The sequence below is a fragment of the Streptomyces sp. NPDC058701 genome (genome assembly GCF_042715295.1).
Lineage (GTDB): Bacteria > Actinomycetota > Actinomycetes > Streptomycetales > Streptomycetaceae > Streptomyces.
This window is the reverse complement of the sequence record NZ_JBHXSY010000012.1, coordinates 1-57671: the sequence shown is the minus strand read 5'-3', so window position 1 is coordinate 57671 and position 57671 is coordinate 1. Positions and strand designations below refer to the sequence as shown.

47 protein-coding genes and 7 pseudogenes (1 of these 54 running past the window's edge) are annotated in these 57671 nt (G+C 68.8%); 38 read left to right on the top strand and 16 right to left on the bottom strand.

Annotated elements, in window-relative coordinates:
* The 4 genes from ACFWW8_RS15585 to ACFWW8_RS15570 all read left to right on the top strand — a co-directional run.
* Positions 1-137, top strand: partial view of a dihydroorotase family protein gene (locus ACFWW8_RS15585; RefSeq protein WP_386528681.1) — the 3' end only. 1309 nt of this gene lie to the left of the window's left edge; 137 of the gene's 1446 nt are visible here — the last part of the coding sequence; its start codon lies beyond the left edge, outside the window; the stop codon is at positions 135-137.
* A gap of 121 nt (positions 138-258) precedes the next feature.
* Entirely contained in the window at positions 259-903 is a 645-nt protein-coding gene (locus ACFWW8_RS15580; protein WP_386528678.1) for a TetR/AcrR family transcriptional regulator, read from the top strand.
* Positions 904-1110: 207 nt separating this feature from the next.
* Positions 1111-2115 carry an alpha/beta hydrolase gene (locus tag ACFWW8_RS15575; protein WP_386528675.1) on the top strand — a complete coding sequence of 335 codons (1005 nt, stop codon included), beginning with the start codon at positions 1111-1113 and terminating at the stop codon, positions 2113-2115.
* Positions 2116-2185: 70 nt separating this feature from the next.
* Entirely contained in the window at positions 2186-2692 is a 507-nt protein-coding gene (locus ACFWW8_RS15570; RefSeq protein ID WP_386528672.1) for a MarR family winged helix-turn-helix transcriptional regulator, read from the top strand.
* Positions 2693-2705: 13 nt separating this feature from the next.
* Here ACFWW8_RS15570 and ACFWW8_RS15565 read toward each other — a convergent pair whose 3' ends face one another.
* Both ACFWW8_RS15565 and ACFWW8_RS15560 read right to left on the bottom strand, forming a co-directional pair.
* The gene (locus tag ACFWW8_RS15565) at positions 2706-4802 is read right to left on the bottom strand and encodes an MMPL family transporter (RefSeq protein ID WP_386528669.1); all 2097 of its coding nucleotides are present in this window, start codon (positions 4800-4802) and stop codon (positions 2706-2708) included.
* Positions 4803-4906: 104 nt separating this feature from the next.
* Entirely contained in the window at positions 4907-5461 is a 555-nt protein-coding gene (locus ACFWW8_RS15560; protein ID WP_386528666.1) for a TetR/AcrR family transcriptional regulator, read from the bottom strand.
* 78 nt (positions 5462-5539) lie between these two features.
* On the opposite strand from ACFWW8_RS15560, the gene ACFWW8_RS15555 reads away from it, so the two are divergent.
* Positions 5540-6433, top strand: coding sequence for a DUF4437 domain-containing protein (locus ACFWW8_RS15555; protein WP_386528664.1), 894 nt, complete (start codon positions 5540-5542; stop codon positions 6431-6433).
* A 216-nt stretch (positions 6434-6649) separates the two neighbouring features.
* Here the strand turns inward: ACFWW8_RS15555 and ACFWW8_RS15550 are convergent, their stop codons facing one another.
* A complete protein-coding gene (locus ACFWW8_RS15550) occupies positions 6650-6829 on the bottom strand; it encodes a hypothetical protein (RefSeq protein ID WP_386528661.1) in 180 nt (59 codons plus the stop codon).
* Between the two features lie 339 nt (positions 6830-7168).
* Here ACFWW8_RS15550 and ACFWW8_RS15545 point away from each other — a divergent pair, with 339 nt between their 5' ends.
* From ACFWW8_RS15545 to ACFWW8_RS15490, 12 genes and pseudogenes are all read left to right on the top strand, one after another.
* Positions 7169-8485, top strand: a complete 1317-nt coding sequence (locus ACFWW8_RS15545; protein ID WP_386528659.1) for an alanine racemase — start codon at positions 7169-7171, stop codon at positions 8483-8485.
* 50 nt (positions 8486-8535) lie between these two features.
* Positions 8536-9516 carry an ornithine cyclodeaminase gene (locus ACFWW8_RS15540; protein ID WP_386528656.1) on the top strand — a complete coding sequence of 327 codons (981 nt, stop codon included), beginning with the start codon at positions 8536-8538 and terminating at the stop codon, positions 9514-9516.
* Complete coding sequence (locus tag ACFWW8_RS15535) at positions 9513-10946, top strand: MATE family efflux transporter (RefSeq protein ID WP_386528653.1); 1434 nt, start codon at positions 9513-9515, stop codon at positions 10944-10946. Before ACFWW8_RS15540 ends, ACFWW8_RS15535 begins: the two co-directional genes overlap by 4 nt.
* Positions 10947-10993: 47 nt before the next feature.
* On the top strand, positions 10994-12085 hold the full coding sequence (gene hisC / locus ACFWW8_RS15530) for a histidinol-phosphate transaminase (protein ID WP_386528650.1): 1092 nt from the start codon (positions 10994-10996) through the stop codon (positions 12083-12085).
* Between the two features lie 11 nt (positions 12086-12096).
* On the top strand, positions 12097-13065 hold the full coding sequence (locus ACFWW8_RS15525) for a PLP-dependent cysteine synthase family protein (protein ID WP_386528998.1): 969 nt from the start codon (positions 12097-12099) through the stop codon (positions 13063-13065).
* 184 nt (positions 13066-13249) lie between these two features.
* The gene (locus tag ACFWW8_RS15520; protein ID WP_386528647.1) at positions 13250-14254 is read left to right on the top strand and encodes an ABC transporter substrate-binding protein; all 1005 of its coding nucleotides are present in this window, start codon (positions 13250-13252) and stop codon (positions 14252-14254) included.
* Positions 14255-14335: 81 nt separating this feature from the next.
* The gene (locus tag ACFWW8_RS15515; RefSeq protein ID WP_386528996.1) at positions 14336-15364 is read left to right on the top strand and encodes a FecCD family ABC transporter permease; all 1029 of its coding nucleotides are present in this window, start codon (positions 14336-14338) and stop codon (positions 15362-15364) included.
* The gene (locus ACFWW8_RS15510; RefSeq protein WP_386528645.1) at positions 15364-16179 is read left to right on the top strand and encodes an ABC transporter ATP-binding protein; all 816 of its coding nucleotides are present in this window, start codon (positions 15364-15366) and stop codon (positions 16177-16179) included. The genes ACFWW8_RS15515 and ACFWW8_RS15510 overlap by 1 nt, the downstream gene beginning before the upstream one ends.
* Positions 16180-16233: 54 nt before the next feature.
* Positions 16234-16755 (top strand): annotated as a pseudogene (locus tag ACFWW8_RS15505) (class I SAM-dependent methyltransferase); the annotation flags it as partial.
* Positions 16727-16855 carry a hypothetical protein gene (locus ACFWW8_RS15500; protein ID WP_386528642.1) on the top strand — a complete coding sequence of 43 codons (129 nt, stop codon included), beginning with the start codon at positions 16727-16729 and terminating at the stop codon, positions 16853-16855. The pseudogene ACFWW8_RS15505 and the gene ACFWW8_RS15500, both read left to right, overlap by 29 nt.
* Positions 16856-16936: 81 nt before the next feature.
* Complete coding sequence (locus tag ACFWW8_RS15495) at positions 16937-17557, top strand: hypothetical protein (protein ID WP_386528994.1); 621 nt, start codon at positions 16937-16939, stop codon at positions 17555-17557.
* The gene (locus ACFWW8_RS15490) at positions 17554-18207 is read left to right on the top strand and encodes a hypothetical protein (RefSeq protein ID WP_386528640.1); all 654 of its coding nucleotides are present in this window, start codon (positions 17554-17556) and stop codon (positions 18205-18207) included. Before ACFWW8_RS15495 ends, ACFWW8_RS15490 begins: the two co-directional genes overlap by 4 nt.
* Positions 18208-18356: 149 nt before the next feature.
* Here ACFWW8_RS15490 and ACFWW8_RS15485 read toward each other — a convergent pair whose 3' ends face one another.
* The gene (locus tag ACFWW8_RS15485; RefSeq protein WP_386528637.1) at positions 18357-18875 is read right to left on the bottom strand and encodes a hypothetical protein; all 519 of its coding nucleotides are present in this window, start codon (positions 18873-18875) and stop codon (positions 18357-18359) included.
* A 274-nt stretch (positions 18876-19149) separates the two neighbouring features.
* Here ACFWW8_RS15485 and ACFWW8_RS15480 point away from each other — a divergent pair, with 274 nt between their 5' ends.
* Both ACFWW8_RS15480 and ACFWW8_RS15475 read left to right on the top strand, forming a co-directional pair.
* A complete protein-coding gene (locus ACFWW8_RS15480) occupies positions 19150-19656 on the top strand; it encodes a GGDEF domain-containing protein (RefSeq protein ID WP_386528991.1) in 507 nt (168 codons plus the stop codon).
* Positions 19653-20030 carry a hypothetical protein gene (locus ACFWW8_RS15475; RefSeq protein WP_386528635.1) on the top strand — a complete coding sequence of 126 codons (378 nt, stop codon included), beginning with the start codon at positions 19653-19655 and terminating at the stop codon, positions 20028-20030. Before ACFWW8_RS15480 ends, ACFWW8_RS15475 begins: the two co-directional genes overlap by 4 nt.
* 91 nt (positions 20031-20121) lie before the next feature.
* Here the strand turns inward: ACFWW8_RS15475 and ACFWW8_RS15470 are convergent, their stop codons facing one another.
* Positions 20122-21288 carry an alanine--tRNA ligase-related protein gene (locus tag ACFWW8_RS15470; RefSeq protein ID WP_386528632.1) on the bottom strand — a complete coding sequence of 389 codons (1167 nt, stop codon included), beginning with the start codon at positions 21286-21288 and terminating at the stop codon, positions 20122-20124.
* A gap of 560 nt (positions 21289-21848) precedes the next feature.
* On the opposite strand from ACFWW8_RS15470, the gene ACFWW8_RS15465 reads away from it, so the two are divergent.
* The 8 genes and pseudogenes from ACFWW8_RS15465 to ACFWW8_RS15430 all read left to right on the top strand — a co-directional run bounded on the left by ACFWW8_RS15465 (position 21849) and on the right by ACFWW8_RS15430 (position 37071).
* Positions 21849-22373 carry a hypothetical protein gene (locus ACFWW8_RS15465; RefSeq protein WP_386528630.1) on the top strand — a complete coding sequence of 175 codons (525 nt, stop codon included), beginning with the start codon at positions 21849-21851 and terminating at the stop codon, positions 22371-22373.
* A 146-nt stretch (positions 22374-22519) separates the two neighbouring features.
* Positions 22520-23368 (top strand): annotated as a pseudogene (locus tag ACFWW8_RS15460) (IS5 family transposase).
* Positions 23365-23766: a hypothetical protein gene (locus ACFWW8_RS15455; protein ID WP_386528628.1), complete on the top strand. Its 402-nt coding sequence runs from the start codon at positions 23365-23367 to the stop codon at positions 23764-23766. The pseudogene ACFWW8_RS15460 and the gene ACFWW8_RS15455 overlap by 4 nt, the downstream one beginning before the upstream one ends.
* Positions 23767-24003: 237 nt before the next feature.
* The gene (locus ACFWW8_RS15450) at positions 24004-24414 is read left to right on the top strand and encodes a DUF4259 domain-containing protein (RefSeq protein ID WP_386528625.1); all 411 of its coding nucleotides are present in this window, start codon (positions 24004-24006) and stop codon (positions 24412-24414) included.
* Positions 24415-24471: 57 nt separating this feature from the next.
* Positions 24472-25038: pseudogene (locus ACFWW8_RS15445) on the top strand (transposase family protein); the annotation flags it as partial.
* Between the two features lie 46 nt (positions 25039-25084).
* Complete coding sequence (locus ACFWW8_RS15440) at positions 25085-25408, top strand: tetratricopeptide repeat protein (RefSeq protein ID WP_386528623.1); 324 nt, start codon at positions 25085-25087, stop codon at positions 25406-25408.
* Positions 25409-26510: 1102 nt separating this feature from the next.
* Complete coding sequence (locus tag ACFWW8_RS15435; protein ID WP_386528621.1) at positions 26511-36548, top strand: LamG-like jellyroll fold domain-containing protein; 10038 nt, start codon at positions 26511-26513, stop codon at positions 36546-36548.
* Positions 36520-37071: a hypothetical protein gene (locus ACFWW8_RS15430; protein ID WP_386528618.1), complete on the top strand. Its 552-nt coding sequence runs from the start codon at positions 36520-36522 to the stop codon at positions 37069-37071. The genes ACFWW8_RS15435 and ACFWW8_RS15430 overlap by 29 nt, the downstream gene beginning before the upstream one ends.
* Positions 37072-38108: 1037 nt before the next feature.
* Here ACFWW8_RS15430 and ACFWW8_RS15425 read toward each other — a convergent pair.
* The gene (locus ACFWW8_RS15425; protein WP_386528616.1) at positions 38109-38375 is read right to left on the bottom strand and encodes a hypothetical protein; all 267 of its coding nucleotides are present in this window, start codon (positions 38373-38375) and stop codon (positions 38109-38111) included.
* Between the two features lie 776 nt (positions 38376-39151).
* Between ACFWW8_RS15425 and ACFWW8_RS15420 the strand changes: the two genes are divergently transcribed.
* On the top strand, positions 39152-39673 hold the full coding sequence (locus tag ACFWW8_RS15420; protein ID WP_386528614.1) for a hypothetical protein: 522 nt from the start codon (positions 39152-39154) through the stop codon (positions 39671-39673).
* A 657-nt stretch (positions 39674-40330) separates the two neighbouring features.
* On the top strand, positions 40331-40546 hold the full coding sequence (locus ACFWW8_RS15415) for a hypothetical protein (RefSeq protein WP_386528611.1): 216 nt from the start codon (positions 40331-40333) through the stop codon (positions 40544-40546).
* On the opposite strand, the gene ACFWW8_RS15410 is transcribed toward ACFWW8_RS15415, so the two are convergent.
* From ACFWW8_RS15410 to ACFWW8_RS15400, 3 genes are all read right to left on the bottom strand, one after another.
* The gene (locus ACFWW8_RS15410; protein WP_386528610.1) at positions 40524-41822 is read right to left on the bottom strand and encodes a tetratricopeptide repeat protein; all 1299 of its coding nucleotides are present in this window, start codon (positions 41820-41822) and stop codon (positions 40524-40526) included. The two genes, ACFWW8_RS15415 and ACFWW8_RS15410, sit on opposite strands and share 23 nt — an antisense overlap.
* 120 nt (positions 41823-41942) lie before the next feature.
* The gene (locus tag ACFWW8_RS15405; RefSeq protein WP_386528607.1) at positions 41943-43547 is read right to left on the bottom strand and encodes an alpha/beta fold hydrolase; all 1605 of its coding nucleotides are present in this window, start codon (positions 43545-43547) and stop codon (positions 41943-41945) included.
* A 12-nt stretch (positions 43548-43559) separates the two neighbouring features.
* Positions 43560-45116 carry an alpha/beta fold hydrolase gene (locus ACFWW8_RS15400; RefSeq protein ID WP_386528604.1) on the bottom strand — a complete coding sequence of 519 codons (1557 nt, stop codon included), beginning with the start codon at positions 45114-45116 and terminating at the stop codon, positions 43560-43562.
* 306 nt (positions 45117-45422) lie between these two features.
* On the opposite strand from ACFWW8_RS15400, the pseudogene ACFWW8_RS15395 reads away from it, so the two are divergent.
* Positions 45423-46124: pseudogene (locus tag ACFWW8_RS15395) on the top strand (PAS domain-containing protein); the annotation flags it as partial.
* A 746-nt stretch (positions 46125-46870) separates the two neighbouring features.
* Here ACFWW8_RS15395 and ACFWW8_RS15390 read toward each other — a convergent pair.
* Positions 46871-47512: pseudogene (locus ACFWW8_RS15390) on the bottom strand (PHP domain-containing protein); the annotation flags it as partial.
* 358 nt (positions 47513-47870) lie between these two features.
* On the bottom strand, positions 47871-48446 hold the full coding sequence (locus tag ACFWW8_RS15385; protein ID WP_386528602.1) for a helix-turn-helix domain-containing protein: 576 nt from the start codon (positions 48444-48446) through the stop codon (positions 47871-47873).
* A gap of 116 nt (positions 48447-48562) precedes the next feature.
* Between ACFWW8_RS15385 and ACFWW8_RS15380 the strand changes: the two genes are divergently transcribed.
* From ACFWW8_RS15380 to ACFWW8_RS15365, 4 genes are all read left to right on the top strand, one after another.
* Complete coding sequence (locus ACFWW8_RS15380; RefSeq protein ID WP_386528600.1) at positions 48563-49399, top strand: EamA family transporter; 837 nt, start codon at positions 48563-48565, stop codon at positions 49397-49399.
* Positions 49400-49427: 28 nt separating this feature from the next.
* Positions 49428-50075, top strand: a complete 648-nt coding sequence (locus tag ACFWW8_RS15375) for an FMN-binding negative transcriptional regulator (RefSeq protein ID WP_386528598.1) — start codon at positions 49428-49430, stop codon at positions 50073-50075.
* Between the two features lie 42 nt (positions 50076-50117).
* The gene (locus ACFWW8_RS15370) at positions 50118-50825 is read left to right on the top strand and encodes a B3/4 domain-containing protein (RefSeq protein ID WP_386528596.1); all 708 of its coding nucleotides are present in this window, start codon (positions 50118-50120) and stop codon (positions 50823-50825) included.
* A 262-nt stretch (positions 50826-51087) separates the two neighbouring features.
* Positions 51088-51873 carry a hypothetical protein gene (locus ACFWW8_RS15365; RefSeq protein ID WP_386528593.1) on the top strand — a complete coding sequence of 262 codons (786 nt, stop codon included), beginning with the start codon at positions 51088-51090 and terminating at the stop codon, positions 51871-51873.
* A 540-nt stretch (positions 51874-52413) separates the two neighbouring features.
* Here the strand turns inward: ACFWW8_RS15365 and ACFWW8_RS15360 are convergent.
* Positions 52414-52641: a hypothetical protein gene (locus ACFWW8_RS15360; RefSeq protein WP_386529019.1), complete on the bottom strand. Its 228-nt coding sequence runs from the start codon at positions 52639-52641 to the stop codon at positions 52414-52416.
* Here ACFWW8_RS15360 and ACFWW8_RS15355 point away from each other — a divergent pair.
* The 3 genes and pseudogenes from ACFWW8_RS15355 to ACFWW8_RS15345 all read left to right on the top strand — a co-directional run.
* Entirely contained in the window at positions 52608-53036 is a 429-nt protein-coding gene (locus ACFWW8_RS15355) for a transposase (RefSeq protein ID WP_386528591.1), read from the top strand. The genes ACFWW8_RS15360 and ACFWW8_RS15355 overlap by 34 nt on opposite strands.
* A 185-nt stretch (positions 53037-53221) precedes the next feature.
* A complete protein-coding gene (locus tag ACFWW8_RS15350) occupies positions 53222-54175 on the top strand; it encodes an immunity 49 family protein (RefSeq protein WP_386528588.1) in 954 nt (317 codons plus the stop codon).
* A 214-nt stretch (positions 54176-54389) separates the two neighbouring features.
* A pseudogene (locus tag ACFWW8_RS15345) lies at positions 54390-54506 on the top strand (IS5/IS1182 family transposase); the annotation flags it as partial.
* 100 nt (positions 54507-54606) lie between these two features.
* On the opposite strand, the pseudogene ACFWW8_RS15340 reads toward ACFWW8_RS15345, so the two are convergent.
* From ACFWW8_RS15340 to ACFWW8_RS15325, 4 genes and pseudogenes are all read right to left on the bottom strand, one after another.
* Positions 54607-54735, bottom strand: a pseudogene (locus tag ACFWW8_RS15340) (transposase family protein); the annotation flags it as partial.
* A gap of 101 nt (positions 54736-54836) precedes the next feature.
* Entirely contained in the window at positions 54837-55124 is a 288-nt protein-coding gene (locus ACFWW8_RS15335; RefSeq protein WP_386528585.1) for a hypothetical protein, read from the bottom strand.
* A 69-nt stretch (positions 55125-55193) separates the two neighbouring features.
* Complete coding sequence (locus tag ACFWW8_RS15330; protein ID WP_386528988.1) at positions 55194-55568, bottom strand: hypothetical protein; 375 nt, start codon at positions 55566-55568, stop codon at positions 55194-55196.
* A gap of 463 nt (positions 55569-56031) precedes the next feature.
* Positions 56032-56616, bottom strand: a complete 585-nt coding sequence (locus tag ACFWW8_RS15325) for a hypothetical protein (protein ID WP_386528583.1) — start codon at positions 56614-56616, stop codon at positions 56032-56034.
* Between the two features lie 284 nt (positions 56617-56900).
* Between ACFWW8_RS15325 and ACFWW8_RS15320 the strand changes: the two genes are divergently transcribed.
* Entirely contained in the window at positions 56901-57617 is a 717-nt protein-coding gene (locus ACFWW8_RS15320; protein ID WP_386528580.1) for a nitrilase-related carbon-nitrogen hydrolase, read from the top strand.
* Positions 57618-57671 lie beyond the last annotated feature (54 nt).

Below are 57671 nucleotides of genomic sequence, written 5' to 3'. Positions count from 1 at the left end.
TGTCCGGCCAGGACCACTGCCCCTTCGAGGGCGAGGAACTGCGCGGCTGGCCTGCCGTCACCGTCGTCGGAGGCCGGATCGCCTACCGCGACGGAGTCGTCACCGGCGAGCCGACGGGCCGCTACCTGGCCCGCTGACCTCCCGGACGGCATCCGCCGCACCACCCGCCGCACCGGCCCGCGCGTTGACAAGCGGCCGGGTACCGCCCGACCATGACCGGGCGGTCACCCGGCCGCCCGGTCGCCGCGGAGAGAGCCGATGCCCACCACCACCTGGACCCACCTCCCGCCCGAGCGGCGCGAGCGGGTCCTGGTCGCCGCGATGGACGAGTTCGGCACCCACGGCTACTCCACCGGCAGCCTCAACGTCATCGCCCGCCGGGCCGATGTCGCCAAGGGCTCCCTCTTCCAGTACTTCTCCGGAAAGCTCGACCTCTTCACCTACGTGGCGGAGCAGACCTCCCTGCGGATCTACGAGGCCATGCGGCCCTGGCTCGACTCCTACGACGGAGCCGAGCCCTTCGAGTCCCATCTGGTCAACGCCATGGACGCCTGGGTGTCCTACTTCGAAACCCATCCGCTGGAACGCGGAGTGACCGCGGCGACCACCATGGAACTCGACCCCGTGGTCCGCCGGGCTGTACTGGAACCCGTCCAGCACCTCTACCTGGCGGGCCTCCGACCGCTGCTCGAACGCGCCGTCACCGCCGGGGACCTGGACGCAGAGGCCGACCTCGACGCGCTCCTCTCCCTGCTGATCCTGCTGCTCCCGCACCTGGCGCTCGCCCCGCTCTTCCCGGCCGTCGCCGGCCCCGTCGCACCCCCCGAGGGTGACCGCGAGGCCCGCCGCACCGCCATCGAGCGCCTGGTGCGCCCTGTCCTCAGCGGCTTCCGCGCCCACTGACCCTCCGTCACCACCGCTGCGCCAGGCCCGGAACGGGCGCGCGAAGAGCGGGCGAACCCACCACGTCACAACGCTTGACGTGGTGTTCCTGCTGGGGCCAAATAAGGGCGTTGGAGAAACAAAGTTCCGCTAATGGAAACAGCCCGGCCTATGCCAGGCCGGTCGCCGACACCGCGGTCTCACGCCGCATCCCCCTCGGGAGCCCCCATGAGCGAGACCTCGCACAGACGTACGTCCCTCCCGCGTCCCCTCGTCGCCGCAGTCCTCTCCGCCGCCGCGATCTTCGCGGCCGCCTCACCCGTCTCCGCCGGGCAGCAGGCACCCGCCGGCGTCACCAAGGTGTCCCACGACACCGACATCCGTTGTGCGTTCCTGATCTACGACAGCCCGGCCGACTGGTACTTCCCCTCCACCACGCCCAAGGGCACCGTCTGGCTCCAGCACGGATTCAGCCGGAACAAGGGCAACTTCGACGACCTGGCCCGCCAGTACGCCTCCGCCGGATTCATCGTCTTCGCGCCCACCCTGCCGTCCGCCGACCTCTTCGGCTGCACCATCTCCAACCTCGGGAACAACACCCCGTACCTGAACAACATCGCCGACCTCTTCGGCAAGGCGTCCGACCCGAACGACAAGTTCGGCCGCAGCTTCTCCGAGGCCGCCCGCAAGGCCGGCCGCCCGGGCCTGCAGCTGCCCGCCAAGTTCGTGTTCTCCGGACACTCCGCCGGCGGCGAGGCCGTCAGCCATGTCGCCAACCGGCTCCGCACCACCTACCCGGCGGCGTTCAACCGCCTCTCGGGGGTGGTGCTCCTCGACCCCGTCAACTCCTTCACCGGGCTCAACATGGCCAACGCCCTCAACGGCCTGAACAACACCACCCTGCCCATCCACGCCATCTCCTCGCCGCCCTACGCCGCCAACGGACAGGCTTCGGGCACCAGGGAACTGACCACCGACGTGAAGCGGGACTTCCTCGGCATCCGGCTCACCACCGGCTCGCACTGCGACGCCGAGGGCGCCAGCACCAACGCCCTGTGCACCGCGATCAACGGTGCGCCGCAGGACGCCAACGTCGCCGTCCTCCAGGAGTTCGCCAAGACCTGGGCCACTGACGCGGTGAACGGCACCGTCACCGCCACGCACCGTCCGGGCGGCAGCCTGTACGAGTCCCTCCGCGGGGCCGGCACCATCCAGACCCTCAGCGGGACCTGACGGCGCCGGCCCGGTGCCCGTCCCCCGGCGCCGACCGGGGGGCGGGCACCGTCCGCGTTAGTCTGTGCAGGTGGAAGCAGCCGACCGGCACGACGAGGGCGCATCCCGCACGGCGCGGCCGGGCCCCGCGGACGCGCGGCTGATGGCCATGGCCCGGCACCTGCGCCGTGTCAACGGTGAGATGAACGCGCTGATCCACCGCTTCGCCGGCGAACACGGCCTGCACGCCACAGACATCCGGGCGCTCGCCGCCATCCTGGACGCGCCGGCCCCCCTGACACCGGGACGGCTCGGCCAGCACCTGGCCCTCACCTCGGGCTCCGTCACCGCCTGCCTGGACCGGCTGGAGAAGGCGGGACACGTACGCCGGGTCCGCGACTCCGCGGACCGGCGCGTCGTCCACCTCCACTACGAACCGACTGCCCGCGCGCTGGCCTCCGAGCACTTCCGGGTGCTGGCCCGGGCCACCCAGCGGGCCCTGGAGCGGGCCGGCGAGGCCGACGCGGCGGCCGCCCTGCGATTCCTGGACCTGCTCGGCGAGGAGTTCACCACCGCCGAGCAGCCCCCGGCAACCTGATCCGACCGGCGGGTCAGGCGTCCGTCTTCGAGGTCCGGCTCAGCCGCCCCGGCCACCACGCCTTGGGCCCGATGTCCATCACCAGCGCAGGCACCAGCAGGGAACGCACCAGCAGCGTGTCCATCAGTACGCCGAAGGCCACGATGAACGCGATCTGCACCAGGAAGGCCAGCGGAATCACCCCGAGCGCGGCGAAGGTGGCCGCCAGGACCACACCCGCCGAAGTGATCACCCCGCCGGTCGCGGTCAGCCCCCGCGTCACCCCTTCCCGGACGCCGTGGCGCAGGGACTCCTCCCGTACCCGCGACATCAGGAAGATGTTGTAGTCGACGCCCAGCGCCACCAGGAACACGAACCCGTACAGCGGGACCGAGGAATCCGTGCCGCTGAACCCGAAGACGTGCCGGAAGACCAGGGCCGAAACACCCAGCGTGGCGAAGAAGTTCAGCGCCACCGTCGCGACCAGCAGCAGCGGCATCACCAGCGAGCGGAGCAGCCCGATCAGGATGAGCAGGATGATGCCCAGCACCACCGGGACGATCAGCGTCCGGTCCCGCTCGGCGGTCCGCTGGGTGTCGTACGCCTGCGCCGTGTAGCCACCCACCAGGGCCTGCGCGTCCGGGACCGCGTGCACCGCGGTGCGCAGCCGGGCCACCGTCTTCTTGGCCTCGGCGGTGTCCGCCGACGCGTCCAGGGTGGCGTCGATCCGTACCCGCCCGTCCGCGACCAGGGGGGTCTCGCCGGGTGCGTTCCTGTCGTTCGCCACCGAGACCGAGGCGACCCCGGGGGTCCGCTCGACGGCTGTCCGGACGGCGTCCAGCCGGTCGGCGTCCGCGATGACCACGGCGGGGTTGCCCGCGCCACCGGGGAAGTGCCGCCCCAGCTCCTGCTGCCCGGTCACCGAGGGCGCCTCGTTCACGAAGATCTCGTCCAACGGCACCCCGCCCGAGTGCAGGGTCGGCGCGAAGGCCGAGCAGGCGACCAGCGCGGCCAGCGACAGGGCCCACACCTTGCGCGGCGCCCGCTCGACGAGCGCGGCCGTCCGCGCCCACACGCCCTTGGAGGCGTCCCGGGTCCGCACCTTGGCCGGCCAGTAGGCCTTCCGCCCCAGCAGGACCAACGCGGCGGGCAGGAAGGTCAGAGCGCTGAACACCGCGCAGACGATGCCGATCGCACCGACCGGGCCCAAGGCCCGGTTGTTGGTCAGATCGCTGAGGAACAGGGCGAGCAGACCCAGCGCCACCGTGCCGGCACTGCCCACGATGGGGCCCGCCGAGCGGCGGAGCGCGGCCCGCATGGCCCGGAACCGGTCACCGCCGTGGGCCTCGTCCGCCTGTTCGAGCTCCTCGCGGAAGCGGGCGGTCAGCAGCAGGGCGTAGTCGGTGGCGGCGCCGATCACCAGGATCGACAGGATCCCCTGGACCTGGCCGTCGACCCGCACCAGGTCGTGGCCGGCCAGCGCGTAGACGACGGCACAGGCCGCACCCAGCGCGAACACGGCACCGAGGATGATCAGCAGCGGCAGCAGCACGCTGCGGTACACGAGCAGCAGGATGATCAGGACGGTGGCGAGCGCCACCCCGAGCAGCAGCCCGTCGATCCCGGCGAACGCCTCGGACAGGTCCGCCTGGGTGGCGGCCGGCCCGGTCACCTGCACCGTGGTGCCGTCGATCGCCGCGGCCGCGTCACGGATCCGGTTGACGGCCTCCGGCAGGGCCTCCTCCAGGTCCGTTCGCAGCGGCACCACCGCCTGCAGGGCCTTGCCGTCCTTCGAGCGCAGTACGGGGGAGGGGGCGCCGGCGGATTCCGGCCGGTCCCGCAACGGGGCGAGCACGGCCGCCGCCCGCTCTTCCTGGGCTGCGGTCGCCGGACCGTCCCCGGTACGGGTCCAGATCACGATCGCGGGCAGGGTCTCCTCCTGGCGGAAGGCGCCCTGCTCCTTGACCACCTTGGTGGATTCGGCGCTCCGCGGCAGGAAGGCCGCCTGGTCGTTCGTGGCGACCTCGCCCAGCTTGCCGGCGTACGGGCCCAGCGTGCCGCCGATTCCGAGCCACGCCACGAGGAGGAGGGCGGGCACGAGCCATCGAGCCAGTCGGGGAGAGGGGGACATGGTGCTCCTGGTACATACCTTGATGGTTGTATATCTTGATGCTGAAGATAGCTGGTGGCGGCCACCCCCTCGGCGGCACCCCCCGGCGACGGCCCCCAAGCTCTCTACCGCAGGCCGTCCAGGATGGTGTCGACTGTCCGGTGGGCGCGCTCGCGGGCCGCGGGCCGGTCCAGCAGCAGGGCGTCGAGCAGGAGCGGCGAGACGATCGCGGAGACGGCGTCTTCCAGCATCGTGTCCGTGAGCCCGGTGCGAGCCAAGGCGGTCCGGAAGGGTGTCATCAGGTCCTCCACGTACTGGCGCCGCAGGTCGGCCAGCGTGGCGTCCCATGCCGCGCCCGCGACGATGGCGTGGAGGAAGCCGTCGACGGGCTTGTCGCGCAGGCGGTCGCACAGCGCGTCCACCTCGGCGTGGAGATCGGGCCCGGCCTCTTCGCCGGGCGAGGTCGGGCGGTGTGGAGCGACCCGGATCAGCGCGGCCAGTACGTCGCGGGGGGTGGGCCAGTGCCGGTAGATGGTCGAGCGCGAGACCCCGGTCGCGGCGTGCAGTCGCTGCGCGGAAAGCGATGCCACGCCCTCGTTGAGCAGGAGCTCCAGGGCGGCGGTCAGGACGACGGCCTCGGTCTCGGAGGAGGGCCCCGCGGGGCGGCCAGGCAGAGTCACCCATTGACGGTACATCTTGTATCGCATTTAGGTTAGCGCTACATTCCGTATCGGAAACCCGATTCGGAGGGAGCCGTCATGCGGCCGCACGTGGAGCTCGTCGACGAGCGTGATCTGATCTGGCACACGGGAGAGTTCGAGCATGCGGCGGGAAGCGCCGAGCAGCGCAACCTCAGCTACGACGAGGAGGACGGCTCCGCGTCGCTGAAGGTCCGTTTCACCACGGACTGGTCGCGGCCCGCCGGCGTGCACCACGCGGACACCGAGTGGTACGTCCTGTCCGGCCAAGTGACCGTCGGGGACAGCGTCCTCGGTCCGGAGGGTTTCTGGGCGGCCCCGGCCGGAGTCCACACCCCGGCTCTCACGGCCACCTCCGGTACGGAGATCCTGCTGTTCCGCGAGCACGGAGGCTGGCACTTCGACCTCGCGGACGCCGACCGGGAGGGCCTGCGCGCCGACCTGAAGCTGGTCGTCCTCCAGACCTCGGAACTGCCCTGGCTCGACGTGCGTGACGGCAGTCCGATGCGCTTCGACCTCGGCGGAACCCCGGTCCCCGGCTTGTACATCAAAATGCTGAGCCGTGACCGCAAGACCGGCTCCTACAGCAGGTTGATCAAGGCCAAGCCCGGCTGGCGCGAGGAGCCGCTCGCGCACCATCCGTGCACGGAGGAGGCGTACTGCCTCGACGGCGCCTTCGACTACAACTACGGCAGGATGTGGCCGGGCACCTACTTCTGGCGGCCGGCCCTCATCCGCCACGGCGACTTCACAGCCGACGCGGAGCAGGGCTGCACCTGGATCGTCCGGTCCGACAGCGATCTCGTGGACTGGTACACCACCGATGCTCGCGTGGTCATGGAGGGTCAGGCCACCAACTGGGGGCCCGGCCACCCGCACAGCGTTGCGCCGCGCTTCGTCGAACCGGTCCGCTCCCGCAGCATCGGCCCGTGGGAGGACCCGTCCTACCAGTGAGCGCCCCTCCTGACGGCGTCGGGCAGGCCGGGCGCGGCGATCGGTGTCCGCCGACTACTTCGTCGCGTGCGGTCGTCCCGCCACGGGAGCCTCTGGTCTTCCTCTTGTACGTGAATCCGTTTCGCACCGGACGGCGGAGGGCTCCGCACAGACTTCCGAGGGGAGTCTCCGGGAAGAGAAGCACGTCATGAACTCCCGCCCCACGGCTCGCAGTCCTCACCCTCGGCGTCGCAGCCGTGGTGAGCGGTCGATCTCCTCGTGGGGCTCCACGTGATGCCGGCCCTCTTCGTGTTCCAGCAGCGGGACAAGACCCGACTCGGCGCTCGTGGCCCTGTCCCTCTTCAGGAACGGGGCGTTCATCGGCGGGCTCGCCGCGCGGCGGGTCTTCGGCCTCATGCTCGGTGTCCTCCGGCTGACCTGGTTCCTGTTCCTGCGGGACGGTCTTGGTGCGAGGCCCAGCAAGTTCGCCCCGGCCGACATCCGCTGCTCGCCCCTCCGGGCCCACGGCGCCTGTGTTGATTCTTACGTCAAAGCTCGCTGGGTCTGGCGATCCAGGCCACTGAAGCATGGACATTTCCTACTTTGCACACCCCGCTGCGCGACACTGCCCTCGGGCCGCTATTGAAAATGAGTGTCATGGTCGTATAGAAGTACGGGGTGCCCATCTCACGACAGTCGCCGGCGCGCCCGATGGCCGGAGTCCGGCCCTTCGCGCTCCCCGCACTCCGACATCCCATGGTCTCCACGCTGCTGGCGGATCACCGTGTCCTGCTGGCCGACCTTCTGGACGGTCTGGGGTCGCCGCTGCATGTCGTGCTGCCCGAGATCTTCGAGGAGAACGTCCGCAGACTCCGCCGGGCGTTCGCCGAGGCGGGAGCAACGGCCGACATCCTGTTTGCCAAAAAGGCGAACAAGGCTGACTGTTATGTCACTTCGGCCGCTGGCCTCGGGGTCGGAGTGGACGTGGCCAGCGCCCCCGAACTGGTCAAGGCCCTGGCCGGCGGCGTCCCCGGTCACCGGATCGGAATATCCGGTCCGGAGAAGGACGACACGCTGCATGCTCTCGCCGTTCAGCACGGCTGCATGATCGCCGTCGACTCGATCAGCGAACTCCGCCGGCTCGCGGCAACCGCACGGCTCGCACGGCGGCAGGCCACCGTGCTGCTGCGGTCACGCACGAGCGGCCAACCGGGAAGCCGCTTCGGGCTGTCCGCCGCCGAGCGTGGGGCCGCTGTCAGTCTGTGCGCGGAACTCACCGCCAGCATCAGCCTCCGGGGATTCTCCTTCCACCTGAACGGCTATTCCGCGGCGGAACGTGCGACGGCGGCCAACGAGATGATCGAGCACTGCCTCGACGCCAGGCGGCGGGGATCGCCCTCCGCGGAACTGGTCGACATCGGCGGCGGGTTGCCGGTTCGCTATGTCGAGCCCCGGCTCTGGGACGAGTTCCTCGAGCAGAACGAACCGTCCCATTACCACGCGGGCAAGGACTTCAAGGACTTCTATCCGTACGGCGGGCAGTACGCGGCCCAGTCGGTGCGCGCGATCATGGCGCACCCGGTCGACGGTGGCGAGAGCCTGTCGGCGAAGGCGGGACGCAACGACATCCGGTTCGTCGTCGAGCCCGGCCGGGCCCTGCTGGACCAGGCCGGATTCACCATGTACCGCGTACAGCAGGTCGACGACCGACGGGACAGCGACGGGTACGCGATCGTCACCGTCGCGGGCAGTAGTTTCAGTCTCTCCGAACAGTGGTTCAACAGTGACTTTCTTCCCGACCCGCTGCTGATGTCCGCCCAGCCCACCGTCGACCAGATGTTCCCCGCCTGCGTCGCAGGCTCGACCTGCCTGGAAAGCGACCTGGTGACCTGGCGGAAGATCGGCTTCCCGCGGCCCGTGCGGCGCGGTGACCACCTGGTCTACCTCAACACCGCCGGCTACCAGATGGACTCCAACGAGTCACCGTTCCATGACGCCGCACTGCCGCTGAAGGCCGTTCTCCGGCTCGGTGACGACGGGGCCCCGCCGCGCTGGCGACTGGACGGAATCTGATGCGACCTCGAACGAATCCCATGCGACCACCGACGAAGGAGAAGCCTCGCATGTCACAGAACCACGTCCCACCCGGGCAGTTGTGCTTGTTGCCGCAGTCCCAGCAAGAAGGACTGGACCTCGACCGTCGACAGGTGATTGCGGTAGTCGAGCAGGCCTACCGCGCGTTGCGCGGCGGCGGCTCGAACAACCCGGTCAAGACGATCATCGCCGACCCCGACCACCGCTCCCTCAGCTATTCGATGGTGGCCAGGGACGCCGGTACCGGCACCGTCTGCTTCAAGGCGGTCTACGAGTTCGACCCCCGCCGCAACCGGGACAGCTACCGGTTCCACTCGTTCGTCTTCCTCGTCGACGACACCACCGGGGCACCCATCGCGCTGATGGACGTGGTGAAGCTCGGACCCTTGCGGTCCTCCGCCACCACGGCGCTGTTCGCACGGGAGGCCTGCCCCGACGCACGAAGCGCCCTGGTCGTCGGCACCGGTGTCCAGGGGCAGGCTGCACTGCCGATGCTGCTCGAGGCCTTGCCGAAGTTGGAGCGGTTGCAGGTGTTCGGCAGCTACCCCGACGGTCTGCGCGCCGTCCAGAACAGCGTTGACGGCCGTGAGGTCGAGATCGTCAAGGATCTCCGGGAGGCCGCCGGTGAGGCGGACATCGTGATCGGCGCCGCCGGCCTGTCCGTCACGCAGGAGGTCCGGCGCGACTGGATGAAGCCGGGCTCGGTCGCGGTACTCCTCGGGTACGGCGTGCACGCCGACGTGTGCCACGGCGCGGACTACCGGATCGCCACCGATACCGCCCAGATGCACGCCACCTGCGACGACCTGCGGGGCGAGGACGGAAGCCCGCCGTCGGTGGACGCCCAACTGCCGGACATCCTGCTCGGCCGTGCACCCGCCCGCCGCCATCCGGACGACGTGGTCTTCGCCTACAACAGCGGTATGGCGGTCACCGACGCCGCGCTGGGCCGGTACGTGGCCGATCTCGCGCTGGCGGGCGGGCGCGGGGAAAAGGTTGGATTCTGGTGAGTACCAAAACGACCGGCACAACCGGCACGACAGAGACCGGCGTCGGCTGGTGGGTCATGAACTCGCGGACGCTGCTCACGCTCGCGTTGCCGTTGATCCTGACCAACTTCGCCTATGTCGCGCTGACCACGGTGGACATCGTGATGCTGGGCAGGCTCGGCGCGGTCGAGATCGCCGCCGCCGGTCTGGCCCTCGCACTGTTCAACCAACTGCGTACCACCGGCACAGGCCTGGTCACCGGAGTCGGCAACCTGGTGGCCGAGGCGCGGGTGCGGGGCGACCGCGAACGCGTCGCCACGCTGCTTTTCGCGGGATTCTTCTGGGCGACCGTGTGCGGTGTGGTGTTCTGCGCGGCCCTGTGGCTCATCGGCCCGCTGCTTGTCCTGCTGGGCCAGGACCCGGCGGTGGTCGACAAGGCCGGCGAGTTCCTGACGGTCCTGGCGCCGGGCATGCTGCCCTGCCTGTGGTTCCAGAACCTGCGGCACGTCACCACCGGGCTCAAGCGACCCGGCCCGCTCCTGGCCATCACGCTGGCCTCGATCGGCGCGACCATCGGCCTGAACTACGTTTTGATCTACGGCAAGTTCGGTCTGCCCGCATTCGGATTCGTCGGCGTCGCGATCGCCACCGTCACGGTGTTCCTGTTGTCCTTCCTGGCGTTCGGCGCGGTGATCCTGCGCGACAGCGTCCTGCGCCCGTACCTCACCTCGCCCGACGCATGGCGCTGGAACGGGGACGCGGTGCGTTCGGTCTGGCGCCTGGGCCTGCCGATATCGGGTACCTACGCCTCGGAGGCCGGGTTCTTCAGTGTGCTCACGCTGGTCATCGGCTCCCTCGGTGTCGACGCCCTGGCCGCGCAGACGGTGCTGAACCAGATCGTCTACATCGTCTTCATGATCTCCGCCGGTCTGTCGCACGCGGCGTCGATACACATCAGCGAGGCCGACGGCGCGGGCGACTACGTGACCGCACGCAGGATGGGGCTCCTCGGCACCGGCTGGGGCGTGATCGCGACGCTGGTGGTCGCCGTCGTGTACCTGGCGATCCCCACCCCGATCGTGTCCTTGTTCATCTCGGCCGAGCACGCCGGCGACTCGGACATCGTCGCCCTGGCCGTGACCGGACTGCTGATCGCCGCCCTCATGCAGGTCTTCGACGCCGTGCAGAACATCGGCAACGGCATCCTGCGCGGCATCGGCGACACCGCCGGGCCGTTCCGGATCTCCCTGGTCGGGTACTGGCTGATCGGGCTGCCCGCGGGCTACCTGCTCGGGGTGAGTGCCCACTGGGGGGTCGAGGGCGTCTGGATCGGCCAGACCATCGGCCTCGCGGCCACCGCCGTCATCCTGCTGGTCGCCTTCCTGCGCCGCGTCGACCGGCTTCACCGAGCGACGTCCAGCGCACCCGTCCCAGAACCGGAGTCGTCATGAACCATGCCCTCGCACGTGCCACTTCGGCCTCCTTGATACGCAGGGAAGTGGCAGGCCTGCCCCTCTACGATCCCGGCGCCGACCCGGACGAGGTGGCCACCCTCAGTGGCTCCCGACGCGTAGTCAAACTCTCCAACAACGAGAGCCCGTTCGGTATCTCGCCGGAGGTCGCCGAAGCCGTGCGCCTGAGCCTGGCCGACGGCGTCTCCCGCTACCCCGACCCCACCGGCAAACGGCTGGCCGAGGCCATCGGGAAGAGCCTGGACGTGCCCGCCGAGCGAGTCGTGCTCGGCAACGGCTCGGAGAACATCCTGGAACTGCTGTGCCAGGCCGTACTCGACCCCGGTGACCTGGTGGTCACCCAGGCGCCGGGGTTCAGCCTGCACGAGATCTTCCCCCGCGTCATGGGTGCCCGGGTCGAAAAGGTCCCGGTCACGACCGACTTCGGGTTCGACGCGGACGCCTGGCGTGAGGCTCTGGCCGCAGGCCCGAAACTCGTCTTTCTCGCCAATCCGTGCAACCCCACCGGCGCGATGCTCAGCGCCGGCCAACTGGAGCACGTCGTGGCCGCAACTCCGAAGTCGGCCCTGCTGGTGCTCGACGAGGCATACGGCGAGTTCGCCCGGCCCAACCCCGAGTACCCCGACGCTCTGGAGGCCCTGCGCGGCCTGGACAGGCCGTGGATCGTGCTGCGCACCTTCTCCAAGGCCTACGGCCTGGCGGGGGTGCGGGTGGGGTACGGCATCGCCTCCGACTCCGTCCTGATCCAGGCACTGGACCGGGTTCGCACTCCGTACAACGTCAATCAGCCGGCCCAGGTCGCGGCCATCGCCGCGCTGGGCGACCGAGCGCACCTGGCGAACGCGGTCCGCCGGACCGCTCTGGAGATCGCCAGGGTCACCGACCGGCTGCGCGGCGCGGGACTGCGCGTGGTCCCGTCCTCGACCAACTTCCTCTTCATCGACACCGGCCGCCGAGCCGACCGGGTCGCCCAGGAGCTGCACCGCGCCGGAATCATCGTCAAGGCGTGGCGCGAGCCGGGATACGAGAACTACATCCGAGCCTCACTGTCGACCCCCGGAGACAACGACGTCTTCGTGCGGTGCCTGACGCAGATCTGCGCGAAGGACAAGCCGTGATCCGAAGCAAGATGTCCGACCTGATAGGGCGAACGCCCCTGCTCAAGCTGCACGCTGGGGAAGGCGGGGCAACCGTCCTGCTCAAGATGGAGCAGTACAACCCCACCGGCACCGCCAAGATCCGGATGGCCAGGAACATGGTGGACGAGGCGGAGGCGGCGGGGCTGCTCACCCCTGGCGGGTGGCTGGTCGAGTCCACCTCCGGCAACACCGGACTCGGCCTGGCCCTCATCGCCGCCGAACGCGGATACAAGTTCACCGCCGTGGTGGACAACCACTCCAGCACGGACAAACTGCGCGGCATGCTCGCCTACGGCGCCGACATACTCAACGTCGCCGGAGACGAGGAGGGCCTCGCCACCGCCGAACGCGACACCGTGGCCGAGCGACTCGCGGCCGATCACGGCGCGTACTGGACCGCGCAACACCGCAATCAGGGGAACCCCAACGGCTATCGGCCGCTCGCCCGCGAACTGCACGACGACCTGGGCGACGACATCCACTACCTGTACGGGGCCGTCGGCACCGGTGGTTCGCTCTGCGGAACCGGCCGAGTCCTGCGCGAACGCATCCCGGACCTGAAGATCATCGGCGTCGAGCCGGTGGGATCCGTCGTCTTCGGCGGCAAGGGCGCGCCCTATCACCAGTCCGGCACCGGCACGCCCGAAGGCTCGGAGATCGGCGGCGTCGTCGACTACGAACTGATCGACAAGGGGGTCAAGGCCAGTGACTCGGAGGCTTTCGAGACCTGCCGCTACCTGGCCAGGAACTTCGGCATCCTGATCGGCGGTTCGGCGGGCGGCGTGGTCTACAAGGCCCTGGAGCAGGCGCAGAGCGCGGGGCCTGAGACCACCATCGTCGTCCTGGTCTGCGACGGCGGCGACAAGTACCTGGACACCGTGTTCAACGACGACTGGATGGCGGCCAACGACGTGTTCGACGCTCATGTCGTCCACCGGCTCGCCGCGATGCTGCGGTAACGCCCGACCCGACCGAACGGCCAGAACGCCTGGCGCATCCGGTCAATCCCACCGAAGCGCCGTCCCTCCCTGACGTGTCCTTCGACAGGCTCCGCCAGGCGGTCCGCCTGAGCTGCCAGAACCCTTCTTCCCTCGCCTACGAACTGGTACCTTCCTGCTAATGAAAACGAAAACGATAACCATAATGGTGACGGCCCTGGCGGTGCTCGCAGCCGCGGGGTGCACGTCCGACGCCGCTACCGATGCCGGCGAGCGGGCAACGACGACGGGGACGGGCGCGACGACGGCCTACCCGTTCACCCTCAGGAACTGCGGCACCGAGGTGACGTACAAAGCCGCGCCGAAGAAGGTCGTCACCCTGAACCAGACCGCCGCCGAGATCCTCATCCACCTGGGCGTGGGTGACCGGATCGTCGGGTCGGGCTACGAGATCGAGAAGACGCCGGACGCGATCGCCGAGCAGTACAAGAAGATTCCGCTCCTGTCCGCGCCCGGGCAGGAGATCAAGCACGAGAAGCTGCTGGAAGCGCAGCCGGACTTCGTCTACGGCTCCTTCGCGAGCATGTTCACCGCGGAGCAGTCCGGCGACCGGAAGCAGTTGCACGACCTGGGCGTGCCGACCTACCTGACCGAGTTCGACTGCTCGTCCCACGAGAGCGTGGCGGGGGCGAAGTTCGAGATGATGCACGAGGAGTACCGACGACTGGGCAAGATCATGGGCGTGCCCGCCGCCGGAGAGAAGCTGGCGACCGAACAGCAGGCCGTGGTCGACAAGGCGTTGGGCGCCGTCAAGAAGCGGGACGCTCCGCTGAAGGTGATGTGGTTCTACTCCACCTACGAGGGGACTCCGTGGGCAGCGGGCCCCGGTGGTCTGCCGCAGCACATCTCGGACCTCGTGGGTGTCCAGAACATCTTCGCCGACGCGAAGACCAAGTGGGCCGAGGTGAGCTGGGACGAGGTCGCCGCCCGGAATCCCGACGTCATCATCCTGGCCGACCTGACCCGTGGCGAACCCAACGACACCGCCAAGGAGAAGATCGACCTGCTCAAGAAGGACCCGCTCACCAGCAAGCTCAGCGCGGTGAAGGGCGACCGGTTCATCTCCATTCCCGGCTCCCACATGGATCCCGGCTACGGCAGCGCGTCCGTGGTTCCCGCGCTGGTCGACGGCCTGAACAGGCTCGGCTGACCGCCAACCATCATGACGACTACTTCGCACAAGACCCCCGCGCCCACCGGAAACGCGATCACCAGCCGTGCGACCGTTCCGGTGCGCCGGCGGCGCATCCCGACGGTGGCGCTCTTCCTCCTGGCCGTGGCCGGACTGCTGGTGTCGGTCGTGGCCGCATCGCTGTTCGGGAGCGCGGACATCCGGCCCCTGGACGTCGTCTCCACGATCCTCCGGCATGTCGGTCTGGGGAGTGTCGCCCCCACCCCGCCCCTGCCGGGGCTGCTGGACGCACTGATCTGGGAGTCGCGCTTCCCGCGGGTGCTGCTGGCCGCCGCCGTCGGCATGGCCCTGGCGGTCTCGGGCACGGTCCTGCAAGCGGTCACCAGGAATCCCCTGGCCGACCCCTACCTGCTGGGAGTCTCCTCCGGCGCCTCCACCGGCGCGGTCGCCGTGCTCCTGCTGGGCATCGGTGGGAGCATCTCCCTGTCGACCGGAGCCTTCGTCGGCGGCCTGGTCTCCTTCGGCCTGCTGCTGCTCCTGCTCGGCGGAGGGCGGGTCGCCAGTCCTTCCCGAGTGGTGCTCACCGGTGTACTCGTGTCCCAGTTCTTCGCCGCGGTCACCTCGGTCATCCTCATGGTCAGCGGGGACGCGAACTCCACCCGGGGCTTCACCTACTGGCTGCTCGGCACCCTCGGCGGCGCCCGGTGGGAAGGGGTGACCGTCACCGTCGTGATCATCCTGACCGGAGTGGTCGCCGTCCAGTTCTTCGCGCCCGCCCTCGATGCCTTCACGTTCGGGTGGGACTCCGCCGCCGCCCTGGGGATCAACGTCACCGCGGCGCGCATCTGGCTGATGGTGCTGACCTCGGTCATCACGGCGGCCGCCGTGGCCGCCTCCGGTGCGATCGGCTTCATCGGACTGCTCATCCCCCATGCCGTCCGCATCCTGACAACCCCGACGCACCGCACCCTGCTTCCCCTGTCCGCGATCGTCGGCGCCATCTTCCTCATCTGGGTGGACGCGTTCGCGCGGACAGCGTTCTCGCCCCACGAACTGCCCGCCGGCGTCATCACCGCACTTCTCGGCGCGCCCGCCTTCGCGCTGATCCTGAAGCGTCTGGAGTCCTGATGGGCCGCATCACCACCTCCCAGCTCTCCTGGTCGGTCAAAGGCCACCAGTTGCTGGACACCATCGAGATGGCGGCCAACGACGGAACCACCGTCGGCCTCCTCGGCCCCAACGGCTCGGGCAAGTCGACACTGCTGCGCCTGGTCGCCGGACTGCGGCGCCCGGACACCGGAACCATCCGCTACGACGACAGCAGCCTGGACGACCTCGGCCGCAGGGTGCTGGCCCGACGGCTCGCCGTCGTCGAACAGGACGTGTCCGCCCACCATCACGTCAGCGTCCGCCAGGTCGTGGAACTCGGCCGCACGCCCTTCCGCGGCCGCTTCGACGCGCTGACCGAGCGCGATCGGCGGATCGTCGACGCCGCGCTGGACCGCACCGACATCACCGACAAGCAACACCAGAGCTGGCACACCCTCTCCGGAGGGGAGAAACAGCGCACCCAACTCGCCCGCGCCCTCGCGCAGGAACCCCAGGAGATCCTCCTCGACGAACCCACCAACCACCTCGACATCCGCCACCAGCTCGAACTCCTCGACCTGTTGACATCACTGGACGTCACCTGCGTCGTCGCCCTGCACGACCTCAACCTCGCCGCCCGGTACTGCGACCACATCGTCGTCCTCAACGGCGGCCAGGTCGCCGCGGCGGGGACCCCGGAGGCCGTGTTGACCCCGGACCTGATCCAGTCGGTCTACGGCGTCAACGTGCTCGTCGACCGCGAACACACCACCGGCGCCCTCCGCATCACCTACCTGGCCGCCACGGCCACGCGAACGACTGCCGCACGAGCGGCGCAACCCCACGCCCCGTAGGGCCTCGTTCCCGTACGTAGGCGTTAAGCGGCCCCGGGACGGGTCTCGAGATCAACGGGTCTCGAGATCTCCCCGCAGATGCCGCACCGCCTGACCAGGCGGGCAGCCGCGCACGGTGTCGCCTACCGGATCAGCACGCTGGAGGCGGACTTGGACGGGCCGTGGCCGCACACCGGGAAGGGCCGGCCGTACGACCTGATCTGGGCGGCCGCCTTCCCGCACCACGTGACCGAACCCGCCCCCACCCCGGCGCAGGCCTTCGAGCGGCTGCGGCCGGGTGGTCTCCTGGCCGTCACCGAGATCGACTTCTTCCTCCGCTTCCTGCCCGAGGACACCGGCATCGGCCGGCCCGGCCTGGAGAATTCACCCACCGACTCGCCAGCGAGTGGCTGGCCTATCGCCACCACCGCTGGCCGGCATCGACGAACCCCAACCTTCTCGTCAGCCAGACGACTGCCCTCGACCCGGATCATCGGTAGTCAGCAGAACATTGCTTCGCAGGACCCTCCCCAAGAACGTCACCCTCGTCGGCCTGCGGCAGGACCGCATGCTCAACGAGGCGTTTGCCACTGGTGATCCCCTCAAGCTGATGCGGCTTTTCGGGATCACCGCGCAGACTGCCATGCGCTATGTCAGCGCCGCCTGCCCGGAGCGCACCGCGAAACTGCCCAGGTAGTGGGCCTGCTCCGAGCCCGATGCCAGCTGAAAGCCCGTGGCGGTGTGGCAGTGGGTCCGGCATCATCCCCATGTGATTGTGATGCAACCCGTTCTGGAGATCTCCGCAGCCGACGACTTCGCGCTCTGGCCTGTTCGCGAGCACGAGTCATATGGCTACCTCCTGCTGAACGGGGAGCTCACTCCGGCGGAGGTCGGCACGGCGGTTATGCAGATCGCCGACTGCAACGACTTCGAGCCGGAGGAGGAGCACGGGCCGTGCCCGACCGACCCGCTCGGCGCCTTCCTGCACGGCTTGCTCACCATGCCTGACTTGTTCGCCGCCGGCGGCTTCCGGGTGACCGACAACGCCACCGACATCGTCTTCGTCGAGCCGGGCTGCTGCAACGGCTTGGAGACCTGGCGCGACTGGCTGGAGGTGCTCAACGGCACCGGCTGCGCCTACTTCGGCCACGATCCGTCCTCGACGGCTGAACGTCTTGGCGACATCGTCCGGCTGACGCTCGACGCCCACGAGACGGACAGCAGCCCGGTGATCGAGCTGTCGGTAGACCAGATAGGCACGCTCGTCACCGGCGCCCAGCAGGATTTGCAGGACTTCCTCAGCCTTGCCGAAACCTGGGCTGAACAACACCTGCCGGCACACGCCGCCGCCGTCACTGCCGCCCTGGCACGGGCACTGGACCTGGTGCCCACACCATGACCAGCTTCGTGACCCACCGAGCTCGCGTGCACGACGCCCGGCTCCCCCTCCACCGGCGGCACAGCGCGTTGCGCACTTGCCTCACCGTTTTTGCTCCCTACGGCTTGCGGGCGACATACCACCACCTCACGCTCAGCGCGGCGATCCCCCGTCGGTTGGAGGCGGACCCGGACGCGCTGGCGCGGGCGGTGGAGGAACTGCACGAGGCGCGGGTGCTGTGGCTCGTGCGGGCAGACGAGTACGCAGCGCAGCGCCGGGCTGAGAAGCAGGCTGGGCGGCGGGCTGGACCGAACCCTCGGCCGTGGTGGCTGCAGAGTTGGTGGGAAAGCCCCGACCGGGCCTGGTTCGAAGACCCGTTTCGCCACCCGTCGCTGCGTCTGTCCGAGTACGTCCGGCGGCAGAACGCGATTATGGACGGTGCTGATCCGCCCGGCTGCCCGGCTTGTGGGGATGAGGGACCACGAGTGCTGAGCTCGACCGGGCACGGTTGGGTCGAGCTGTGCCGTGGGTGCGCGCGGGCGCTGGCGCCATGTCCGTGCGGGCAGCGGCACCGGTTCGTGCCGGAGACCCCGTTCCACTGGAACGAAATCTGGCGACGGGCGCACATGAGCGATGACGGCACGCCGAACCCACATTGGCCTGCGGGCTAGCCGGTTGGATGCGGCACGGGGGGCTTGAGTGTGGCTGATCAGCTGGGTGGTGCGCTCTTCAGATCGTTGCCCGCCGCGCAGGTGATCGTTGCCCGGCGCTCCTCGTAGCGAAGAGATATCACGGACACTGCTGGGAGGTCGCCAGCTGGTCACCACACGTCGACGGACCAGACGTCGCCCCTCTGATGTCCGTCTGGATCTGGGTCGCCTGACCCGTACGGGGCAGGGTCAGCGACGACGTGGATGCGGGCGGCGGACGCGGATACGCGAAAGCAGTCCATGTCACTCGACGTGTTGTGCTTGTCGAGTTCGATCGTGTGGCCCAGGGCCAGGATGGCGGTCTGCAGTTCCTTGGAGGGGACTCTGGGTGCAAATTCCCCGTACGCCCGCGAGAGCGGGGACGGCACGGTGCTCGGGGACTGGTCGTACAGCAGTCGTTGGATCTTCACGCCGAAGCCGAAGCACGACATCTGCCCTTGCCGCCCTGGCTGGTCCGGCGAGAAGTTGATTTCCACGAGCCCGTAGTCCCGCCGCAGTAGGCCACCACCGGGAACATCGAGGCATGTCGCCCCCAGGGCGGCTTCCCAGGCTTCCGGGTCGGCACCGAGGCCAACTCCCAGAACCTCACCGCAAACGGCGACGTGAGCGTAGAAGTCCAAAGCGGACACCCGCCAACTCCCTCAACTATCCGGACAGGGCACCCCTTGCTGATTTCCGCACAGGACAGGCGGACCAGCGCCCAGTATTCGGTGATCGTACAGAGCAGCCTGTCAGGGCAGTCGCCAGGTGAGTTCGTCGCCGTCGTCGAAGCCGAAGTCCCAGGCGGGATGCGTCTTTCAGATCAGCTGTGGTCTTCCCGATCCTCCTAGCAGAACCGGGCTTCGCTCACCATGTCCCGTCAGCTAGCCCGGAACCCGCGCGTGGGACCGCCGCAGCCATCAGCTGGCATGCAGGTTCCGGCTTACCAACGTTCAGGATTCCGGGAACCCGCGCGCTTCCGACGCCGACCACTTCAAGCAGATCAATGACGGCATGGGCCACGCGGCCGGGGACACCGTCCTCGCGTCGATCGGCGCCCGGCTCGCCGCGTGGGCGGGCCCGCGCGCGTCCGTCGGCAGGCTCGGGGGCGATGAGTTCGCCGTGGTCCTGGAGCTGACCGCCGACCGCCGTGAACAGCGCCTCGCACAGCTGGTCCGGATGCTGCACACCCCGGTCACCCTGGACGACGGCCGTACCGTCGACGTCGCCGCCTCGGTCGGCGCCGCGGCGCCGGCCTCGGTCGGCTCCCGCGACCTGACCGTGTTGCAGAGGGCTGCCGATGCCGCCCTCTACGACGGCAAGCACCCCGGCCGGGCGGTCCTGGCGACCAGGCAGCACGTCACGGTGCCGTCCATCAACGGGCGCCGGGCGGGCAGGCCGGGGACGGCCGTGTGGGGGCGAGCAACATGAGCCCCGCGCCCCTGCCCGAGGGCGACTGGATCCGCGGAATCAGCATCCGGCAGCCGTACGCGGCCTGCCTCCTCGCCGGTGCAAAGACGGTGGAGAACAGGCCCGGCCGGTGGCGGACCGGCTGGGCGCTGCTGCACACGAGCAAGACCACCGACCAGGGCGCCCTGCGCGTCCCGCTGACTGGCCGCACGATCCGCGACCGCCAGCTGGTCACCGGCGCGGTCGTCGGCATCGCCCCGGATCACCGACTGCCACCAGGACCCGAGGGAGCACCGCTCTGCTCGCAGTGGGCGCACCCGGGTGCCTGGCACCTGGTGCTCGCCGAAGTCCAGGAGCTGTCGGAGCCCCTCCCGTTGGCACCATCCGTCAGGTGAAGCGCTCAGCTCAGAAATCGCGTCGCAGCCCATAAGGTCGGGCCGTAAGGCCGGTTCCTTCATCTTGGTCTGCACCCGCTGGTCCCCGCCATCACTCCTGCCGCAGGCTTGTGATTAGATCGCGAGGCAGACCGTGGGTGTCGTGGAGGTACTGGAAGTCCTCATCCTTCAGCGGGCCTTGGAACCGGGATCGGGCAAGCACCTGCCGACCTCGTTCAAGTAGCCGACTGAACCGGCACTCCTCCTCGAGCAGCAGTCGGCGCACGTCGCTGGGATCTACTTCCTGGCGGAAGTGGTCCAGGGTGTGTGAAACCAACTCGTCCGGCAGGTCTCCGAGACCGCGCGACGGATCGTCCCGCCGCAGAACGGTGAGCACTCGTCGCAGCAGGCGGCGGAGCACGTAGCCCCGTCCAGTGTTGGCCGGCCGCACTCCGTCGCCGAGTACCACGATGGCTGAGCGCAGGTGGTCGTAGACCAGGCGCAGCGACGGTTCGTCAAGTGGCCACAGAGCCGGCACGGTACGGCGCCAGGGGTCGAAGACGTCACACTCGAACACTGACGACTTGCCCTGCAGCAGAGAGGCCAGCCGCTCCAGGCCGAGCCCAGTGTCGACGTTGCGTTGGGGAAGCGGCACAAGGGAACCGTCCTCGAGTCGACGATGGCGCATCATCACGTGGTTCCAGACCTCTACCCAGCGGTCGTCGCGTGTGGGTGTCGACTGGGGTGGGGTGTCACCGCTCCACAGAAAGATCTCCGAGTCGGGGCCGCACGGGCCGACCGGTCCGTTGGACCACCAGTTGTCCTCCACGGTGAGCTCGACGGGAACGCCGAGGTCCTGCCACAACTGCTGGGAAGCAGTGTCTAGCCCGATCTGGTCATCGCCGCCATAGACGGTGGCATGCAGCAAGCCCGGATCGACCCCCAGTCCATCGGTGAGCAGCTTGTACCCCCAGTCGAGACTTAGTGAGCCCTCGTAGTCGCCCAGCGACCAGGTGCCGAGCATCTCGAAGACAGTCAGATGGGTGGCATCGCCGACCTCCTCCAGATCCGTGGTGCGCAGACAGCGCTGCACATTGACCAGTCGCTGGCCCAGCGGATGGGGGCGCCCCTCCAGATACGGGGTGAGCGGATGCATGCCGGAGGTGGTGAACAGCACCGAGTCGCCAGGGGGTGGCAGCAGCGTCGAACCGGTGATCCGGTGGTGATCACGCTCCTCGAAGTACTCGACGAACGTGCGGACAATGGTCTCCGTGTTCATGAGGGTGGCTCCTTCGCGTCACAGCGGGGAAGGCACCGGATAACGGACCACGCTGGTCATCGTGCCGGGGCAAGAAGCCAAGAACGCCACGGGACCACCGACGGGCCGTTTCCGGTCGCCGGTGGGAAAGGGAGAAGGTCAGACGACGGCAACCGGCGAGCTGGTCGCTCGCGCGGTCGCGATGATGCTTCGGCCGGTGACGTTCATGCGGGTGACAGTAACGCGCCCAGTCCTTTGAGTCACACGAATTTTCCGCCAGAACGTCTGGCCCGCGCAGGTCCCGCCAGGCAGACGGCCGGAACTCGATAGCGGTGAAGCTGCCTCGCCACCTCCGATGCTCAGAGGACGGTTCGTGAGTTTTTGAGCGGCTCTGTCGTTGCCTGATGGTGTGGGTCTTGGCGGAATCGGCCGGTCCGTAGGCACTCGTCTGGTGGTGGGATGATGTGAGTGAACGCAAGTCCTACCCCAGCGACTTATCCGACGCACAGATGGAGGTGACGGGATGGAAGCCTGGAGGGGGAAGGCCACGACTGGCTGGACTACGAAAAATGAGAGAGATCATGACCGCCCTTGAGCGACTTCGACACCTCATGCAGTCGTCGAGTACGGGTATCCTGATCGACTGGGACGACATCGTGGCGGCGTACGGCACCCGATTCCCGTCCGACTACAGGGACTTCCTGTCCGTCTACAGCAGCGGTGAAATCGACGGGATGCTGGCCGTCTTCGCCCCGAGTATGGATCCGCACCTTCCTTCGCGTCACACCTCAAGGCTTCCGGCGGATGTTCTCGACCTGCCGGAGGTCGACGAGTGGAACGACCCGTTGCACGCCGAGCTCTATGGCCCGGCGGACATCATGGTGTGGGGGGAGACGGTCGAAGCGGACGTGCTGGGCTGGATCACAAGCAGCGACGAAGCCGACACGTGGCCTGTGACTGTCTATACGCACGGCGGTGAGTGGACGGTCTACGACTGCACCATGACGGAATTCCTGCTGCAGCTCCTCACTGGAGAATTCGACCGGAACCCGACAGGGCTGACGCGTTTGTTCGGAAAGGGTGGCGCGGAGTTCACCACCGGCTGACAGGTCAGGGCACAGGAATGGGACGGTGTCTCCGGTGCCTCTCAGCGGGCGGTTCATGAGTTTTGAGTGGCTCTGTCGTCGCCTGATGGTGTGGGCGCGGGGCGGAAACGGCTGGCCCGCAGGCGCGCGTCTGGTGGTGTGATGATGTGAGTGAACGCAAGCCTTACCCCAGCGACTTATCCGACGCGCAGTGGGCTCTGATCGAGCCGGTGATCACGGCGTGGAAGGGCCGGCACCGCTCGGTCAGCGGCCACCAGGGCGCCTACGCGATGCGGGAGATCGTGAACGCGATCCTCTACCAGGGTCGGACGGGCTGCCAGTGGGCCTACCTACCGCACGATCTGCCGCCGAAGAGCGCGACGTACTACTACTTCGCCGCCTGGCGGGACGACGGGACCGACCAGGTCATCCACGAGCTCCTGCGCTGCCAGGTCCGTGAGAAGGCCCGCCGATTAGAGGACCCGACCCTGGTGGTCCTGGACACCCAGAGTGTCCACGCGGCCGCCGGGGTCCCCGCCTCCACGACCGGCCGGGATCCGGCGAAGAGGGTGCCGGGCCGCAAGCGGGGGTTGGCCGTGGACGTGCTCGGGCTGGTCATCGCCGTCATCGTGCTGGCCGCGAACACTCACGACAACGCCGCGGGCGTTGCCCTGCTGGACCAGGTCGCCGTGAACGCTGGCGGCACGGTTGAGAAGGCGCTGGTGGATCAGGGCTTCAAGAACCAGGTCGTCGCGCATGGAGCCGGCCCGGGCATCAATGTCGAGATCGTCGTACGCAACCCGCAGTAGAGCGGGTTCGTTTCGCAGCCAAAGCGTTGGAGGGTCGAGCAGACCTACGGGGTCCTGATACTGCACCGGCGTCTGGTCCGTGACTATGAGTACCGCCCGGCCTCGTCCGCCTCCCGCGTCTACTGGGCCATGACCCACGTCATGGCCCGCCGCCTCACCGGCGCGAACACACCCGCCTGGCGCGATGCGCGGGCGGTGGCAGCGTGAACGTCGAGCCCCTCCTCGACGCGCTCGGCCTGCAGGAGGCCGCCGCCCGGGCCCTGGCCGACGACCTCCGCACCCAGATCGACGAACTGCACGGCCGACTACGTGAGGCAGAGACACACCTCGAACACCTTGCGATCACACGGAAGACCGTCACCGCCCTCGCTGACCGGATCCCCGCCCAGGCCGACTCACCCGACCTGCCCGAGCACCCGGACTATCCCCGAATCCTCGCTGTCTTCAACCAGGCCACCGGCCCCCTCCGGGCGCGCGATGTCTGCGAAGCCCTTAACCACGAACTGCTGCCGAAGAACATCGAAGGCACCCGCGCCAAGCTGAAACGCCTGGTCAAGCTCGGCATCCTCACCGAGGCCGACGTCGGCAGCTTCACCAGGAAGTAGTAGCCGACAAGCACGGTGACCAGCGGCCTTTCCCCAGTCTCATCCAGAAAGGGACATCACCTCGCGAACCACCCTCTCAGAAGTGCCAAAACAAGGGTTCTGACCGCGCTTCCGTGACGCCTACGTCATCCGCGGGGGTGGGTGCCAGCAGGCGGGCGTTGCCAGGTGCCGATGCTCCGCGGTGTCAGAGCGTGCTGAGATGCTGGCGTCACCGAGTCCGGATGGTGGGAGTAGTGCATGGGAACGTGGGGGACCGGTCCGTTCGACAGCGATATGGCCGCAGATTTCGTCGACGGGCTTGCGGGGATGTCGACTGAGCAGGTCATCGAGGCGATGACGAGGACCTTCCAGAGGGTGGTGGCCTCCGGCTCGCGCGTGGACGGCGGCGATGGGGCCGAAGCCATTGCCGCTGCTGCCCTCATCGCGTGCCAGATTCCGGGCAGCCAGGTAGTGATCGATCCTGATGACGGCCCGGCTGAGCCGTTGCCCGTCTTGCCGATCTCGCTCCGGCCTGAGGCCGGCAGGGCGCTTCGTCGTGTTCTGGAGGACGGCTCAGAGATGGCCGACGGCTGGGTCGATGGCACTGATGCGGAGGAGTGGCGAGCGATGGTCCAGACGATCACTCGCGCACTGTACGTAGCCCCCTGACGACAGGCGCTCGAAGGACCGGACTGCACGATTGTTCCTCCAGGGGATGACGTGGTCATGGAGACGGAATCGCTTCGAGACGTCCTTTTCCCGGGTCTGAACGTCGTAGTGCGCCAGGTCACGGTCGCGGATGGCAACGTGATAGTCGACGCGGCATGCTGCGGACCGCCGGGACCATGTCCCCTGTGTCAGCATCCCGCGGCACGCGTGCACAGCCGCTACTGGCGTCACATCGCCGGGCTGCCTGCCAGCGGGCGGCAGATGGTCGTCCGTCTCCGGGTGCGTCGGTTCTTCTGTGACCAGAGCCAGTGCCGGACATACGTGGAACAGGTGGCCGGCCTGACCGAGCCGAGACGGCGTACGTCGACGGCGGCCCGGTCGGCGATGAGATCGATCGCTGTTGAGCTCGGTGGCCGCCCTGGCCAACGTCTGTGCGAGAAGCTATGGATCCACGGCCGACGGACGGCGCTCTTGGGGCAGTTGACCGCTCAGCCCGTGCCGACCCGGGCTCCGCGGATACTTGGAATCGACGAGTTCGCGTTCCGCAAAGGCCGGACTTACGGAACCGTCCTCGTCGACGTCGAGTCCTCCCGGCCGGTGGATGTCCTGCCGGACCGAGAGACCAGCACGGTCGCCACAGGGGTTGCTGGGCCTCGATCACCCCGACACTGTGACCGCCCGGGCGAACCTGGCTACTTCGTACTGGCAGGCGGGGCGGACGGCGGAGGTCATCCTCCTGCTGGAGCAGGCGGTGGCCGACTTCGAGCGGTTGCTGGGCCCCGACCACCCCGACACTGTGACCGCCCGGGCGAACCTGGCGGCCTCGTACGGGCAGGCGGGGCGGACGGCGGAGGCCATCGTCATCCTGGAGCAGGCGGTGGCCGACTTCGAGCGGTTGCTGGGCCCCGACCACCCCAACACCGTGACCGCCCGGGCGAACCTGGCGGCAACGAGGGTTGAAACCGACACGGGCGAATCCGATGCAGGATCGTGAATTCCTGCCGCAGATAACTGCCCTGTTATCTGTACTCCGCTGATCCGCGACCCCGGAAAACGCCGTCGTTCTCCGACCCGGTGGGGACCTGTTATCTGCGGCGAAGAGGGAACCGTCGCCGACCGCTGGATTCCGGTGCCCCGGGCCGGGCCCGCGACAGCGCCCAGCGTCCGGAGCGCAGCAACGAGCGTGGCCTCGGCGCCATACGGGTGGGGCTGGGCGCCGTCGGCCTTGCCCTGTGAGAGCCGGGGGGACACGCAGTCGCTGCTGCTGGGCACCCGCCGCTGTGGTAATGGCAACCGTGCTGCGCCACAGCTGGCGGTCGGTCGATCACGGGCCTCCTCCCGGACCCGTGGCTCGGGGGTAAGAGCTCCACCGGGTGCACGTGATCATTATCACAATTCACCTGCTGAGGGTTTGGGATAGAGCGTCAATTAATATTGACTTAGCTGGATTTACTGTGCCGATATTCCGCCCGGATCACTTGACGGCGTGTTAGGTGACCCTTGTGTGCGGCTCGGGTTTCTGGATAGGAATGGCCCCCTCTTGATCGTTCTTGTGGGGGATCTCCGTGCGCGTCACGCGTTCGCTTGTCTTTGTCGTCGCTCTCGTCATGGCTGTTCTAGCCGGTACTGAGCAGGCCGTCTTGGCCGTGGGCCAGTGGGTCGTTTCCGGGAAGGCTGCCGGTGCCGGCGCGCGCCCTGAGCAGGGCTGGGGTTCTGCAGACGGGCGCGGTCACGATGCCTCCGGTGACGCGACCGGCGCGGACGAGGAAGGCGGCCGTCGTGGTGGTCTCACGGCGCCCGGCGAGCTGAAGCCGGAGTCCACCGGCCAGGCGCCCCTCGATCTGCCTGGGGAGCCGCAGGTGCCGGCTCCCCACGGCAAACCGGTGGAAGCGCCCGCGCAGGCGGCCCCTGCCGGCTTTGATCCGAAGACGAGCATCGAAGTGCCCGAGGAGCGCAAGCGCCGGGCGCGGACGTTCACCAACACAGGCGGCACGTACACCACCCGCTATTACAACGAGGACGTCAATTTCCTTTCCTCGAATGGGAAGTGGAAGGAAATCGATACCACCCTTGTGCGCCCTGCGGGTGCCTGGGCCATGAGTGCTTCGAGTTCCGGTTTCGAGACCAAGTCCACGGACGACTCCACCTTCTTCTCCGAGTACGCGGACGGGAATCCGGCAGTCCGTCTCGGTGTGGAGGACCGCTTCTCCATCGGCTACAGCATCGAGGGGGCCGCACGTGCGCGCGGGGAGGCCGAAGGCAACGTCATCACCTACCGGGACGTGCGGACCTCGACGGACGTCGAGCTGATCGCGGGCTCCGACAAGGTCAAGGAGACCCTGGTTCTCAAGGACCGGAACGCGCCGACGCAGTGGCGCTTCCCCCTGGACCTCAGCGGTCTCACGGCGCGGCTCGACGGGAACGGCAACGTCGAGTTCCTCAGCCAGGACGGCATCAAAAAGGCCTGGATGCCAGCAGGCTGGATGGAGGACTCTAACCTGGGCGCCACCTCGCAGGAGGGGGCGATCTCGACCGGAGTCACCTACAGCCTCACCAACGAGGGCGGCCGGCAGATCTTGGTGGTCACCCTTGACGCCGCGTGGCTGGCGGCTCCCGAGCGCGTGTACCCGGTGAGGGTCGACCCCCCGATCTCCAAGGGCGCCACCTCCGGCACCTACGTCGAACACCCCTACAACCAGAACTTCTCCAGCAGCCAGGAAGTGAAGGTCGGCACCTACGACGGCGGCGGCCATAAGGCCGCCACGTTCCTGCGCTTCGACGGCCTCAACTCCGGGGAGCTGCAGAACGCCTGGGTCCTCGGCGCGCAGCTCTCGCTGTACCACCTGTGGTCATCCTCCTGTACCGCGAGGCCGGTCACCGTCCACGAGGTCACCTCGAACTGGTCCGAAGGATCGGTGACCAGCCTGCCCGGGCCCGCCACCGGGCCAGCCCTGGCGTCACGGTCCTGGGCCCGCGCGTGGCGCCCGAACGGGGCGACGAACTGGCCGTGCGGTGCCGCCGACTGGGAGAGCATCCCCTTCGGAGAGAGCGGACGGCAACTAGTCGACGACTGGACGCACGGCCGCAAGCCGAACTACGGCCTCGCCGTGAAGGCCTCCACGACCGATTCCCTCAGCTGGAAGAAGTTCGGCTCCGACGACTACCCCGGCGGCGCCCCGAGCCTCGACGTGGCCTGGACGAAGTACGGGGCGACGTACCAGCTCGGCGGATTCGTTCAGCCGATGACAGCCACGTCCGAAGGCACCTACAAGGTCACCGTCACCAACAACGGACGTGACACCTGGGGCAAGGGCAGCAACTACAAACTCCGCTACGACCTCTACGACGCCAACAACAACCCGGTCGGCGGAGACTACTGGAGCAAGATCCGCTTCACGGACATGCCGCACGACGTCCCCCCGGGCGGCTCGGTCACCCTCGATGCGAAGGTGGCACCGCTCGCCCCGGCCACGTACAAGCTGGTGTGGACCATGGACGACTACGGCACCAGCAGCTTCGCCGCCCAGGGGGTACCCGGCGCCGGCGTCATGTTCGACGCCGTCAACATCCCGCCCCACCTCACCGGGGCGACGCCCCCCAGCGGCGCCGTCAGCGACACCCTCACCCCGACCCTGTGGATCGCGGCGTCGGACAAGGACCGCTTTCCCAGCTCGCTCACCCACCAGTTCGAGATCTGCGAGGTCGAAGGCACCGACACCCGCAAGAACTGCCGCCAGTCCACCCCCGCCGCCTCCCAGAGCTGGGCCGTGCCCAGCGGCTGGCTGAGCTGGTCCAAAACGTACGCCTGGTACGGGTACGCCCACGACGGCCAGGCCCAGTCCGCGCGCACCCAGCCGTCGATGCTGACAACCCAGGTGCCCCAGCCTGTCATCACCTCCCACCTCGGCAGCACGGACAGCGGCCGCAGCTTCGGCGAACGCGCAGGCAACTACGCCACCGCGGCCACCGACGCCGCCATACCCGTCGTCGGCCCGGAACTCGCCGTCACCCGCACCTACAACTCGCAAGACCCCCGTCAGGGCAACGCCTTTGGCGCCGGCTGGACCACCCGCTGGGACATGCGCGCACTCCCCGAAACCGACGGAAGCGTCCTGGTCACCCTCGCCGGCGGCAGCCAGGTCCGCTTCGGACGCAACACCGACAACACCTACAGCGCGCCCTCCGGATCAACGGGCCTGCTGACCGCCACCCCGGGCGGCGGATGGACCCTGCGTGACGCGAGCGGCGCCCTCTACACCTTCGACGCCACCGGCCGGCTCACCAGGGCCACCGACGGTCACGGCCGCGAGCAGCTCCTCACCTATACCGGCGCAGTACTCACCAAAGCCACCGACGCGCAGTCCCAGCGCGCGCTCAGCTTCACCTGGAGCGCAGGCCGCGTCACTTCCGTGTCCACCAGCGCGATCGGACCGGGCGCCCCGGCGCTCACCTGGACCTACACCTACAGCAATGGCCGGCTGGCCAAGGTCTGTCCGCCGACCTCGACCACCGCGTGCACCCGCTACGAGTACACCGCCGGCGCCCAGTACCGGAGCATGGTCCTCGACGCCAACCCGGTCTCCTACTGGCGCCTCAACGAAGCCGAAGGGTCCGAAGCCGTGAGCGAGGCGGTCTCGCGGACCGGCCTCAACGGCGGCCGCTACCGCGACGTCACTCTCGCCGTACCCGGTGCTCTGGCCGGGACGGGCAACAAGGCCGCCACGTTCAACGGCGCCACCTCCCATGTCGAGATACCCGAGGCCACGCTGTCCTCCTCGAAGGTCCTGACCGTGGAGCTGTGGTTCAAGACCGCCAAGCCCGGTGTCCTCCTGGGCTTCCAGGACAAGCGGCTCAGCGACGGCAAGCCGAACCGGTGGAGCCCCGCACTCACCATCGACACGTCCGGCAGGCTCCGCGGCGGCTTCGAGCTGGCCAACGAGTGGAAGACCCCGCTGGCCTCGACCGCGGCCGTCACCGACAACGCCTGGCACCACGCCGTCCTCACCAGCAGCGGAACCAGCGAAACCCTCTACCTCGACGGCCAACCGGTCGGCACCCGCACAGGCACCGTCGACCACAGCGCCAAGACGTTCGCCTACCTCGGCGCAGGCTTCTCCAGCCCCGAATGGGACGACAACACCGTACGCGAGACCCGCTACTTCACCGGGTCGATGGACGACGTCGCCGTCTACCACCGGGCCCTGGACGCCGGAACGGTCCGTGCCCACTACGACGCGCGCACCGGGACCTCCAAGCTCGCCAAGGCAACCCTGCCCTCGGGCCGGATCAGCGCGCAGGTCGTCTACGACACCGACACCGAGCGCGCCACCCAGGTCACCGACGAATCGGGCGGCACCTGGAACATCTCGGCCCCCCGGTACTCGGCCGGCTCCCAGGCCTACGCCGCCGCCGTCCAGGCGACCGGCCCCGTGAACCACTGGCGCCTGGGTGACAGCAGCGGCGCCTCCGCCGCCGACGCGATGTCCAACGGCGGCAACGGCTCCTTCCGCGAAGGCGTGACCCTCGGATCGGTCGGCGCCTTCCTCGACGGTGACGACGGCTCGATCACCCTCGACGGCACGAAGGGAGCCGTCGGCGTACCCGCGGAAACCATCGCTGGTGCCACCGCCCTCGCGGTGGAGATGTGGTTCCGCACGGACAAGCCCAGCGGTGTCCTCTTCACCTTGCAGAACACTGACCTGAACACCACCCCCACCCGCTGGAATCCCAGCCTGCTCATCGGCGCGGACGGAAAGCTCCGGGGCGAGCTGTGGACCGGCGCCAAGGGTAACTCGATCACCAGCAGCAACCCGGTGACCGACAATGAGTGGCACCACGTCGTCCTCACCGGCGGTACCGCCGGGCAGACGATGTACCTCGACGGCGTCAAGGTCGGATCCCTGGCCGGAGCGGTCAAGCCCGAGACCGTGGACCACGCCTACCTCGGCGCCGGCTACTCCAGCTGGGCCTGGGACAACCAGGACTACGGCATCCGTCACTTCGCCGGCCAGCTCGACGAGGCCGCCTTCTACGCCAAGGAACTCGACGCCACCACGGTCGCCGACCACTACAAGGCCCGCAACCGCCTGGTCGCCGGAAGCGGAGACCAGTACCAGGGCACCGTCATGGCCGACGCACCGTCCAGCTACTGGCAGCTCGACGAAACCACGGGTACCCGCGTCGTCAACAAGATCGCCGCGACCGGCGGCCACGGCACCTACACCAAGGCCACCCTGGGCACCCCGGGAACGTTCGGCGTCGGTGACCGCCCCGCCGCCCAGTTCACCGGCAACGGCTACGCCGAACTCCCCGGCGCCCGCATACCCAACACCGACCTGTCAGCCGAACTCTGGTTCAAGACCACCCAACCCGGCGTGCTCCTCAGCGACCAGAACAAGTCGATACCGGACCCGGGTGCCAGCTACACGCCCGTCCTCTACGTCGGCTCCGACGGCAAACTCCACGGCCAGTTCTACTCAGGAAACGGTGCCTCCAACACCTCAGCCACCACGGTGACCGACAACCAGTGGCACCACGCGGTGATCACCGCACAGGGGGGCACCCAGACCCTCTACCTCGACGGCGCCCAGGCGGCCCAGGCCACCAACGTGCCCGTCAACCACGCGGACAACAAGATCAGCGTTATCGGAGCCGGCTTCACCCAGCACTGGCCCGCCTCACCCGGCAACGGCGTCAACTACTTCACCGGCCAGCTCGACGAAGTCGCCGTCTACCCCCGCACCCTCACCGGCGAGCAGGTCGCCAAGCACTACAACGCCCGCACCCGGGCTTCCGGCTCCTCCCTCGCCGCGACCGTCACCGTCACCGACCCCCTCGGCATCTCCACCAGCAGCACCTACGACGCCGTGCGCGGCCAGCGCCCGATCGCCACCACGGCCGCCGACGGCGGAGTGACGACGTACGCCTACGACACCGGCGGCTTCCTCCACACCGTCACCGATCCCAACGGCCACGCCACCGTCACCGGCCACGACGAGCGCGGCAACACCGTGTCGACGACGACCTGCCGCGACAAGGACTCCTGCTGGACCTCCTTCGCCGAGTACCACCACAACCCCGCCGACCCCCTCGACCCCAGAAACGGCAAGCAGACCGCCGTACGTGACGCCCGCTCCACGGGCGCCGCCGACAACCGCTACAGGACCACCACCACCTATACCGCCCTCGGCCTGCCCGAAACCACCACCCTCGCCGACGGCCGCACCACCACGACGACCTACACCACCGGCGGCGAGCCCGCCGTGGGCGGCGGCACCACCCCGCGCGGCCTGGTCGCCACCGAGAAGAGCGCCGCCGGGGCCACCACCTCCTACGCCTACCACTCCAACGGCGACGTAGCCCAGTCGACGACACCGTCCGGCCTGGTCACCAGGTACACCTACGACGGCCTCGGCCGGAAGCTCACCGAAACCCAGATCTCCACCCGCCAGCCCGCCGGCGCGAGCACCGCCTACACCTACAACGCCATGTCCCGGGTCACCTCCGAGACCGCCCCCGGCGTCAAGAACGAGATCACCGGCGTCACCCACACCGCACGCGTCACCCGCACCTTCGACGACGACGGATACCTGCTCACCGAGTCGACCGAGGACACCACCGGCGGCGACCCCAAGCGGACGACCACCTACCGCTACAGCGCGCGCGGCTTCAACGACAGCGTCACCGACGCCGCGGGCAACGAGACCACCTACGGGCATGACACCCTCGGTCGCGTCAACCGCGTCACCGACCCCGAGGGCAACGTCACCACTCACTCGTTCACCCCGCGCGGCCAGCTCGCCGAAACCGTATTGAAGGACTGGACCGGACACCTCTCGGGCCAGCCCCGCGACCTGGTCCTCGCCTCCCACGCCTACGACCCGGCCGGCCGCCTCGCCTCCAGCACCGACGCCCTCGGAGCCACGACCGTCTTCACCTACTTCGACGACGGCCTCGAGGCGACGGCCACCGCCAAGGCCGTCACCCAGTCCGACGGGTCCAAGCGGGACATCGTCCTGGAGGCCACCTCCTACGACGGCGCCGGCAACATCACCCGGCAGACCACCGCCGGCGGCGCCACCGCCGTCCACACCGTCGACGCCACCGGCCGCACCACGGCCAGCGTCTTCGACCCGAACGGCCTTAACCGCGCCTCGACGTTCACCTACGACGCCGACGACCGCGTCACCGAACAGACCCGGACCATCGACGCCACCGGCAAGAAGCTCACCCAGCGCACCGAATACGACACGTCGGGCAACCCGACCAAGGCGACCATCACGGATGGAGCCACCACCCGCACCGCCAGCGCGGCATACGACCAGCACGACCTCCCGCTGACCTCGGTCAGCCCCCGCGGCAACACCACCACCCACCGCTACGACGCCCTGGACCGGCCCGTCGAGCAGACCGACCCCCAGATCCAGGCCGAGGAGAAGGGCCAGCCCGCCACGGCCCATGCCCCCAAGTCCCTCATCGGCTACAACACCTTCGGCGAGATCACCGACACTCGCGATCCACGCGGCTCGACGACCCGCACCGAAGTCGACATCCTCGGCCGCCCCGTCGCCGTCACCCTGCCCGACTACACCCCGCCGGGCGGCACGAAGATCACCGCGACCTCCCGCACCGCCTACGACAAACTCGGCCGCGCCACCTCCACCACCGACCCGCTCGGCCGCATCACCTCCTACGCCTACGACCAGCTCGACCAGCTCGTCCGCGTCACCGACCCCACCGCCGACACCGGCACGGGCACTCTCAAGGCCCCCGGTACATCCCCCCTCAACGGCACCACACAGTCCCTCGCCGGCGGCGGCATCTCCACCTACACCTGGACCCCCACCGGCCTCCAGCTCTCCGCCACCGACCAGACCGGCGCCCGAGCCGAAGCCACCTACGACGAACTCGGCCGCCAGCTCACCACCACCACCATCGAACGCCGGCCCCTCACCCAGAACCTCACCAGCACCTACACCTGGGACGACGCCGGCAACCAGACCCAGTCGAAGACCCCCGCCGGCCGCATCACCCGCGCCCGGTACAACACCGCCGGTGAACTCCTCGAGCTCACCGACCCCGCAGGCGCGGTCACCACCCAGGCCTACGACGGCCTCGGCCGCACCACGGAGACCAAGGACCCCACCGGCCGCAAGACCACAACCGCCTACGACGCCTCAAGCCTCCCCACCACCGTCACCGACTACGGCACGGGCACCACCGCACTGCGCACGGCCTCCTCCGAGTACGACGCCGACGGCAACCTCACGGCCGCCGTCAACGCGAACGGCGCCCGCTCCACCTACACCTACGACGCGCTCGGCCGCATGACCAAGCAGGTCCTGCCCGTCACCTCCGGCAAGTCGATCCCGACCACCTTCGGCTACGACGCCGCGGGCAACCGCACCCGCCTGACCGACGGCCGGGGCAAGGCCACCTACTACACCTTCAACAGCTGGGGCCTGCCCGAGTCCACGATCGAACCCGCCACCAGCCAGCACTGGAACGAGGACGTCCGCACCTGGACCACCGCCTACGACGCGGCCGGCCAGGCGGTCACCGAGCTCCTGCCCGGCGCCGTCAAGCGCCAGCGCACCTACGACAACCTCGGCCGCCTCACGGGCGAGACCGGCACCGGCACCGCCGTCGCCACCCGCCCCCGCACCCTCGCCTACGACCTCGCAGGCCGGATGACCAAGTCCGCTGGCGCCGGCGCCCTGTCGGAGAACACCTACACCTACAACGACCGCGGCCAACTCCTGACCACCGACGGACCCTCGGGCCGCTCCGAGTACGGCTATGACGCAGACGGAATGATGACCTCCCGCAAGGACGCGGCAGGCACCACCACCTTCACCTACGACCTCGCCGGCCGCATCGACACCACCCTCGACCCGCTCACCGGCACCCAGATACGCAGCGACTTCGACGCCGCGGGCCGCCTCATCACCGAGCAGTACGCACGCCCCGCCGCCGGCGGCCAGTACACGGCCACCGCGCAGCGCACCTACGGCTACGACAGCCTCGGCCGCCTCACAGGCGACGCGGTCACCCGCACCGCGGGCGGCAGCGTCCAGGGCCAGACCTACACCTACGACCTCGCCGACCAACTGGTGGGCAAGACCACCACAGGCACCGCCGGCGCGGCCGATCACACCTACACCTACGACCTCGCCGGCCGCATGTCCTCCTGGAACGACGGCACCACCAGCGTCCCCTACGAGTGGGACGACGCCGGAAACCTCACCAAGCGCGGCAGCACCACCGCGACCTACGACTCCCGCAACCGCCTGGAGACCTGGGGCACCGAGACCTACGCCTACAGCGCCCGCGGCACCGAAAAGACCATCACCGAAACCGCCGACGCCGGAGCAACCCGCCAGATCCAGTCCGATGCCTTCGAACGCACCATCACCAACGGCACCAGCACCTACACCTACGACTCCCTCGACCGCGTCATGACCCACAACGGCACCGCCTTCACCTACGACGGCGGATCCAACAACCTGGTCACCGACTCCACCACCAGCTACACCCGCACCCCCGCCGGCACCCTCCTGTCCACCGCCACCACCGGCCAGAGCGGCACCGCCCGCCTCGCCGTCACCGACCAGCACACCGACCTCGTCGCCAGCCTGAACCCCGACGGCACCACCGTCGCCGGCTCCCGCGCCTACGACCCCTTCGGCAAGACCACCGCCAGCGGCGGCGCCAATCCCAACGTCGGCTACCAGTCCGGCTGGACCGACGCCAACACCGGCGAGGTCAACATGGCCGCCCGCTGGTACCAGCCCGGCATCGGCAGCTTCACCAGCCGCGACACCTGGCAGCTCGACCCCACCACTTCCTCCCTCGAAGCCAACCGCTACGCGTACACCGGCGGAAGCCCGCTCAACCACACCGACCCCAACGGCCACGAACGACTCAGCCACGCAGGCGGCGGAGCCAGCAGCGGCAGCCGCGGAGCCGGAGGCGGAGGCGGCGGAGGCGGAGGCCGAACCAGCACTTCACGACCCAGCACGGCCTCCGGCAGGGCATCTAACCTGAGCGACCGTGCGGCGCGCAGCGAGAAGACGATGCGCATGCCACAGCCGTCAAAGCTGAGCGACCGCCTGGCGCGCAGCGAGAAGACGATGCGCATGCCGACCAGGTCCGGTGCGAAGACACCGACCCGCGCCACCACCTACAAGACACCCAGCGGGAGGGCGGGCAAGACCCCTGGCGGACGCGCCGGTACCTCAACTTCGCGCAGCACGACCCCGGGCCGGACCAACAAGGGCGTGACCTCCGGAGGAACAAAGACCACGGGCAAGAACTCCGGAGCCAGCACCCAGCCCCGACCGACGTACAAGCAGAACCCCAACAGCGGCACTAACCCAAAACCCGCACCGAAGCACACCCCGAGAATGGACTGGGCTGCTCCCAAGGCCACCTGGAGCCCGTCCGCAAGCGTCCTGCAGGTCGTCGATACTGCGCAATTGCTCCGAGCTGTCACTTCCGCCACGATAGAGCTCGATGCTGCACCCGAGGTCTATGCTGCGGCGGGTGCGGATCCCAATACGGGCCAAGGCCGCGACGACGATGACGACACGGACTGCACGAGTCAGCTGGCTGAAACGATGACTCCGGCTGGTCGGGGGGCTGCAGGTCCTGTTTGCTTCCGCGCCCCCAGTAACGCCACTCAAGCTCAAATCGATGAACTCAAGGATCACATCGCGGCTCTTAATGACACGATGGGGTATCTTTCAGCGACTGGCAGGGTGCGTCCTTCTCAGGTCATCTTGACTGTCGACGGGAAGGTGAAGACGCTCAATCAGCTTGCGACTGATATTAAAAAGGATCACATGAAAGATATGGAGGGTACGCAGTATCAATACAAGGGATCGGGTAAGGTTGCCGGCCATTTGCCCGACACGACCTGGTCGGGGAGAAAGGAGCCGTATTGCTGGCATCGGCAGGACGGTAGAGTGAATTCTCTCGTCGGTGCCTATTCTGAGAAGTATCAAGTCGGATATAAGCCGACGGGATTCTATTATGCAGGCGTAAAGGATAATCCTGCGACGCACGTAACGGAGTACGTGAAGGGTTCTGTGGTCAGGAACTCAAGTGGAATATGTGAGATCAGCAGGCCCTAAAGGTAGCGAGGATATGGAAATTCGTGAAGTTGTCTATGCGGTCATGGTGCGTCGACTGAAGGAGCATCTCGAGGCCCCGAGAGGTATGGTTCCTCGCATCTATGCACCTGCCTCGGAAGTGGAGCTTTCCGACTTGGGACAATTCTGTGAGCAGCCCTTGGAAGTTTCCTATCGGAATTTTCTTGCGACAACCAACGGTATGGACTATTTTGAATCCGACCTGTCTGCCTTTAGTTCGGGCGACTGGCCCGATAGTGTGAGGGTAGTCGAGGCTTGCGAATTTGCGGCAACTTTGCGAGATATTGGAATTCTTCAAGATGTTGGACTGCCGCAGAATGCTGAATTGTTTCCCGTTGCGTTCGATGATGATTCAACGATTGGAATTTTCATGATCGACGTGGAAGGAGTTGGGGAGCGATTCTGGATGGTCGGAAACGGGGATAGTATTTTCTTTACAAAATTTTCGGAAATTCTTTCCTACTTCCTTGATCCACTTGCTGGTGCATTTAGGTCGGCGGTTTAGAGTGCGGGGCGGCTCTCACCGCGATTTTCGGATTTCCCGCACATCGCAGCCACGGACTCCCATGCGGACGCGGGGCTAACCGGGACAGACGGCGCCTGCCCGCAGGGTGAAAGCCGGGCCGGCGGTCACCTCCAACGCCTCGTGGGCCCGCGACCGGCCCATGTCCTCGAGGCGGTCGAGCCCAGTGGGCACTTGATTGAGTGGTTACGGTCAGTGGCGGCATCCGCCAGCGAGACACCGCACTCGACGCCGGCCGCCCGCGTCCCGCGTCCGTGTCTCCCCGGCGGCGGCCCGCTCCTGCTCGACCACCCCGGCCGCCGCAGCCCCCGGACAGTCGGCCCCGGCGGAAGCCGCGATCCCTGCTCACTGGCAGTCGGCCATACTGTCCAAGGGGGCGGCGCGTAGCCGGTCACGGTGAAGGCTCCTGCACCCGGACGGCGGGGCTTCCGGGCGTACGCGGAGTGGGCGCGGGCGGCCTGGTGGGCGCTGTCGGACCGGGACCGGATCGCTGTCGACGGCCTGCTGCTGGCCTGCGCGCTGCTCGCGGCCGCTTGGCGGGCGGGCCACCTCGGGTTGGTGCAGGCGGACTTCGTTCTGTCGGCCCTGGCTGGCACGGCCGGTGTCGCCACCTTGTACCGGGGCGCCGTGTACCGGCCTGAGCGTCGCACCTGCCCCCGGGCCGGTGGTGGCGCCCTCGGAGGAAAGCCGGCGGCACGCCGCCCGCGAGGCGGGCACCGCGCCCGGCGCCTGACCCGGGAAAGGACTGCATGGATAGGGGGAGACGATGGTGATGACGGGCAAGCGACGCCGGACCGGCGCGAGCATGCTGGCCTGGCGCAGGGTGCAGGCCGAGACCGCGTACTGGTTTCCACCCGCGGAGGCCCGGTCAGCGAGGTACTGGAACGTGGCCCGCTTCCCCTCGGCCTTCGCCGTCACAGCCGCGGCCGCCTTCTTCCCACGCAGCCAGCCGCGCAGGGTGGCGAGTTCGGCCGGCTCGGCGACCAGACGGGCACGGGGAGTGCGGTCAGGCGCGCGGTTCACTGGCGACCGCCGAAGAGTTCGGCGAGCGCGGAGAGGAGGCGCGGGGCGCGGCCGGGCAGGAGAAGGATCATTGCGGCCGAGACGAGGAAGGCCAGGATGGTAGGGACGGGGCGTTCGAGGACGCCGAGGACGGTCACCGCGGTGATCGCGGCGATGACGATGGCGGCCTCGGCCGCGCCGAGGCGCGCGGAGGCCCGCTCCGGGACGCTGGCGGGCGCCCCCGGCGCCGGGGCGGACGGCCGGACAGGCGAGGAAGTGGACATACAGGTACCTCCGTGCGGGAGTTGGGTTGCTCGGATGGCGCCCCGGGGCTGGCCCGGCGCAGGCCCCGATCGTGGCAGTTCGAGTGCCGCGGAGGCGAGCCGCCAACTGCGCACGCCGTGACCGACGTGGACTCGTTGTTGTTCGTGTTTACGCAGGCCAGAAGGCACAAATGAGAAGGTTCCGTCCCGCCCGTAGAGCGGTCCGTTGCTGCTCCGCCACCGCCTTTGGGCTCGTGATTCGGGTCGTTCGATGTCGGGCCCCGTGGGGGCTGCGTGCGGTGTTCGCCACGACTTCGGCGGCCTGGTCCCCATCTCCTGGCGTGAGGAGCACGGCGCAGGCGACCACCTCACCGCCCGCCGCCTGTTCGCCGAGGGCCGGCGCATCTTCGACCAGGCCGGCTTCCACGAACAGACCTCCGACTACGCCGTCCCCCGCGCATCAACGTCTCGCACGCCGCCTGCCTCGGCGACGAGACCACCGCCGTCACCGCCCAGGACGCCGCGACGGAGGAGCTCCCCCGGTTCGCCACCCACCTGTAGATGCACCGCGTGTCGGCGTACAGGTAAACGTGCACAGGCGGGTACAGCCGGACGTACACCACGAAGTGCTCCCGGAGCCGACGGCGGGGTGCCTCATCGACGCGCCTGTGGCCGACGGGGCGACGGCCCTCCCCCGAGCAGGGGAGACGGAGGTACGGGTCTCCTTCCGAGGTCGGCTTCGAGGTCCGTCCTCAGGGAGGATGCCGGGGCGACGGCACACCGAGACGATGGTGCATATGACGACTACGCACCACGACACGAGCCTTCCGTCCCCGCCCCGTTGGGCCGTCCGTGCCGCGCACGTCACCGCACTGTTCACGCTGCCGTCCGGGATCTGGCGCCTGCTGTTGGCAGCCGGTTTCTCCGCCGGGTACACCGAGTCCGGGTATGAGGCGATGGGCTTCACCGGCTGGGGTGCGGTGTATGTGGTCGGGCTCACCGTGGGCGCAGAGCTACTCGCGCTGCTCACGCTCGGCCTGGTCCGGCCGTGGGGTGAGGTGCTGCCGCGGTGGGTCCCCTTCATCGGCGGACACCGGCCGAACCCGCGTGCGGTCACCGTGGTGGCGGGCCTCGGCGCCGGGGCCCTGACGCTGACCCTCACCCAGTTTGCCTTCTGGTGGTCCTTCCCTCATCCGGACATGACCCCGTTAGGCAGCACCATCGCCGGAATCCTCTACCTACCCCTGATCGCCTGGGGACCGCTCCTGGCCGCCGTCACCATCGCCCACCACCGCCGGTATCGCGCCGGGGGACTCTGACCGGTCCAGCATTCCCTTCTTGCTTCGGCCCAGTCCGCGCAGGTGCACTGTGCACGTTCCCGTGTACGCGGCTGTGCAGATTGACCTGTACTCCGACACCGCGGCCTGATGCTGGCCCGCTCTGGCGACACCGCAGCCGGCACCGCGCACGCCCGCGCGGCATAGGACGCGCTCCCGCCGGAGAAGCACTCCCTGACTCTGCGCCTGCTCATGGCGGAAGCCGAACAGTCCTGACCCCAATGCGGGGTTTCCCACCGGCCAGGCCGGCGCGGGGACAGGCGCGGCGCATGAGTTCGGGGGGCCGGGAATTCGGAACCTGTGCTGCGCCATGTCGTTGTGAGGAGCGGGACGCACACCGCTCCGGGAACCTCTATCCGTTTCCCACCGGGTCTGCCCGGGGGGGCCCAGGTCCTGACCACCTGTCGCCGCCACGCGCGGCTGCAGGTGGTCAGGACAAAGAGATCGACAGCACCCGTCGAGGCGGACTGCCGATCAAGCTAGGGTCTGGCTCAGCCCGTGCCGAAATGGCGTGCCGGGTGAGGCCCGGGGCCCAGAGCGCTCTGGGGGCAGCAGTACCCCCGGGCCGCCCCAACCCCCACCGCCGCCCGTGCTGCCAGTGTCCGGCGTGACCCTGCTCCGTGGGGCAGGGCACGGGGGATGGTGGAGCAGCTGCCGCACGGGATGCGGGCCCCGGTCGTGGTGACGTACGTCCGGTGCGCCCTGTGCGGGGTACTCGGCGTACTCGTCCTCAATGGCGGTGGGCGGGCCCAGACGGTGCGGCGTACCGGAGTTCACGTCCGCGAGACGCAACCGGGCGTGAACATCCCTGAAGCGCTCCAGCTCGTGCTGCTCAACCAAGTGAACGGCTCCTGAAACGACTCAGAAGCCGCCGAACCACGGAACCGGACGGTGGCGATGTTCCGATTTGAGCGAGGTGGTTGCGGCTGCCCAGGGTGTGGGGGTGGTCGGGACCGAGGATGCGTTCGCGGTCGGTCAGCGTCTGTTGGTGGAGGTCGGCGGCTTCCTGATACCGGCCGAGTTCTCGGAAGGTGTTGGCGAGGTTGTTGCGGCTGCCCAGGGTGTGGGGGTGGTTGGGTCCGAGGGTGCGTTCATGGTCGGTGAGGTTCTGCCGGTGGAGGTCGGCGGCTTCCTGGTACCGGCCGAGGTCCTGCAGGGCGGTGGCGAGGTTGTTGCGGCTGGCGAGGGTGTCGCGGTGGTCCGGTTCGAGGACGCGTTCGCGGTCGGTGAGGGTCTGCTGGTGGAGGTCGGCGGCTTCCTGATGCCGGCCGAGGTCCTGCAGGGCGGTGGCGAGGTTGTTGCGGCTGGTGAGGGTGTCGGGGTGGCCGTTGCCGAGTTCTGGCTGGAGGCGCCCGAGAGCCTGTTCCGCCAGGGCGGCTGCCTGTTCGGGATGTCCGGCTTGGCAGAGGCTGTCCGAGGCCCTGTTGAGGGTGCGGCCCGCGGTCCGGGCGTCGGGGGTGAGCCGAGCGGTGGTGAGGGCGTGGGGGGCGAGGAGTCGGACGGTGTCCCAGCCCGAGCTATCGGCGTCTCCGGCCTCACACACCACGCTCTCCATACGTTCGGCCAAGGCGCGGTACCAGCCTTCCGGGTCCGGGATTTCGGTACGGAGGGAGAGGGTGGTGAAGAGCGGGTCGTTGTTGGAGAACAGCATCCGCACCGGCACCGGCTTGCCGTCCAACTGCGCCCAGAACTCGATGTCGGTCTCGTAGGTATCGAAGGGGTAGTCGCTGATCGACCCGTCCGTGAGCACGACCTGCACGTCCCTGGTCGTGAGCCGCTCGTGCGCCTTGAACTCCAGGTCGCCGAGTGTCTGCGCGGAGGTCTGGAGGCTGAGATCGGCCACCGGGGCGGTCCCCTCCTCCTCGCCGAGGGCCCCGCGCGCGGTGACCCGGACCCGCAGTGCCAGCTCTCTGGCCGCGGCGTCGACGCGTTGCACGTTGGCCTCCACGTCCACCCGGTCCGCGCCCTGGGATCCGACCATGTGGACCGTGTCGAGCGCTTGGCGCTCGGTGAACTGCAGCCACGACCCCACCGCCACCGCCATCACGATCAGCACCGCGAGGGGAAGCAGGACCGTCAGGAGCGAGGCTCCGGAGCGGCGTGGGTGACGGGGGTCCCAGGTGGTGGCCATGGTGGTGGCTCCGACGGGTGGGAAGGGGCACGCATTTCGTCGGGCCCGACACCGGGAGCGTCCTGGTCGCCGGTTCGTGACGACCAGGACGGTGGTCCCGCAGTGGACCACGACCGGTGATCAGGGAGCGATCTCGAACTCGGGCGGCTCCAGGCCCTTCAGGCATTCGGTCTTCGGCGCGGCCGGGGTCTCGAAGAACGAGACGGCGATCTCCTGGGCGCACTTCGACGTGGCGAACACCACGTGCGGCTCGTAGGGGATCGTGACGACCTTGGCCTTGCTCAGCGTACGGGCGACGTACGGCCCGTTGTCCGCCCCGGTCTGGGAGTCGAAGCTGCCCGACAGGGCGAGGGTGGGGATGTCACCGCGCGTGGCATCCCGGATCGAGGGCGCCGCAGGGGGGACGTTCCAGACGTCGCAGTCGGGACGGAGGAAGGTGAGCTGCGGCGCCTGGGCCTGCACCGAGCGGGGGAACGACGGGAACGCTTCCTGTCCGCCCCGGAGCGCCTCCTCCTGGCTCTCGTACGGCGTCCACTCGCTGCAGAAGACCCCGTAGACGAGACCGTGTCCAACCTTGCCCATGGCAGCCGGGCTGAGCTTCCCGCCCGCCCACTGCCGGGCGATTCGCTGTGGTTTGCCGTTGGCCAGCTCGTCGAGGGCGCGGGGTACCTGGGGTGCCACGTGGGTGGCGGAGGTCATCCAGTTCACCAGCGCTCCGCCGTCCAGTACGACCTTCACCGGCTTGTCGTTGCCGGGGAGCGTAACGGTGGTGGTGACCGGCTTGGCTTCGAGGTCGCTGACGAGCTTGTCGAAGGTGGCCGACAGGTTCGGGTAACGCTTGTTGCACGCCGGCTGGTCCGCGCAGGCCTTGAACAGGCCGCCCACACCCTGCCGGAAGCTGCTCCAGGTGGAAGCCGAACCGGACCTGGACGGCGGCAGTATGCCGTCGATGCCCACCGAGCGGAGCCCCTCGGGGTGCAGGCGCATGTAGACCAGCGCCAGGTGGGTGCCGTAGGAGATGCCGTACAGGTTCCACTGCTTGACGCCCAGCGTGGTGCGCAGGTCCTCGTAGTCGGCGGCGCTCTCGGTGTCGTTGTAGGCGCTGAGGTCCAGCCCTCGGCCCGCCAGCTCGTCGCGGCAGGCCTTCGTGGCCTCGACGTGCAGGCGTTCGGTGGACGGAGCGTCGTAGACCAGGCCGACCGCGCGTGCGTTGAATGCGTCGATGTTGGGGCAAAGGGCCGTCGGGTCGGCCGAGTACGTACCGCGCTGGGACATGAGGACCACGTCACGGTCGCGGTTCAGGCCGCCGTCGATCGCCATCTTCGCCTCGCCCACGGCGTCGTCACCCGGTCCGCCCGCGAGCCACACGATGGGGTCGGATTTCGGTGTGCCGGCCGTGGCGGGCACGATCGCGACACCGAGTCTGATCGTTTTACTGCTGGGTTCGGCACGGTTCTCGGGCACGGTGAGCGTTCCGCAGCGGGCCCCTTCGAGCTCCTCGATCGGTTCCGGTGTCTTCGGGCAGGCGCCCGGCTCGTAGCGGGCGTCGCCCACCGTCCGGGCGGTCGTGCCGATCGGCGCTCCGGTGCCGTCGTCGGCGTGCGGACGGGCCTGAGCGGGCGCGGTGAGCAGGCCGGTGACGAGGAGACCCGTCGCCATGCCGGCCGACGCGGCCAGGAGCCGTCGTGAGGTGCGGCGACGCCGGTGCGCTTGATGCGGTGTCATCTGCCCTCCCGGTTACTTCGGGATGATCGTGAACGGTTCGGGCTTGAGATCGTCCACGCAACGGGTGTCGGGCGCGGTCGGGCGAGCGAAGAACGAGGCGAGCACGCTCTGCGCGCAGTGCGACTGCGGGACCACCCAGTGGCCGATGCCGGGGACCTGTATGGCGGTCGAGCCGGACAGGTTGCGGGCGACGTCCTTCGCCCAGCTCACCGCTGTCTTCACGTCGAACGTGCCGGAGATGACGAGCGCCGGTACGGAGCTGACCGTGGCCACCCGCTGGACGGACGCGCGGTCCGGGACGTTCCAGATCCCGCACGCCGCGTACTGGAAGGGGAGTTGCGGCACCTGGGCCAGGACCGTGTCCGGCCACCCGGGGTAGGCCTCGCGCCCCGCCTTCAGCACGTCGGCCTCCGAGTACCCGGGCGCCCACTCGCTGCACACCACCGAGTTCGTCAGGCCGTGGGCGAACTCGCCGACCTTCTGGACCGAGCCGGCCGCGCGGGCCTTGGCGAAGCGCTCCGGGTTTCCGTTGCTCAGTTCCGCGAGCGCCGCCGGGAGGTCCTCGGGGCGGGGGTTGAAGGCGACGATCATGTTCAGCAGTGCGCCCCCGTCGAGGACGACCTTGACCGGCTTTCCTCCGCTCGGCGGCGGAACGTTCAGCGTCAGGGGCTGTGCCTCCAGCTTGCGCACCTGCTCCGTCAGCATGCCCGGGAGGTCCGGGTACCGGTCCTTGCAGGCGGGCTGCGCCTCGCACGCCTCGAAGATGTTGTCGATCCCCTCGGCGGTGCTGCCCCAGGTCCACGGCAGGGTCACGACCTGGGGAGGGGTGATCGAGTCGATCGCGAACGCGCGGATTCCCTCGGGGTGCAGGCGCAGGTACGTGAGGGCCAGGTTGCTGCCGTAGGAGTAGCCGTAGACGTTCCACTGGGGGATGTCCAGCACCTTGCGCAGGTCGGCGAAGTCGGCTGCGTTCTCTGTGGAGTTGTAGGCACTCAGGTCCGTCCCGTCGGCCGTCAGGCGGTCCCGGCAGTCCTTCACCGCTTTCAGGAAGCGCTGTTCTGCCTCCTGTGCGTCGTAGCCCAGGCCGACGGCCTGCGCGTTGAACCGGTCGACCTCCGGGCAGGCGAGGTTCGGCTGGTCGTAGCGGTTGCCGCGCTGAGCCATGATGATCAGCTCGCGGTCCTTGTTCAGGCCGGAGTCGACGAGGAACGGAATGTCGTCGAACGTGTCGGCACCGGGGCCGCCCGCCATGAACACCACGGGGGCCTGCGCGGGCTTCGCGGGGGTGACGGCCGGGATGACGGCCACGGCCAGCCTGATGGTCCGGCTTCCGGGGCGGGAGCGGTTCTCGGGGACCTCCAGGAAGCCGCACCGTGCGTCGGTCAGCGCTTCGATCGGCTCGGGCGGCTTCGGGCAGGAGCCGGGCACGAACCGGGCCGAGCCCGCCGGGCTGGGCTGCCAGGTGGGCTGGACGGGTGCTGACGCGGCGCTGCCGGTGGTGGGGCCCAATGCCGCCAGACAGACCAGAGCTGCCCCGGCAGTCACCGCGGGAATGCTGTGCTTTGGCATGAGATTCGTTCCTCTGCCGACATCAGCGGCGGCCCTGCCGGGCCAGGCCGCAGCGGTTGGGGCGGAACGCGCGTTTTCGACGCTACCGGGTGGCCCGTACCCCCGCCACGCGGAGCAGTCACCACCCGCGGGCCCACCGCGGCATCCCGCCACGTCCCTTGTGCGCGTCCTCGGACCAGCCGGTAGCGTTGAATGTGCCTGCGTTCGACAGGGAACCCGGGGCGATCACGCGCTGAACGACCTGAACGACCCCTGTCCGACGGGAAGGTCCTGCGGGCAGGCGCTTCTTCTAGGGAGCGTTCCGTCATGGCCGCACATGAGCCGCTCCGGTGGGACGAGCGGCACCCCTCGGCGGGGCCGTTGCCGCCGGGAGGGCTGCTCGATCTGCTCAGCGTGGCCGCCGTGGTGCTCGACACCCGGGGGCGCATCGTGTTCTGGAGCCCCCAGGCGGAGGAGGTCTTCGGCTACACCGCCACGGAGTCGCTCGGCCAGTACGCGGCCATGCTGGTCCGCGACGAGCACCGCGACCTGGTGACCAGGCTGTTCGCCGAGGTGATGAGCACCGGGACGAGCTGGGCCGGCGCGTTCCCGATCCGGCACAAGGACGGCAGCACGCGCCTGGTGGAGTTCCGCAACATGCGGCTGCTGGACGACCTCGGCGACGTCTACGCCCTGGGCATCGCAGCCGACCAGAGCACCCTGCAGCAGGTCGAGACCGACCTGGCGCTCTCCCAGCGCCTGGTGGCGCAGGCCCCCATCGGCATCGCCCTCCTCGACACCGACCTGCGCTACCTGCTGATCAACCCGGCACTGGAACGCATCAACGGCGTCCCGGCCGCCGACCACATCGGCAAGCACCCCCGCGACATCCTCGCCTTCCTCGACGTGGACACCATCGAGTCGGCACTGCGCCAAGTGCTGCTCACCGGCACTCCGGTGATCGACCAGTACACCGTCGGCCGCACCCCGGCCGACCTGGGACACGACCACGCCTGGTCGGTGTCGTACTAGACGCAGTCCCAGGAGCGTGGTCGTCTTCTTCGTCATGATGCGGCATTCCGTTCTGTGCTGCCTGGTGAACCGGGTGTGCTCCAGGACGAGGGAGATCGTGTCGTGCAGAGCGGACAGGCCTTAGGCGCGGACGTCGACGGGCCGGGACGGGTCCGTCCAGGTCGGTGGTGCCAGCCGCGCCGCGGGGCCGGTTGCGGCCCACCTCTTGAGGCCGCGGACGCGGTGGAGGAGTTGGGCGCCTCGCTTGCCGGCCGAGGCGGGGAAGTCCGGGTCGTTTGGCCCATGTCTAGCGCTGGGCGGCGGGGTGGGCTTCGGCAGGTGGCCCTGCTGCGCTTTACGCAGCCCGACCACGGCGTCGTCCGGGTCTACAGCTGCCGATGCGTTGGCTGGCGGTGGCGCCGGGATTTCGCCGGGGCTGCGGGCGTGAGGCTCCAGCCGGCGACGAAGCCTCGTCGGCGGCTGGTGTCGGCTCAGGTACTGCTTTGGGCAGAGCGCAGGGGAACAGCCAGGGCCGAAGCTGACGGCGGCCTGGTCTCGGTGAGCATGGGTCCCCCTTCTGGTCGGTTGCCGGGATCAGCGGCGGCCGGGCCGTCGCGGCTGGTCAGGTTCCGCCGTGGCGTCCTCCTGGTCGAGTTGCTCCTCGATGTTCTGGTCAAAGCGGGGCGGCAGGAACAGGTCTGTCCAGCGTGGCGGCGGTGACAAGGGTTCACGGAGCCGGTTGTAGCCGCCTGCCTGTCCACGGGGATGCCGAGCTGGTCGGCGAGACCGAGCGTGCGCGCGGCCAGCCGCAGCGAGCCCGGCCCCGTACCGGGAACACCCCAGCACACCGTCTCCAGCCGCAGGTTCGCACCGGCCAGCTCCCGCCACGGCGCGAGCAGCTGCTCGGCGAGATCAGTCCGCCCCGCCGACAAGGCGCGCATCGGCTCGGAGACCGGCCCCAGCAGAACCAGCAGCCCCTCATCCGCGTACCGGCCGAGCGTCTCCCAGGACACCACCGGCGGCCCGACCCCGGCGCCCGCGTGCGCGGCCGACACCAGACGGCACAGCCGCGCCCACCCCACGGCGCTCCGCGCGAGCAGCGTGACCCGCAGCGCCGGCTCCACCACGTGCGCGCCACCGCGCACCGGCGTACGGGCACGGACCGTGGATCCGGGGCGGGGCAGGGTGTGGGGGGCGACGGCAATGTCGACGCCGAAGACGGGCCGGATCCCGGCGGCGCCAGCCGCCTTCGCGAACCGTACGGCGCCGGTCACGGTGTCTCGGTCGGTCAGCGCAAGTGTCCCGATACCGCGCTCAGCGGCCCGGCGGACCAGGCCTTGAGGGTGGGAGGCGCCGTAGCGGGAGGAGTAGCCGCTGGCGACATGGAGGTGGACGCCGTTGTTCATGGCCCACCTCCTACGAACGCACAGTTTCAGCCGTTATGGCCGGAACTCCTTCCTTCAAGGTATCGAACGAAAATCGAACAAGGCGAATCTGTGACTCCGAGGTAGGGATGCGATCACGGGTGTGGCTGAGCGCGATACCTGGCCTTTGAGCGCGGTAGTTGGCCCGTCGTGCATTGCAGTTGGCCTGCTGAAGGTCCCAGTCCGGGCTTCACATCCCTGACCTGCGCGAACGCCAACCGGGTCGCCGGGAAGGGCGGCGGCGATGCGGCCCGCATGCCGGAGAGCTCGCCGTGCCGCAGGCGACCAGCGCTCCACGGTTGACGCGGCGGGCCAGGTCTACTCGGTGAGGCCGCAGATCTCAGGCGGGGCCGGGCGGTAGGTGGACGGTCATGATCAAGTGGCAGCTCTCGGTGCCGGCGCCACGGTAGGTGTGGGCGGTGTCGCCGTCGAAGGCGGCCGTCTGGCCAGCCTTGACAGGATGCTCGGCGCCGTCGACGACGAGCACCATCTGTCCGGCGGTGACGCTGACGGTCTCTACGACGCCGGCTTGGTGGGGGTGGCTGGGGTATTCCTCGCCGGGTTCCAGCGTCCAGCGCCAGACCTCGACCGGGGCTGATCCCGAGGTGGTCAGCATGAGCCGGGCTTCGCTGCCGCGTTCGCCTTTCCACAGGGGCATGACGGCATCGGCGGTCACCACCCGGACGCGGCCTTCGGCCGGACCTTCCATCAGTGCGGACACCGAAATACCGAGGGTGTCGGCGAGGCGGACCAGGGTGGCGAAGTTCGGGTTGCCCTGCGCCTTCTCCAGCCCGGCCAGGGCCCCCTTGCTGACCTTGGCGCGCCGGCAGAGCTCATCTAGGGAGAGTCCGGCGCGGGTGCGGGCCGCGCGGACGTTGTGCGCAAGCGTCCGCAGCGCCGCCTCGGTCTCGGCCATCAGATCGCCCTTCCAGGGATAGATCAGTGCAATGCACCACCCGGTCGTTCGGTTGACACCCGCCGGTCGGTGCGTTGTACGGTGTAGTCGTTCTGTTGATAGTAAGGGATGTACTTGTGATCGCTCTGCTGCTGGCCCTGGGCAGCTCTCTGGCCTACGGATGCGCCGATTTCCTCGGCGGCCTCGGCTCCCGCAAGGCCCACGTCCTGCGCACCGTGATGATTGCCGCCCCTGCCTCGCTCACCGTCGAGCTGCTGCTGTGGCCCTTCCTCGGCGCCTCCTTCGCCCCCGCGACCCTCGCCTGGGGCGCCGCGTCCGGCGTCGCGTCGGCCGCCGCATTCGCCCTGCTCTACCGCACGCTCGCCATCGGCCCGATGAACGTCCTGTCCCCGGTCACCGCGCTGGTCTCAGCGATGCTGCCGGTCAGCGTCGGGCTGCTCCAAGGCGAGCACCTGGGCGTGGCCGGGCTGATCGGCCTGCCGCTCGCGCTGGCGGCCGTGGTACTGGTCAGCGCCGGACACGGAGCCGGCAGCGCGCGCCCATCGCGTGCCGCGCTGCTGATGGCCTTCGGCGCGGGCGGGGCGATCGCCCTGCAGCTGGTCTTCCTGCACCAGGCACCGGTGGACAGCGGCGTCGGCCCGCTGATCGTCGGACGTGCCGTGTCCTCCGCGGTCGTCTTGGGCGCGGCCGGCCTGATGTACCGCAGGCTCGGATCGGAGAAGCCCGCGTACGCGATGTCGGCGACGGCCGGCGTGCTGGACTCGGTGGCGAATCTGCTGTTCCTGCTCGCTGCCCGCAGCGGCGATCTGGCCGTCGTCGCCGTGATCACCGCCCTCTACCCGGCCGGCACCGTCCTGCTCGCCCGCAGCGTCCTGGCCGAACGCATCCACCGCGGGCAGCTGATCGGCCTGGGCACCGCCGCGGTGGCCGTCAGCCTCCTCGCCCTCACCTGACCCCGCACCCACCGGAAGGAGCCCCAGCATGTTCATCCAGCCCTGGGACGCCGCCCTCGACGCCGCCGAATGGCAGACCTGGATCGCCGACGGCCACGACTTCGGCATCCTCAGCGTCAACGGTCTGCCCGGCCAGCCGCCCGTAGTCGTGCCCACCCACTTCACGGCGGAGGACACCAGCCTCCTGATCCACCTTGCCCGCCCCAACCCGGTCTGGAAAGCGATCGACGCAGACCCGAACGTTACTTTCACCGTCACCGGCGACTACGCCTTCATCCCCGGCCCCTGGCGCGCCAAGCCCGACGTCCCGCCCACCGACGGCGTCCCCACCAGCTACTACGCGGCCATCCAGTTCACCTGTCAGGCCACGATCATCGACGACCGCAAGGCCAAGGCCGAACTGCTGCGCAGCCAGATGGCCCACTTCCAGCCCGACGGCGACCACGCACCCATCGACCCCGACCAGGCCCCCTACGGACGGATGCTGCCCGGCATTCGCGGCCTGCGCCTGAACGTCACCGACGTACGGGCCAAGTTCAAATACGACGACCACAAACCCGCCGAGCAGCGCACCGACATCGCCCGCCGGCTCACCGAACGCGGCACCGGCCTGGACGGACCCACCGCAACTCAGCAGCTGCGCCGCCTGGACCGTATCGGCACGTGGAAAACCTGACCGCCCCGCCCGCGCCCGCACCATCCTGAAACGGACTCTCTGATGACCGCCTTCCGCATCAGCCCCGCCGTCGTGGAAGCGTTCCCCGACACCCTCATCGCCGTCGTCACCGCCACCGGACTACGCGGTCACGAGCCCTGGCCCGCCACCGCCGCCGCCCAGCAGGACCTGGAACAGCAACTCGCCGCCGGCGCCTGGCAGCCCGCCGACGAGAGCGACCCGCGCATCGAGGCATGGCACACCGCCTACCGCTCGTTCGGCACCAACCCCCGCCGCATCCGACCCAGCGTCGACGCCCTCGGCCGCCGCCTGGCGAAGAAGGGCACCCTGCCCCGGATCAACCCGGCCGTCGACTCCTACAACACCGTCTCCATCCGCCACGGTCTCCCCGCCGGCGCTTTCGACCTCCACCACGTCACCGGCGACGTCGAGATCCGCTATGCCGACGGCAGCGAGACCTTCACGCCGCTCGGCGAACCCGACACCGTCGAGCACCCCAAGCCCGGCGAGATCATCTACACCGACACCGCCGACGTTCTCACCCGGCACTGGAACCACCGCGACGCCCACCGCACCCGCGTCACCGAAGACTCCACCCACGTCGCCTTCGTCCTCGAAACCCTCCATGCCACCCGCGACGGCCACCTCCTCAAGACCGCCGCAGGCGAACTTCAGGACCTGCTCACCGAGCACTCCGCCCAGAACACCGTTCACTACCTCAGCCCGGCACACCCTTCGGCAACCACCTGAAACAGCCGATCCTCCTTCGGCCGCCAGGCCAATTCTGAGCATCGAAGTTGTCCATCGGGGCCAGATAGCACGCTCAGTCACAGGTGAGACTGAGCGGGATAGTTGGCGCTTGAGCACGCTAGATGGCGGCTGAGCCAGATGGTTGGCGGGCAGGGTAGCGGCTGGGTCATCCTGATCAGGCTGGCAGGCGTCAGCCCGAGCGGGGTGCGTCGGGCTGGGTCCCGCTGGGGAGGCCCTTCACGCCGGGTGCGACTCTGGGCGGATGCACGAGACAGCTGAAGCTCTGGCGACCGCTCGGTGGCCCCTCACCACGGGCCGGGAAGCTGACTGGTTGCGGGACCTGACCTGCGATGACGGACTGACGGGGTTCATGCCACCGGTGCTGCCCGACGCAGTCTGGGTGCTCCACTCCATGTACGAGCACGAGCTCGGACCGACGGGCATGTCCTACGTCGAGTACGAGCGGCGCGTGCTACTGGGCGGCGGGCCCGAGATCGTCCCAGGTCTGGACCCGGCAGACGTGGTGGACACGGTCCCCGGTGAGCACCCCGGGCCACATTGGCGCCGACTGCGATGGACGACGCTCGCACGCCGGATCGGTGACCCGACCGTGCCTGAGGGACGCCTGCCGTGCCATAGCTCTTTCCCCTCGATCGTGCCGCGCCCCTGGCCGGTCGGAATTCAGGTCCCCCGCGAAGGCAGCATGGACCGGGCCGCCTGGAACCGCCTGATCACGATCCTCACCGAGCACAGCCCGCAAGGCCCCGACACCCCCTGCCTGGCCTACTACAGCCCGCTGCTGCACGGAGCCAAGGACTTCGACAACCTGCACATCCGAACCGGCACGCTCGCGGATGCCCACGTGCTGTACGACCACCCTGAGGAGGACGGCTGGAGCCCGTCCAACCTCTGGCCGCGGGACCGGTCCTGGGTCTTGTGCACGGACTACGACCTCTGGGCGACCAAGGTGGCCGGCACGGCCGCGCTGATCGAAGCGCTCCTCAACGACGTGGACCTGGAAGCCGTACGGCTTCCATGGGCTACCTGACTGGCCGGGGCGGAGCTGTGCATCGGAGTTGTCCATCCGCGCCATCTACCGTGCTCAGTCACACCGGACATGTGACTGAGCGCGATAGTTGGCCCCGACGGACAACTCCGATGCACAGAACGCGGGCAGGTACGGGAGTGACGTAGCCGAGGGCCAGCTGTTCGGCGCTCAGGACAGGAGCCCAGCAGTCGGGGGCTGCATGCCTCAGACCATCGGTGAACCCAGCCCCCCCCAGCTCAGCGCGTGCCTATCGCCTCGCGCTGGCCATCTAGCGCGCGCAAGGGCCGAACGTCGGCGAATCGCCTATCCCCACGGGGTGGGGCCAGGGCGCTCGTGCCAGATGCGGACCGCCGCCACCATGTTGACGCATCGGCGTCGCAGTTCGGCTCGTGCCTGCTCGAAGGCCATCTTGCGTTCCGCGGTATGCCTCTCCGGGGGTTCTTCCACGTACGAGGATTTGGTGTCGACCTCTCGGGCGGCGTCAAGGACGTATGCCGCGTGCTGGAGGAGATGCTTTGGAGCGGTGAGTTGCACTGCTGTTCAGCTGTGGCGGATTTTGTCCGCTTGTTCTGGGCCTTCCGGCTTCTCGGCGAGGTAGTCCATCCTCTGGACTGCCTCGATGAACGTGGTGAGGGCCGTGTATTGGCGGTCTACGTGCGAGGCCTGCCATGTGATGCGGGACGTCCGCCTCGCGGACAGGACAACCCCGGTCCACGTGATCAGGGCCGCGGCCGTTGCGGCAAGGGGCGCGGCCAGCTCGATCTGCATATCTCCGATCGGGTCTTCTACATGTCCGCGCTGACCAGCGTCCGCTACGACCCCAACTCCCGGCCGGAGTCGGCAGTGACCTCGCCTTCTTCGCAACCCCGGACCGGCTCGCCGCGTTCGCCGGGCTTGCACCGGCGCCGCACGACTCGGGCAGCCCGGTCAGGTTCGCCACCTTGCGCTCCCTGACGGGTGGGAGTCCTGGGACCTTCCCGCGGACCAGGAACAGCACGTCATCAAAGTGCTTTTCGACCTACTCGACGAGTTCCTCTCGGAACGAGAGGCGAACACCCAAACGGATTGACTTCTCCATTGGGAAGCCCCAACGGACAACTTCGATGCACGAACGCGGGCAGGTACGCGAGCGACGTGGCCGAAGGCCAGCCATTCGGCGCTGAACCGAGAATCCCCAGCTCAGCGCGCGCCTGCCGCCTCGCGGCTCCTCCGGTGCCTCCCAGGCGGCTGGAACTCCCGGCCACTGCGTGACAGGCCACGACTTGCCGCGGGTTGCGAGACCGGCGGTGTCAGGCCCCGCTGGTAGCGTGCTGCGTCCCACCGAATTGATCATGAGAGGACAGCAGGAGTGCAGGCAGTGACTTCCCACGACATCGACGGCCAGCAAATGGCCCTGGCGCTCAAGGACATACGTCGGCGGGCGTTCGGGCGCTGGCACTCCATGCAGTACGGCGGCATGAGCCTCAGCGACCTGGCGGAGATGCGCGACGAGCTCCTGGATCACGCTGCCGCCCGCATCGCTAGCGACCCTTCACTCGACACGCCCCTGCGCCAGGTCCTGCACACCGCTGCGGAGTGCTCGCTCGGTCTGCTCAGCCTGGGGTGCTTCCCCAACGGTGACCAGGAGATCCCCCTCCCGCTCGTCGGAGAGCAACTCAGCAGTGAGGACAAGGCCTTCCAGGAAGTCGTCAACGAGGCGCCCACCGCGACCCAGTGGACCGCGGCTTTCGAGCTGTGCCTGATCAGCGGCCTCGTATGGGAGTGGCAGCGCGTCATCGGAGGCCTGCTCCGGGACGACTACGCCCCCGCAATCCGCGACGGCGTGCCCTACTCGACGTTCGAGTCGGTGTCGCGGCCTGCGGACCGCGCCCAGATGGACGCCCTGGCCGAGTACCTGACCCCGACCTCGGGACACCTGCCCAGCGGCTGGCCGACGGTCACCCTCAGCAAACCTGCCGCCGATGAGCGAGCCGCGGCAGCCCGTCGGCTGGACGCGGCCGGCCCCCTCACGCCCGACCAGCGCCTGCTCCGCTCCCTGCTCGATGACGACCAGCCGGCCTTCGAGCAGCTCCTGGTGGTGTGCCTGAACGAATACCGAGACAGCACCGGAGCCAACCCGGCCCCCAGGACTCTGCTGCCCACCGGCCTCCTCGCCGTCACCGCGCTCGCCGTCCAGGTCCACGGGTGGCAGCTGGGCGTGCACTCCGCGTACCTTCCCCAGGCGCTGCTGGGCTCCCCGGACGCCCTGGCCCGAGCGGCTGAAACCGGCCCGAACAGCCTCGGCGGCTGGGTGGCGCGGTAGCCGAAGCTCACCGCATCACCAGCCATGACGGCTGTGAGACGCGATAACCGCGCTCTACTAACGACCTCGTGCACGATAGACATCGCCGCAGTTCAGCGCCTTGGGCGTTGGCATCGCCCGATCCGGTGACCTGCGCAGATGCAGCGACAACTCTTATCGTGCACGAGGTCGTAAAGGTTGTTGCACAACGTCCGTGATCGGGCATTCCTCTTGTATGGGTGGGGTGTTGCGGGCTGAAGCATTGTGGGTGGAGACGTTCACTGGCTTGCGGATGGGCCGGTTCGAGAAGCTGGTGAAGGCGGTGCGGGAGCGGGGTGGAAACGGTGACCTCTCTGCCGGAGACGGCCGGCAGGGGTCAGCGCGTCTCGGTGCTGGGCTCTCCGGGCCCTTGGCAGCCGCTCGTGAGTTGCGGCGCCGGCCACGTTCAGCACCATGACCCGGCAGACGGTGGCCGGGGAGATCCCGAAGAGCGGGGCGAGCTGGCGCATGGTGAGGTTCGTCCGGTAGTACACGGCCACCAGCAGGACCCGATCCGGCAACGGCAGGCACCACGGGCGGCCGCCACCGGGCGACCTCCCTGGACCGAGCGCTCGGGCAGTGGCTCACGAACAGCCAGCGCCGAGGTCCCAGCCCTCTTCGAGGGCTTGGAGGACGGCGGTCTTCATGGCCGCGGGGTTCTCGAAGATGCCGAAGAGAGAGTGGACCTCGATGCGTCCTCTGCTGCGGTTTCGGACGATGCCTTGGCGCGGAGTTCGGCTTCGGCGCGGGAGACCTTCGGCTGGCTGATGCGGAGGACCTCGGCGAGCTCCTCCTGCTTGATGCTGACCTTGCTGGACTGGTCGAGGACCTGGCGGGAGAAGAGGATGTCAAACACGTCGCGTGCGGTGCGAGCTTGGCCTCCGGGAGGTGTCATCCAGACCTCGGACGCGCATTTCGTCTTCTGAGCCACGGCCGCCAGGCCACCCGGTCCCGCCGCCGCGGGCCGAGATCCGTGGACCCCAGCCCCGACCCGGTCCCTCTACCGCAGGGGCCTTTCCCACGCGGTCCAGCCGCCGGTGACATTGGTTCGCCCCCTGCGCCAGACAGCGCCGTCCGTGCCCCACACAGAGATCCTTCCATAGGCGGTTTCTGTGTACGTCACTCCGCTCCGGGCGACTCCGCCCAGCGACTTCCACGCCCCCCAGTCGCCGTCATGGGTCATGCGAGTCCACACGGCGTAGTCGAGGCCGATGAGGAACTCCTCCTCTTCACCGTTGTACAGCGTGTTCTCGGTCACCCCGTACTCACAGATGTAAAGGGCCCCGCCACCCCCCTTGCACTGTGCGGCCTCAGCCGGAGCGACAGACACCAGCAGACCTGCCATCACGGCGGCCACAACGAGCGCAGCCTTCATCCTCTTCACGCGCGAACCTCCCCATTTCCTGCTTCAGAGCCGACGGTCGATCGGCCGACCCCCGTACCCGCAGCCACCCTAGCCTCAAGATCAACTAGGGAGGATGATCCCCCGTCCCGCCTGTGCGGTCGGGACGGGGCTGGCTCACGTGGTCTGACCGCTGGTCTTCGGCCGGCTGCCCAGGGCGTATGGCCGGGTAACCGGCGCACCATCTGCGCCCCGTTCTACCCGTTCATCGATGCCGGCGTGGTGTGAACGGGTGCGGCGGTGGCACCGGATGGGCGTCAGCAAGGAGGGTACGGCTGTCCCTGCTGATGCTGTGCAGCGATAGCGATCATGGCTGTCACGAGGTGACCAAGCTGCTGCCGCCAGGCGCCTATCGTGAGGATGGCTGGCTGCCATCGGCGTGCCTGTTCATGAGGGGCGCCCATGGCGGGGTTGCCGGCCACGGGCGCCTCCTCGGCTACTGGGGTGGCACGGCCCATTCGGCGGGCTCGGGCAGGACGCTGCTGGTGTAGAGGACGCGTGCGGGCCGCTGCTTCCCGGGGACGGCGAACACGGTCTTGCCGCGGAGGCAGTCGCCGTTCCTGATGTCGGCCTCCCAGGGGTACTCCGGTCTGGGGAAGTCGTCGTAGGTGACAGAGCTCGGTTCGATGCGGGCGCCGTCGGTGTAGGCGAGCACCCAGGGGTTGCGGGTGACGCCGACGGTGCCCTTGGTGCTGCACACCTTGAGTTCGATGGCGGCCCAGACGTAGCCGCTGGTGCCGAACTCCTCGTCGGCTGTCCTGTGTGCCTTGATGCCCTGCTCGTAGCCGAGGACGGTAACGCTGGCCGCCGATTGGTTCTCGCTGTTGGTGGTGTTGAGGGGCGCTCCGAATGCGCGTGGCGTCTCCGGGGTGGGAGACGGCGACGGCATCGAGGCCGTGCTGCTTGCGGGTGCCGCCGATGCGCTGGACGCTGCCGGGGTGCCGGCGTCGTTGCTACAGCCGGTGACGGTGAGGAGGAGCGCTGCGGCGGCTCCGGTGGTGATAGCGGTGCGGACGTGCATGGGCCCCCCAGGTATCTGTGAGGGAGCATCATGCGCTGTACCGGGGCTTACGAACAGCAGGTGTTACCGGTCCGTGACTCAGACCGCTGTCAGCGTGTCAGCCCGGCGGACGGCGGACGTCGAAGGCCGCAAAGTAGGCGGGCAGCGCGGAGGTGACTCTCGGCCGCGAAGCGGGACGGGGCGACGCCGCCATTGCAGTGATCATGATGTCCGGGGCGGTAGTGATTCGTTTCTTCTCATGGGGCGGTCGTGGGGATCGCCAATCATGGAAAGAGCATTCATCGATGACCCAGCCCGTTCGTATCGTGTTCCGCTCCGCACTGCGCGACGCGCCCGCCGTCGGCGAGGGTCTGCGGGTGGCGCTGTACCAGGGCCAGGGGCCGGTCGGCAGCCGGGATGCGGTGCGGCAGAACATGGACCGGCTGGCCGAGGTCTCCGCTCTGGCTGCGGCCTACGACTGCCAGGTGGTGGTGTTCCCGGAGAAGTACACCACCGGCTACGCCATCGACCCCGGCCAGTGCCGGGAACTGGCAGAGCACCGCGAGGGGCCCTCGATCGACCGGGCCCGCTTGGCCGCCAAGGAGAACGGCCTGGCCGTGGTCCTGCCCTACCCCGAACGCGACGGGAGTGACTTCTACGACTCCATCAGCGTGATCGCCTCCGACGGGCAGGTGGCCGCCAACTACCGCAAGACCCACCTCTACGGAGCGGCGGAGCGACGCAACTACTCCTTCGGCCAGGACCTGCCGCCCCTCGTGACGATCAACGGCATCACGGTAGGCGTGCTGAACTGCTACGAGTGCGAGTTCCCGCCGCTGTACCAGTACCTTGCCGAGCACGGCGCACAGATCGTGCTGGGTCCCACCGCCGCCGACGGGCACTTCCGCCTGGCCGACGGCACCATGAGCCGCGTCCCGTACCAGGACGCCACGCGCCACATCATCCCCGCCATGGCCAGCGTCTGGCGCCTGTTCATCGCCTACGCCAACCGCCGCGGCTGACCGATCCGGACCGCTGCTGTTTCAGCATCGCGCTCCACACCGCCCGCGACCAGG

What these genes read in the sequence shown, in the direction of transcription:
- ACFWW8_RS15360 (WP_386529019.1), bottom strand. Translation starts at nt 52,641, where the DNA reads ATGCAGATCGAGCTGGCCGCGCCCCTTGCCGCAACGGCCGCGGCCCTG.
- ACFWW8_RS15320 (WP_386528580.1), top strand. Translation starts at nt 56,901, where the DNA reads ATGACCCAGCCCGTTCGTATCGTGTTCCGCTCCGCACTGCGCGACGCG.
- ACFWW8_RS15490 (WP_386528640.1), top strand. Translation starts at nt 17,554, where the DNA reads ATGACCAGCTTCGTGACCCACCGAGCTCGCGTGCACGACGCCCGGCTC.
- ACFWW8_RS15470 (WP_386528632.1), bottom strand. Translation starts at nt 21,288, where the DNA reads ATGAACACGGAGACCATTGTCCGCACGTTCGTCGAGTACTTCGAGGAG.
- ACFWW8_RS15540 (WP_386528656.1), top strand. Translation starts at nt 8,536, where the DNA reads ATGTCACAGAACCACGTCCCACCCGGGCAGTTGTGCTTGTTGCCGCAG.
- ACFWW8_RS15575 (WP_386528675.1), top strand. Translation starts at nt 1,111, where the DNA reads ATGAGCGAGACCTCGCACAGACGTACGTCCCTCCCGCGTCCCCTCGTC.
- ACFWW8_RS15510 (WP_386528645.1), top strand. Translation starts at nt 15,364, where the DNA reads ATGGGCCGCATCACCACCTCCCAGCTCTCCTGGTCGGTCAAAGGCCAC.
- ACFWW8_RS15565 (WP_386528669.1), bottom strand. Translation starts at nt 4,802, where the DNA reads ATGTCCCCCTCTCCCCGACTGGCTCGATGGCTCGTGCCCGCCCTCCTC.
- ACFWW8_RS15580 (WP_386528678.1), top strand. Translation starts at nt 259, where the DNA reads ATGCCCACCACCACCTGGACCCACCTCCCGCCCGAGCGGCGCGAGCGG.
- ACFWW8_RS15385 (WP_386528602.1), bottom strand. Translation starts at nt 48,446, where the DNA reads ATGGCCGAGACCGAGGCGGCGCTGCGGACGCTTGCGCACAACGTCCGC.
- ACFWW8_RS15325 (WP_386528583.1), bottom strand. Translation starts at nt 56,616, where the DNA reads ATGCACGTCCGCACCGCTATCACCACCGGAGCCGCCGCAGCGCTCCTC.
- ACFWW8_RS15425 (WP_386528616.1), bottom strand. Translation starts at nt 38,375, where the DNA reads ATGTCCACTTCCTCGCCTGTCCGGCCGTCCGCCCCGGCGCCGGGGGCG.
- ACFWW8_RS15450 (WP_386528625.1), top strand. Translation starts at nt 24,004, where the DNA reads ATGGGAACGTGGGGGACCGGTCCGTTCGACAGCGATATGGCCGCAGAT.
- ACFWW8_RS15370 (WP_386528596.1), top strand. Translation starts at nt 50,118, where the DNA reads ATGACCGCCTTCCGCATCAGCCCCGCCGTCGTGGAAGCGTTCCCCGAC.
- ACFWW8_RS15420 (WP_386528614.1), top strand. Translation starts at nt 39,152, where the DNA reads ATGACGACTACGCACCACGACACGAGCCTTCCGTCCCCGCCCCGTTGG.
- ACFWW8_RS15520 (WP_386528647.1), top strand. Translation starts at nt 13,250, where the DNA reads ATGGTGACGGCCCTGGCGGTGCTCGCAGCCGCGGGGTGCACGTCCGAC.
- ACFWW8_RS15550 (WP_386528661.1), bottom strand. Translation starts at nt 6,829, where the DNA reads ATGAGGCCGAAGACCCGCCGCGCGGCGAGCCCGCCGATGAACGCCCCG.
- ACFWW8_RS15475 (WP_386528635.1), top strand. Translation starts at nt 19,653, where the DNA reads ATGAGCCCCGCGCCCCTGCCCGAGGGCGACTGGATCCGCGGAATCAGC.
- ACFWW8_RS15330 (WP_386528988.1), bottom strand. Translation starts at nt 55,568, where the DNA reads ATGAAGGCTGCGCTCGTTGTGGCCGCCGTGATGGCAGGTCTGCTGGTG.
- ACFWW8_RS15555 (WP_386528664.1), top strand. Translation starts at nt 5,540, where the DNA reads ATGCGGCCGCACGTGGAGCTCGTCGACGAGCGTGATCTGATCTGGCAC.
- ACFWW8_RS15375 (WP_386528598.1), top strand. Translation starts at nt 49,428, where the DNA reads ATGTTCATCCAGCCCTGGGACGCCGCCCTCGACGCCGCCGAATGGCAG.
- ACFWW8_RS15410 (WP_386528610.1), bottom strand. Translation starts at nt 41,822, where the DNA reads ATGGCCACCACCTGGGACCCCCGTCACCCACGCCGCTCCGGAGCCTCG.
- ACFWW8_RS15405 (WP_386528607.1), bottom strand. Translation starts at nt 43,547, where the DNA reads ATGACACCGCATCAAGCGCACCGGCGTCGCCGCACCTCACGACGGCTC.
- ACFWW8_RS15365 (WP_386528593.1), top strand. Translation starts at nt 51,088, where the DNA reads ATGCACGAGACAGCTGAAGCTCTGGCGACCGCTCGGTGGCCCCTCACC.
- ACFWW8_RS15495 (WP_386528994.1), top strand. Translation starts at nt 16,937, where the DNA reads ATGCAACCCGTTCTGGAGATCTCCGCAGCCGACGACTTCGCGCTCTGG.
- ACFWW8_RS15525 (WP_386528998.1), top strand. Translation starts at nt 12,097, where the DNA reads ATGTCCGACCTGATAGGGCGAACGCCCCTGCTCAAGCTGCACGCTGGG.
- ACFWW8_RS15435 (WP_386528621.1), top strand. Translation starts at nt 26,511, where the DNA reads ATGAGTGCTTCGAGTTCCGGTTTCGAGACCAAGTCCACGGACGACTCC.
- ACFWW8_RS15400 (WP_386528604.1), bottom strand. Translation starts at nt 45,116, where the DNA reads ATGCCAAAGCACAGCATTCCCGCGGTGACTGCCGGGGCAGCTCTGGTC.
- ACFWW8_RS15465 (WP_386528630.1), top strand. Translation starts at nt 21,849, where the DNA reads ATGACCGCCCTTGAGCGACTTCGACACCTCATGCAGTCGTCGAGTACG.
- ACFWW8_RS15500 (WP_386528642.1), top strand. Translation starts at nt 16,727, where the DNA reads ATGCTCAACGAGGCGTTTGCCACTGGTGATCCCCTCAAGCTGATGCGG.
- ACFWW8_RS15545 (WP_386528659.1), top strand. Translation starts at nt 7,169, where the DNA reads ATGGTCTCCACGCTGCTGGCGGATCACCGTGTCCTGCTGGCCGACCTT.
- ACFWW8_RS15415 (WP_386528611.1), top strand. Translation starts at nt 40,331, where the DNA reads ATGGTGGAGCAGCTGCCGCACGGGATGCGGGCCCCGGTCGTGGTGACG.